This is a genomic window from Ruegeria sp. BA12, from assembly GCF_056539625.1.
In genome coordinates, this window is record NZ_JBQFVF010000011.1 from 57,509 (window position 1) to 114,034 (window position 56,526).

Consider the following 56,526-nt stretch of genomic DNA (forward strand, 5'->3'; position numbering starts at 1 on the left):
GATTTTCAGATTTCTCGGATAGCCAATCCGAGGACGAGGCTGTGTTCGCGCTCGAGTATCAGCATCGCCCCTTTCACGAGGCCTCCCGTTTTGCCGCTTCATGGGGTAGTGCCCTGACTGTGGATACCGCAGGTGATATTCATATCGGTATCGGCTTGATCGGAACCTACGGGTTTGCCGAGCGTTGGTTCGTCGAAGGCAGTGTCATGCCGGGGTATTTCTCAGAGGGCGAAGGCCGCAACGATCTTGGGGGAGAGTTCCAGATTCGCACCCTGTTGGGTCTCGGATACACCTTAGAAAGTGGTAACAAAGTGTCCTTGGCAATCACCCACAAATCCAATGCCAGCACACAGGATGACAACCCGGGTGTTAATTCGGCGCTGGTGCGATATCATTTCGCATTCTGACGGTATCCCGCGGGACCGGGATTGATTTTCGGGCAAAGTTTCTGCACATCAGGTCCAAACCTGACTGCAAGGACATCCGATGACCCGTATCGACGCCAAGTTCGCCGCCCTTAAGGCCGAAGGGAAAAAGGCTTTTGTCGCCTATATAATGGCGGGGGACCCCGACTATGAAACTTCGCTTGAGGTGGTCAAAGGCCTGCCGGGCGCTGGCGTGGATGTGATTGAGCTGGGCTTGCCGTTCACCGATCCCATGGCGGATGGCCCGACCATTCAGGCCGCAGGGCAACGGGCATTGGACAGTGGCATGACCTTGCAGCGGACACTGGATCTGGCCCGCGCCTTCCGTGAAACCGACGACACCACTCCGATTGTTCTGATGGGCTATTTCAATCCGATCTACAGCCGCGGCGTGGACACCTTTCTGGCCGATGCGCAAGCTGCCGGTATCGACGGTCTGATTGTCGTCGACCTGCCGCCGGAAGAAGATGAGGAACTGTGCCTGCCGGCCCAGGCCGCCGGTCTGAATTTTATTCGCCTGGCGACGCCGACCACCGATGACAAACGCCTGCCTCGCGTTCTGCAGAACACTTCGGGCTTTGTCTATTACGTCTCGATCACAGGCATCACCGGTGCAGCCGAAGCGCAAGCCACGAATGTCGGCCCCGAAGTGGCCCGGATCAAATCCGCGACCGACCTGCCCGTGATCGTGGGCTTTGGCATCAACACACCCGAGAAATCCAAGGCCATCGCCAGCGTTGCCGACGGCGCGGTTGTCGGCTCGGCCATTGTCAGCCAGATCGGAGCAGGAAAGCCCGTGGCCGAGGTTTTGGACTTTGTAAAAACACTATCCGACGGCGCCCATTCTGCCTGATCGACCAATCACAAGATCCAATAAACAAAACCGCAGCAAGCCTCCGGCCTGCTGCGGTTTTTTTCGCGCCTCAGCCAATTGCGCCCTTGATGTTGCGCCAGTAGAACTACCTGACCGACCAATCAAAGGCGCTGCCTCATGCCCATAATCACCACTATCGAAGATCTTCGACGTATCTATGAACGACGGGTGCCTCGGATGTTCTACGACTATGCCGAAAGCGGTAGTTGGACCGAACAAACGTTTCGCGACAACAGTTCGGATTTCTCGGATATCCGCCTGCGTCAACGGGTGGCCGTGGATATGGCGGGACGATCCACCGCTTCGCAGATGATCGGTGAAGATGTGGCGATGCCGGTCGCGCTGGCACCGGTTGGCTTAACGGGCATGCAGCACGCGGACGGCGAAATGAAGGCCGCCAAAGCCGCCGAGGAATTCGGCGTGCCTTTTACCCTGTCTACCATGTCGATTAATTCAATCGAGGATGTGGCCGAGCACACGTCAAAACCGTTCTGGTTTCAGCTCTATACGATGAAGGATCAGGACTATGTCAGCCGCCTGATCCAACGGGCCAAAGATGCGAAATGCTCGGCCCTGGTCATCACGCTGGATTTGCAGATTTTGGGCCAACGGCACAAGGATTTGAAAAACGGCCTGTCTGCACCGCCAAAACTGACCGCGAAAACGATTGCGAACCTGATGACCAAGTGGTCCTGGGGCATCGAAATGCTGGGGGCGAAACGGCGCGAGTTTGGCAATATCGTCGGCCATGTCGAGGGTATCTCGGATGCGTCGTCCCTAGGTGCGTGGACGGCTGAACAGTTCGACCCCAGCCTCGACTGGGCCAAGGTCGAAAAGCTGATGGAGCAATGGGGCGGCAAGGTCATTCTCAAAGGCATCCTCGATGCCGAAGACGCCAAGATGGCTGCAAAACTCGGGGCCGATGCCATTGTTGTCTCGAACCACGGCGGGCGGCAGTTGGACGGTGCGCTGAGTTCTATTCGCATGCTGCCGCAGATCATGGATGCCGTCGGCGGTGACATCGAGGTACATCTGGACAGCGGTATCCGCTCGGGTCAGGATGTGCTGAAGGCGTTGGCATTGGGGGCCAAGGGCACCTATGTCGGTCGCGCTTTTGTCTATGGGCTAGGCGCAATGGGTCAGAAAGGTGTCACCACTGCGCTGGACGTCATTCAGGCAGAGCTGGACACAACGATGGCGCTATGTGGCGAGCGCAATGTTGGGGATTTGGGACGTCACAATCTGCTGGTTCCCGAGGATTTCGGCGGCCGCTGGCAAAATACACCAACTGCGAGCTGACCCGCGGCTGGGCTGCGGACTTTACGGCCGCCTCCACTGTGTCATTGAGGCCAGATGAACTTGGAACCCCCTGTTCATCTGGCCCAAAATACCTCGGAGCGCGAGGCAGAGCCTCGCTAAAAATTATTCGGGTGAACCCCTTTCCAAACCCAATGAATCGAGATAAGGACGCGGCTTCACGCGGGCATACAGCCTTGGAGGATGCCCGCCCTAACATTGGAGAATTATCATGGCTGGAGAGATTCCTGATCTCGTAGCTCTGGAACGGACGGGGACAGGCAAGGGCGCCGCTCGTCAAGCACGCCGAGACGGCATGGTTCCGGGCATTGTTTTTGGTGGCGATAAAGAGCCGCTGCCAATTCAGATCCCGTTCAACGTCCTGTTCAAGCGCCTGAAAGCAGGCCGGTTCAAGTCGACCCTGTGGAACCTGAAGGTTGAAGGCCACGAAGACGTTCGTGTCATCTGCCGCGACGTTCAGCGTGACGTTGTCAAAGACCTGCCGACTCACCTGGACCTGATGCGCCTGCGTCGGACCACTAAGATCGCGCTGTTCATCCCGGTTGAGTTCATCAACGAGGAAGAGGCCCCCGGCATCAAAAAGGGTGGCGTTCTGACCGTTGTCCGTCCGGAAGTCGAATTGATGTGTACCGCAGGTGACATTCCTGAAAAGATCGTTGTCGACGTGACCGGCATGGAGATCAACGACGTTGTCACCATCTCGGCCGTGGACCTGCCCGCAGGCACTAAGCCGACCATCGACCGTGACTTCGTGATTGCGAACGTTTCGGCACCGACCGGTCTGTCGACCGACGACGATGAGGAAGAAGGCGAAGAAGTGGCCGTTGACGAAGTTGAAGTCGTCGGCCAGGAAGAAGCAGAAGAATAAGTCCGGACCCAACAATTCGGATTTGGAAACGGGGCCTTGATCGGGCCCCGTTTTCTTTTGGCGCACGTGGGCTGGAAAACCGGTGGCATTCCGTGTCATCAACCACTTGCACATGTTGCAATGCACAAGGACGAGACTATGAAATTGTTTGTCGGATTGGGGAACCCGGGATCGAAATATGCCCGCAACCGGCACAATATCGGCTTTTTGGCTGTTGACCGCATTGCCGAGGATCACGGCTTTGGGCCGTGGAAATCCAAGTTTCAGGCCGAGATCTCCGAAGGTCGGTTAGGCCGCGAAAAGGTACTGCTGATCAAACCGCAGACCTTCATGAACCGTTCTGGTCAGTCCGTGGGTGAGGCGATGCGGTTTTACAAGCTCGACTCGACCGATGTGACGATCTTTCATGATGAGCTGGACCTCGCCCCCGGCAAGGTGCGCGTCAAGGCGGGCGGCGGGCATGCCGGGCACAACGGGCTACGTTCAATCCACGAACATATCAGCCCCGCCTATGATCGAGTACGGCTGGGGATCGGGCATCCGGGCCGGAAGGAAATGGTCTCTCCTTACGTCCTGGGCGACTTTGCCAGGGCCGACGCTGACTGGCTTGACGACGTGTTGCGCGGCGTGTCGGACGGTGCACGCTATCTGGCCGACGGGGATGGCGGCAAGTTCATGAACGCCGTCGCCCTACGCACAGCCCCGCCCCGGTCGTCAAAGTCACCGGCCGAGGCGCCCAAAGCAACCGCCAAACTTGCTGCAGAACCAGAGGTCGATACGCGCTCGGCCATGCAGAAGCTACTGGACAAGTTCAAATAAGACGGGTGACCTTGCCGCAACGTCCCAATTGCACAACGGCTTTTGGCGCGTTCCAATGCAGCATGGATCGGGGAGGCGACATATGAGATCTATGTTGAAATGGGTGCTGCGCATCGTGTTGATGCTGGTGCTGGCAGCGGTCGTTGTCGGGTTCTGGAAACGCGAAGAACTGCAACGCCTTATGGCCGTGAACTCGTTATTTTCCGAGGAAAAGATCGTTCACAACTTCTCTCATATGAACGACGCTTTCCTGACGGTCGACTTGCCCCGTGGCAACGGGCCGACCTGGGAATTGCCTTACGGACCCGGCTTTGATCTGCCCGAGGATACCGATGCGTGGATCGAAGATCGCGCTGTCACCTCTCTTCTGGTGATGCAGGACGGGCAAATCCGGTTCGAAGAATACTATCTGGGCACCACGCCCGAGGATCGCCGGATTTCGTGGTCGGTGGCCAAAAGCTATCTGTCCGCACTTTTCGGCATCCTGTTGGCCGAGGGCGCAATCGACTCGCTGGACGATCCCGTGGTGAAATATGCGCCGCAGTTGGAGGGCACCGCTTATAACGGCGCGTCGATCCGCAATGTGTTGAACATGGCCAGCGGAGTTACTTTCGATGAGGATTATTTCGACCCGAATTCGGACATCAACCGAATGGGTCGTGTCATCGCCTTGGGCGGAGAGTTGGACGATTTCGCGGCCTCACTGCAGGATACGTTCGCCACGCCGGGCGAGACCTGGCAATACGTGTCGATCGACACCCATGTAATCGGGATGGTCATCCGTGGGGCCACGGGGCGCAGCGTGACGGAATTACTGGTCGAAAAGATCATACAGCCACTAGGGCTGGAACACGACGGCTATTACGTGACTGACGGTACCGGGGTTGCTTTTGTGTTAGGTGGATTGAACTTCACCACGCGCGATTTCGCACGCTTTGGTCAGATGATCCTGCAAAATGGCGTCCATGACGGCCAGCAACTGGTCCCGGCCGACTGGATCACCGAATCCGTCCTGCCCAGCGCACCCACTGCGCCCGGCAAGATCGGCTATGGTTATCAATGGTGGATTCCCCTCGGTGCGCACGAAGGCGAGTTTCTAGCCCGTGGTGTGTACGGCCAGTACATCTATTTCGACCAGCCGCGCGGCGTGCTGATCGTCACAACCGGCGCAGATCGCCAGTTCCGCGATCCCGGCATCAACGAAGCAAACATAGAAATGTTCCGCAAGATCGCCCAAAGCCTGTAAGGTGGTCCTATGCAAAAACAAGACAGTATCAATGTATTGGGCGGCGTTCTCAGCCCCTGTTCCCGTGATCCGCTGACTGGTTTCTTTCGGGACGGGGCCTGCAATACCTGCCCCGAAGATCAGGGCAGCCACACGGTTTGCGCGGTGATGACGGCCGAGTTTCTGGCCTTTTCGAAATACGTTGGAAACGACCTGAGCACCCCGCGCCCGGAGTTCAACTTTCCGGGTCTGAACCCAGGTGACAGTTGGTGCCTGTGCGCCGCGCGCTTCCTGCAGGCCCATGACGAAGGTTGCGCCCCCAAGGTGCATCTTGAAGCCACCCACCAGCGGGCGCTTGAGATCATTCCGCTACGCCTTCTGAAAGAAAACGCCGCTTCAGAGTAAGCGGACCGGCCCAGAAACCCCCGGACCGGCCCTTATTCGGGATCACTCCCGCAGTTTGACAAGGTCAGACATCAGCCCTTCAGTCCCGTTATGGACCGTCAGCCGCTCGACCTTCCCGGCGATGGTTTCCAAAGCTTCCAGCTCTTTCAACCGCAGCATCACCGGGTTTTCCGCCATCACCTTCGCGGTGTTCAGTAGGGACCGCGTGGCGTTGGTTTCTTCCCGCCGCCGGATGACGTTGGCCTCAGCCTTTTTCTCGGCGGCGACCACGGCGGTCAGGATTTCCCGCATCTCACCGGGCAGGATGACGTCTTTCAACGCGATCTCCCCCACTTCGATACCGATCCCGGCCATCTGTGTCCGCACCCGATCCGCAGCCTCGGTGTCGACGGTCACCTTCTCGGCCAGCAGCCGGTCCAGCGTCATCGCCCCCAAAGTCTTCCGGAACGCCAGTTGCAGCGCCCGGTGCAAGGCCTGATCGAAGTCCTTGACCGACCCTACCGCCGTGACCGGATCAATGACCCGGTAATCGGCGGACAGGTTGACCCGGATGGTAACCCGGTCCTTGGTCAGGATCTCTTGCCCTGTCACCTCATGGGTCCGTTGCCGCAGGTCGATCTGTTTAACCTCGACGTTTCGCCCCACTTTCCAGAAGGCATGCGCCCCAGGGTCCAGCTGATCCACCAGTACCCCGTCAACCGTCAGCAGCCCGGTATGCCCTTCGGCAACCTCGACCTGCGTCAGGTTCAGCCGCAGCCCGGCCCGAACCAACCGCTGAGCCGCCACTTTGGGAACAACCATGGTCTCGGTCAGCGCGTGATGCTCGACCTTCCACGGCCCTGCGGCCTTCCAGACCAGCGCCCGCGCTTCGGGGTTCAGCACCCGAACAGGGACCCCATCCCGCAGCAGAACCAGAATTTCGTCAGGCCCAGCCCGGAACTCGGTCAGATGCTTGGCAGCCAGCTCGGGCCGGTTCTGCATCAGTGCCCGTTCATAGGGCGACACGAAAAAGAGCTTCTCCAGATCGTGCAACTCGGTCAGCACATCCTTGCGCGGCAGCCGGTGTTTCCCGGCACCCAGGATTGCATCGAACACCCCGTTGCGCAGGACCAGCATCCGCTGGGTCTCGGTCAGGGTCAGCCGCCGATGGCCGGTCAGCCGGTCAATCAGATCTTGGAACAGTGTCATATCATTTCTCCTTTTCGTCTCGCTCTATCGTCGTCGCAAATGCGAACTCCTTTTCATGTTTTCAGTGGGTTGCACCCCGAACGGGTGACAGGTGTGAGGCCTTCGGACGAAGGCAGGAAAGATCCGAGCATCCCCCGCGCCATGACCCTGCGCGGGAAGGTCAGAGAGAGGGGCGCGGGACCGATGCGCCGCCTTGCCCAAAGGGCTAAGCGGGGCACCGATCCGGCGGCACCGTCATCTGCCCTCCGGCCCAAGACCAGAGCAGCGAAGACCCCTGCCCCGCCCGGCCAAAGCCTGACGTTGCGCGGTGTCACCCCTGCTGGGGAACACCCGGACCCTTATGATTTTGGACCGTTTTCACGGGCCGGCGTGGAAGGCCGGTGCTGACTTAACAGCTTTGTCAAATGACGGGATTCGAACCCGTTACACATCGATTTGCGGTCGATTGCTCTCACCAGAATGAGCTACATTTGGAGCTTTGGAAGGAATTGAACCTTCGCCTACAGATGGGAAACCTGCCGCTCTATCCAACTGAGCTACAAAGCGTACCAATCCCCGGTTTCGGCCCTGGCATACGGTTTCGGCAGCGCCGTCCGCACCGAGAGAGTGATCACCTCTGCCCGCTAGGGTCCGGCCCGATGTGACCGGTAACGGCGGGTTTAGGCGAAAGGTTTGGATTCGCTCAATAAATTTCTGAAGGTCAAAATCGCACCTGTGGCGGTCACGCAACAAAGTTACCCAGTTGCGCAATATTCGAAAAGCTCAGGGCTGAAATTTAAAGCGGCACACCCGTTTCAGGCGCGCCGCTCTTGTCAAAAATTTCAAATTTTACCGCTTGGTCAGTCGGCGCTGCGGCCTTCGGTATCCGACATGTCGAAGTTCAGATATTTGGCCACGGTCTGTACGTCCTTGTCGCCACGCCCGCACATATTCATGCAGATCAGGTGATCTCTGGGCAGCTCGGGCGCGATTTTCATCACATGTGCCAGCGCATGGCTGGGCTCGAGCGCCGGAATGATACCCTCGGACGCGCAGCACAGCTGGAACGCCTCCAGCGCTTCTTTGTCGGTGATAGCCACATAGTTGGCGCGGCCAATATCGTTCAGCCACGAGTGCTCGGGACCGATACCCGGATAATCCAGACCGGCCGAGATTGAATAGCCTTCCAGAATCTGTCCGTCGTCATCCTGCAGCAAGTAGGTGCGGTTGCCGTGCAAAACGCCCGGACGCCCGCCGGTCAGCGAGGCGCAGTGCTCCATCTTCTCGTTCACGCCTTTGCCGCCGGCCTCAACGCCAATGATGTTGACGTCTTTGTCGTCGAGGAACGGGTAAAACAGGCCCATTGCGTTCGATCCACCACCAATGGCGGCAATGATCGTGTCGGGCAGACGACCTTCGGCCTTCATCATCTGTTCCTTGGCTTCCTTGCCAATGATCGACTGGAAATCCCGGACCATCGCCGGGTACGGGTGCGGACCAGCGACGGTGCCTATGCAATAGAACGTGTCGCGGACATTGGTTACCCAGTCGCGCAGCGCGTCGTTCATCGCGTCTTTCAGCGTGCCACGGCCAGAGGTCACCGGGATCACCTCGGCGCCCAGCAAGCGCATGCGGAACACATTCGGAGCCTGACGCTGCACGTCATGCGCGCCCATGTAGACCACACATTTCAGACCGAATTTGGCGCAGACAGTCGCGGTGGCTACGCCGTGCTGCCCTGCACCGGTTTCCGCAATGATCCGGGTCTTGCCCATGCGTCGCGCCAGAATGATCTGGCCCAGAACGTTGTTGATCTTGTGCGCGCCGGTGTGGTTCAGCTCATCGCGTTTCAGGTAGATTTTCGCGCCGCCCAGATGCTCGGTCAGGCGTTCCGCGAAATACAGCGGTGACGGGCGGCCCACATAATTCGCCCACAGGTCGTCCATCTCAGCCCAGAAGGTGGGATCGTCCTTGGCCTTTTCATATTCCTCTTCCAGCGACAGGATCAGAGGCATCAGCGTTTCGCTGACGAACCGCCCGCCGAATATGCCGAAACGGCCCTTTTCGTCAGGTCCGGACATGAAGGAATTGAAAAGATCGTTGGCCATGGGTGTCTCCCTCGTCGTACCCGTTGTTCATAGGAGGTGACGACAGGATTTGCCATGGCAAAACGTATCATTCCGCCGCTTGAACATGCTGTGCCCAAACCTGTAACGCCTGCTGGTTGCTGGGCACGGCAATACAGGGAAAGTGATAGAACTGATTCACATCTGCCAGTCGATTGGCCGCTAGAACGACCTGGCGGTGGGGACCCGACTGAGCAAAGGTTAACATGGCTTCGAGGTCGTGCCAGACGCTTAGCGAGAAATACAGCCCCTGGTGTGGGAACACGCCAGCATGCATGCACAAGGGGTCACCGCGCGCTTGTAGCAATGCCTGACGGGCGCGCCAGAAGAACTCTGGCCCATAGTACCATCGTTTCAATGAAACTCCGCCGATCGCCGCCAGCATGATTACGTCCTCCCCTATCGGGGATACGCAGGTGTTTGCCGATCAGATCACCGGGTCGCGTCGATAAAGGCCCGGACCAATGCCGAATCCTTGACGCCGGGTGCGCCTTCGACTCCTGACGAGACATCCACCTGTCGCGCGCCGGTCATGCGGATCGCCTCGGCGACGTTCTTGGGCGTCAGCCCCCCGGCCAGCATCCACGGACGTTGCCAGTATTTGCGTCCCGCTAACAGACGCCAGTCAAACGCCAGACCATTGCCACCCGGCAGTTCCGCGTTACGTGGCGGCTTGGCGTCGATCAGCAGCTGGTCGGCAACTTCGGAATAGAGATCAATCGCAGCAAGGTCTTCTGCCTCGGCCACGCCGATAGCCTTCATCACCGGCAAACCAAATCGGTCGCGAACCTCGGCCACCCGATCCGGGCTTTCCTTGCCGTGCAGTTGCAACATGTCCAGCGGTACATTGGCGACGATCCGGTCTAATTCCTCATCCGTCGCATTCACCGTCAGGGCGACCTTGGCAACCCCGGCGGGCACCAAATGGGCCAGTTCTGCGGCGGCCGGGACCTCAAGATGGCGGGGCGATTTGGGAAAGAAGACAAACCCGATATAGCGTGCGCCAGCATCCACCGCTGCGCGCACGTGATCAGGGGCGGTCAGACCACAGATTTTGACGGAGACATCAGACATAAAAGGGCCTCAGCTGGCCTCGTCCAACAGCGCCAGAACTTCGTCCTGACCTTCGTTCTGCTTTTTCTTGAGCTTCTTAACCTCACGCTCAAGCTTGCGCACTTCGCTCTTCTTTGCAGTCGCATCACGGCGATGCTTATGCTCGCGCAGCCATTCCCACAGGAAACCGATGATCAGGCCCGCAACCACACCGCCCAGCACCACGACAAACAGCGGCAGCGACGTGCTGAGGTTAAAGCCCAAAAGCTCGGCAAAAGCTTCGGGCATCAGGGTCAGTTCAACCGTTTCGCGATTGGCCAGCGAGACGGAGATGAGAACGATCCCGAGGATCGCCAGAAAAGCATATCGAAGGTAGCGTATCATGCCCTAGGCTTTACCGTTCAATCGGTCCCTTAGCAACTTGCCAGTTTTGAAAAATGGAACACATTTTTCTTCGACCTGAACAGTTTCCCCGGTGCGCGGATTGCGGCCAACGCGCGCGTCGCGCTGTTTTACCGAAAAGGCACCAAAGCCACGTAGCTCTACGCGGTCACCGCGTGCCATGGCATCCGTCACTTCCTCGAACACGGTATTCACGATCCGCTCGACGTCGCGTTGATACAGATGCGGGTTTTCGTCGGCGATTTTCTGAATCAGTTCTGAACGGATCATAAGCGTTACCCTCCCAGGCGACCGGTTAGCCATCTCTATTTATTTGGACAGTATAGGAAAAAACCGTGATCGGGGGAACGTAAACTCTGTGTGCAAAGCCTTCATTTTCGCGCCAAGTCACGCGTTTTTTTGCTTGCGAGCGTGAAATTCACCGCAAAAGCGTGAACGACAGCCGGAATAAGCCCAAATTTTGGAACATATTGATTCGCAACAAAAACGGCCCCGCGCGGATACGCGGGGCCGTAAATTCGGCTAAGGCTGAGGCCCGGGCTTAGTCGCCCGATTTCAGCGCTGCACCCAGGATATCGCCCAGCGATGCGCCCGAGTCGGAGGAACCATACTGTTCCACGGCCTCTTTCTCTTCGGCTATCTCGCGTGCTTTGATCGACAGGCCCAGACGGCGGGTCTTGCTGTCGACGTTGGTGACGCGGACGTCGACCTTGTCACCAACCGAGAAACGCTCGGGGCGCTGTTCGGCACGGTCACGGCTCAGGTCCGAACGGCGGATGAAGGACTTCATGCCTTCGTATTCCACCTCGATGCCGCCATCTTCGATTGCGGTCACTTCGACGGTCACGATCGAGCCACGCTTCACGCCGCCCACGGCTTCGGCAAACTTGTCACCGCCCAGGGCTTTGATCGACAGCGAGATACGCTCTTTTTCCACGTCAACTTCCGAGACAACGGCTGAAACCATGTCGCCTTTGCGGTAGTTCTGGATCGCATCCTCGCCACGCTCGTCCCAGGACAGGTCCGACAGGTGAACCATGCCGTCGATGTCGCCTTCGAGGCCAATGAACAGACCGAATTCGGTGATGTTCTTGACTTCGCCTTCGACCTCGGTGCCCTCGGGGTGTGTTTCTGCAAACACTTCCCATGGGTTGCGCTGAGTCTGTTTCAGGCCCAGAGACACGCGACGCTTGGCGCCGTCGATTTCCAGAACCATGACGTCGACTTCCTGGCTGGTCGAAACGATCTTGCCGGGGTGGACGTTTTTCTTGGTCCAGGACATCTCGGACACGTGCACCAGACCTTCGACACCGGCTTCCAGCTCGACGAACGCGCCGTAGTCGGTGATGTTGGTGACGCGACCCTGATGGACCGAGCCCAGAGGATACTTGGCAGCAACCAGATCCCACGGATCTTCCTGCAGCTGTTTCATGCCCAGGCTGATGCGGTGGGTCTCTTTGTTGATCTTGATGACCTGAACCTTGATGGTTTCGCCGATCGTCAGGATCTCGGACGGGTGGTTCACACGGCGCCATGCCATGTCGGTGACGTGCAGCAGGCCGTCAACGCCGCCCAGGTCAACAAATGCACCGTATTCGGTGATGTTCTTGACGACACCCTCGACGGTCTGACCTTCGGACAGGTTGCCGATGACTTCGGCACGCTGCTCGGCACGCGATTCTTCCAGGATTGCGCGGCGCGAAACAACGATGTTGCCACGGCGGCGGTCCATTTTCAGAATCTGGAACGGCTGCTTCAGACCCATCAGCGGGCCAGCGTCGCGCACGGGGCGAACGTCAACCTGCGAGCCGGGCAGGAACGCGACTGCGCCACCCAGATCGACGGTGAAGCCACCTTTGACGCGACCAAAGATTGCACCTTCGACGCGCTGGTCGTCGGCATATGCTTTTTCCAGACGGTCCCATGCCTCTTCACGGCGGGCCATCTCGCGCGAGATGACAGCTTCGCCACGGGCGTTTTCTGCGGCGCGCAGGTAAACTTCGACCTCGTCGCCTACAGCGATTTCAGGGGCTTCGCCGGGATTTGCGAATTCTTTCAGATCAACGCGGCCTTCCATTTTGTAGCCTACGTCGATGATGGCTTGGCCGGCTTCGATCGCCAGAACCTTGCCTTTGACAACAGAACCCTCTTCGGGTGTGTCCATTTCGAAGCTTTCGTTCAGGAGGGCTTCGAATTCCTCCATGGATGCGTTAGCCATGTGGCGTTGTTTTCCTTTACATAACGTTTTTACTGGCCGAGCGGTTGTTTCCGCCGGTCTTGTTTCATGATGCCTTCAGGCGTGATCCGGGGCGCATCTGACTACACAAACACAAAGGGCCGAGGTAACCCGGCCCTGCTCAGATACGTCATCCGGACGTTGACCGCCCTTGTTCAGACGCGTGCTCTATAGCGAGTCTGCTGAAGCACTGCAAGTCAAAGCCGGAAAGCGACCCAGTTGTCGCAAGTTAAAGTCCTCCGTCGGCGAAACGATGCTAGGCTCAATCCAGCGATCAAGGAGCAGACGATTTGAATTTTCTGGTCATTATTTCCGACGAACACCGTAAGGACGCGATGGGATGCGCTGGCCACCCGATCGTCAAAACCCCCAATCTGGACGCCTTGGCGGCGCGGGGTACGATGTTCACCTCGGCTTATACACCGTCGCCAATGTGCGTTCCCACCCGCGCCGCGTTGGCTACCGGAGAGTGGGTGCATACCACTGGTCACTGGGACAGCGCGACACCCTATGCCGGGCATCCGCGCAGTTGGATGCGTCAACTGCGAGACACGGGGCGCGAGGTCGTCTCGATCGGCAAGCTGCATTTTCGCTCGGCCGAGGATGACAACGGTTTCTCGCAGGAAATACTTCCCATGCATGTCGTCGGAGGAATTGGTTGGGCCGTCGGCCTGCTGCGCGAGAACCCGCCCGCGTATGATTCAGCCGCCGAACTGGCGGGTGATGTCGGCACCGGGTCCAGCACCTATACCGACTATGATCTGGATATTACCGCCGCATCTGAGGTATGGCTGACCGATCCGAAACGTCACGATGCACCATGGGCCGCCTTTGTGTCCCTGGTCAGCCCGCATTATCCGCTGACTTGCCCCGAGGAATGGTACGACCATTATGATCCCGCGGATATGGACCTGCCGGTGGGCTATGGCCACGGCCTCCCTGATCACGCAGAGCTGCAAAACATTGCGTCGTTCTTCAACTACGATGACTATTTTGATGAACAAAAGATGCGCGAAGCCAAGGCCGCATACTACGGGCTAACATCCTTCATGGACGACTGCGTGGGGCGCATCCTGACAGCTCTGACCCAAAGTGGTCAGGCCGAAAATACGGTCATTGTCTATGTTTCAGACCATGGCGACATGATGGGCGATCAGGGGTTCTGGACCAAACAGGTGATGTATGAGGCCAGCGCCGGGGTTCCGATGATCCTCGCCGGACCCGGTATTCCCAACGGCAAGCAAGTCTCAACCTGTACAAACCTGACAGACATTGCAGCAACCGCACGGGACGTCTGCGGTGTTCCTGATGATGCAGGCAATACCGATCAACCGGGCGTTTCGCTTATCGATCTGGCCACGGCACCGGATGATCCCAACCGAACCGGGTTTAGTGAATATCATGACGGGGGGTCAAAAACCGGCAGCTTTATGGTGCGCTGGGATAAGTGGAAATACGTCTATTACGTTGGGCATGACCCCCAACTATTTGATCTTGCATCGGACCCGAATGAACAGACCAATCGCGCCACGGACAGAGTTAACGACCCCGAAGTTCAAGCGGCGTTGGTCGAAGGCGAACGCCGTCTGCGCGAAATATGTGACCCCGAAGAGGTCAACGCGCGTGCCTTTGAGGATCAGCGTAAGAAGATTGCCGAGCTGGGCGGAGAAGAAGCCTGTCGAACGGCATTCGTCTTCAACCACACTCCAACCCCGTCCGAGCAAGAAAAGCAGCGCGAAGGATCCGCGCTCTAGTTCAGAATTCCTCGCCTTCTTTTGAGAAGCTCGTATCAGCTCACGCTGAAGGTCACCGCGCCCGAACTGATGTGTGCCGCCGCAATCGCGCGCCCAGAGCGTCAAAGAACCATTCTGAGGGTAGAGAATATAACACTCCACCCTCAGCTTCACCTCAAGCGCCCTCAGTAGCGAACGCAAAGAAGGTCTAGAACAGTTGCAAATCCTTCGCGCCGCTTTGGATTTCGGCAAAGTTCGGCATGTTTTGGATCGGTACGGATGATGGCGCCGCGCCCGGCATCGCAACTGTCGGCTTCGTCGCCATTGTCTTGCCGAATGCTGGTCGCTGCAACTCCCCTCGGATATCATGCAACAGCATTTTGTGATCCGGCATTTTTGTGAGGATCTGCGCAAGATGTGCTTTCGCAGTCTTCATACCCTGGAACCAAATCTGTCGCTTCAGTGGCCGCAGACGATCACGGATGCCGGTCCCGTAACCGGTATCATAAACCTGTTTGCCCAATAGAACCGTTTGGTAAACGCGAAAGTTGAACAACGTCGCAAATTCGATGTCATGTTCCATTGGCAGACGATGCTGCCATAGCTCCAGGTTTTCGGCCAACCGATCCGGTATCTTCATCTCTGTCCGCGCATCGATCCAATACTGATCGTCAGTGCGGTTACCCAATCGATAGTGAAGACAGATGAACTCCAGAACCTCATCATAAAGCTTATTCATCTGCTGGTTATACCGCGTCCGCAAGGATGGCTCGATGTCTCGCGTGGGCAAGTGTTCCGCAAACCACCGCACCGCATGATCGACCATATGTATCGCCGTACTCTCTAGCGGTTCAATAAACCCGCCGGACAGGCCGATCGCCAAACAGTTCTTAACCCAGGCATTGCGCACACGCCCAATGCGCATGGGGATCACGCGCGGCGTCGCGCCCTTGCCGCTGTCACCCAGCCATTTGAGGTATTCATCCGCCGCCTGATCATCCGTGCGGTGCGCGGATGAGAACACATAACCCGTTCCCACACGGTTATAGAGAGGCACCCGCCAGGTCCAACCTGCGCCAAGAGCGGTCGAGCGCGTGACGCTTTCAATCTTCTTTGGGTTGGGATGCTCGATCTGCAACGCCATGGCGCGATCATTTGGCAAATAGTCCGAGTAATCCATAAACGGTTCGCCAAGCGCTTGGTTGATGATCAAGCCTCGGAATCCGGTACAGTCTATGACCATCTCGATGTCGTGGCGGCCCTGGCGTTCCAACATCAGATGGCTGACATTGCCCTGTTCATCCAGTTCGACCGATTTCACCTCATCTTGAATATGCTCCACACCGCGCTTGGTGCAGACTTTGGTGAGCATGCCGGCAAATTTCACAGCATCCAGATGATACGCATAGCCAAACCGCTGTTCGTATTCAGGCTGCCCCAACTGCCGTGCGCCTTTGCACAGACGAGCCAGATCATCATGTGGTGAGATGGACCGCGTAAAATCCCGATCCCCATTGCCAAAGCGCAAGAAATACTCGGCTGTTTCCAACCCTTCCAACAATTGGCCATGCGCAAAGGGGTTCACATAATCGATGCGATTGCCTTTGCGGTCCTTGTTCCAGTTGCAAAACTTCACACCCAGCTTGAACGACGCGTTGGTTTCGCGAAAAAAGTCCCGCTCGGAAATACCCGCCTGACGGAGCGTGACCGGCATGCGCGGCACTGTCGCCTCGCCCACACCCACTGTCGCGATATTGGGGCTCTCGATCAGGCATATGCGAGGGCGATCCTTTTCCGCTGACGTGCGTGAAAGCACCATTTCCAGTATCAGCGCGGTCATCCACCCTGCTGTGCCGCCACCGACGATGGTGATCTTGCGCAAACGATTATTCATGTTTTTTTGTCCCTGTTGGCTCAAGGGATATTATAGCTACGTGCCCATTTTTTGTGTTTTGGACTTAGATCGCAGCTTTCCCTTATGGCGTATCCAAGACTATAACAGCTTTATTGCGTCCAGCTAGGGCCTATAGCACTGGGAATTTCAGGCCTATCGTACAGGATTGAGATCTGTGGAGTGGGCAGGTATCAGCACAGGCTCGAATCCTGAACGCTCGTCAAATCTCCTCACCTTTCTTCAGAAGATCTTCGATCAATTGTCGCTGCAATTCGTTGCTGTCACCGCCACCAAATTGAATCGCCCCTCCGGTGTAGGACGTGCCGTAAGTTGCAGCGATATTCACTGTCTGCGCCAAGCCAGAGATCAGTTGGTCCTTCTTCAAAGACGAAAGCGGATGAATGAATGTTGCCCAAACGATTCCGTTGGCAATCGCATAGCGCGCATCCAAAGCGGTGTCGAAATTGGCCTGCATCATTCTGTGCAATTCCTCTTTTGACAGTTCATCAGCACTACGAACCGCCACCATCGCACGCATGCGATCAGTGCTGATATCCGTGACGACCAGAACAGGCACATCCGACAGCGTCAAAGCAAAGCCCGGCCCCTGCGGCTGTGCCTCGGGATCAAGCGCAAAGAGGATCTTGCCCAGACGTTCATAGTCCATCGGTGGCTCGGTCTCAGGCGCATCTTGGGCCGCCAGACCTCCGGCCAGAAAAATCAACACTAGGGCTAGTCGGATCATGGCATCTCTCCTGCAGGCTATTCCCTTACAATAGGTACCTGCCTGGACCCTGACCAAACAAAGCTTAGTGAAGAGTATGTCGTGCGCCGCCACAAGTTTGAACGATCTGCAAGGTTTGCCGATCTTACTGCGATAGCCCGTTCAAAACACTGCCCCTAACTTTGTTTCAGCGGTTGGCTCCCCCGCCGACCCGAACCTGAACAGGAAAGGAAAACACAATGAAATCTCTGGTTCTGACAACCCTGATCGCCACCTTGCCCCTGATCGCCGCACCGGCCTTTGCAGCGGATGAGATCAATGTCTCGAACGGCATCTCGGCCGCGGGCGCGCCCTTGGCAGCACATGGCGTCGATCTGGTGGCCCTGGTCAACGAAGGTAACCCGGTCGAAGGGTTTGCCACCCATTCCTCGACCTACGACGGGGCATCGTACTACTTCACCAGCGCCGCCAATCTCGAGGCGTTCGAGGCCAACCCCACCGCCTATCTGCCACAGCACGGCGGGTTCTGTTCCTTCGGCGTGTCTGTCGGCAAGAAATTTGATGGCGACCCGGACCAGTATCTGGTCACAGACGGCAAGCTGTATCTGTTCCTGAACGCTGAAACTCGGGCTGCGTTTCTGAAAGACGTGCCAGCCACAGCAAAAACCGCTGATGATCAGTGGGCGCAGATCAAATCCGTCGCCGTAGGCGAGCTGTAATTACCACTCCCCGCGGCGTTAGGACGTTGCGGGGCGTTTGCTTTCGACAAGAGCTACGGCCTGGGCCAAAGCAGCTTCGATACTCAGATCAGACGTATCCAACAGCACAGCATCTGCGGCAGGCTTCATCGGCGCAGCACTGCGTTCGGCATCCCGCACGTCGCGTTCGCGCACATCTGCAAGCACAAACTCTCGGGTCACATCAGCGCCCTTTGCGCGCAGTTCCAAAAAGCGGCGCTCTGCCCGCACTTCGGCACTGGCGGTAACAAACAGTTTTACTTCGGCCTCGGGGCAAATCACCGTACCGATATCGCGCCCATCCAGCACAGCCCCCCCTGCCCGACGGGCAAAGGCGCGCTGGAAATCCACCAACGCCGCGCGCACCTCGGGGATCACTGCCGCTTTCGAGGCCGCCTGCGCAATCTCGGCCGTACGCAAATCGCCTTGTTCCAGTTCTTCCGCAGTCAAAGCCTGCGCCGCCTCGATGGGGTCAGTCCCGTCCAGCGTTCGGCGCCCGACCGCGCGATACAGCAGCCCCGTATCCAGATGCGCAAAACCGAACAGCGCCGCCACCCCTTTCGAGATCGTCCCCTTGCCCGCCGCCGCAGGGCCGTCGATGGCGACGGTGAAACTCATGTGCGTTCGACCTTGGCACCCAGGGCGGCCATCAGCGGCTCGAAAATCGGGAACGAGGTCGCGATTGGCCCGCCGTCATCCACGGAAACCGGAGACTTCGCACCCATCCCCATGACCATGAACGACATGGCAATGCGGTGATCAAGATAGCTTTCGCAGGTGCCACCACCGGGGACGTTACCGATGCCCAACCCTTCGACCGACCACCATTCTTCGCCCTCGTCCACGGTCACACCATTGGCCCGCAACCCGCGCGCCATGGCGTCAATCCGGTCGCTTTCCTTGACGCGCAGCTCTTTCACGCCGCCCATCATCGTGGTGCCGTTGGCATTGGCCGCAACCACAGACAACACAGGATATTCGTCGATCATCGAGGCCGCGCGTTCGGGCGGCACATTGATCCCCTTCATATTCGGAGAGTATTTCGCGCGCAGATCAGCGACGGGTTCGCCGCCCTCTTCCCGCTCATTTTCGTACGTCAGATCCGCGCCCATTTCGCGCAATGTGGTGAACAGCCCCGCGCGGGTCGGGTTCAGGCCGATGCCCGGCACCAACACGTCAGAGCCCGGCGTGATTAGTGCCGCACATACCGGAAAGGCCGCACTGGACGGGTCGCGCGGCACAGCGATGACCTGCGGTTTCAACTCAGGGCGGCCGGTCAGCGTGATCACCCGGCCTTCATCCGTATCCTCGACGTTGATTTCGGCCCCGAAACCGGCCAGCATCCTTTCCGAGTGGTCACGGGTGGCCTCTTTCTCAATCACAACGGTCTTGCCCGGCGCGTTCAGACCGGCCAGCAGCACCGCGGACTTCACCTGCGCCGACGGCACCGGCACCTCATACCGCACCGGTACAGGCTCTGCCGCACCCACGATGGTCATCGGCAGCCGCCCGCCCGAGCGCCCAACCGATTGCGTTCCGAACAGTACCAGTGGATCGGTGACGCGGGCCATCGGTCGCTTGTTCAGGCTTGCATCACCCGTGAAGGTCGCGGAAATCGGGCAGGTCGCCATCGCGCCCATGATCAGCCGGACACCGGTACCCGAGTTGCCGCAATCAATCACCTGATCGGGCTCGGCAAATCCACCAACGCCCACGCCATGCACACTCCATTCACCGTCGCCGTGATCCGTGACCTCAGCCCCAAAGGCGCGCATGGCCTTGGCGGTGTCCAGAACATCCTCACCTTCCAGCAGGCCCGAGATTCTGGTCTCACCCACCGCCATTGCGCCCAGGATCAGCGACCGGTGCGAGATCGACTTGTCACCGGGCACTTCTGCCGTGCCGGTCAGCGGGCCGCAGGGATGCGAGGTCATCGGGATAGGCGTGCCGTGTCCGGACATGGGGGCTCCTGTTTTCGCTATCAGTTCAAGGCGGATTAGCGAATTGGAGCCGGTTGGTCCAGCGGCAATCAGTCTTTGCGCCGGAAGGTCAGGTAATGTGGCGTCCGGCCTTCACGCAAAGCCTTTTGTTCATAGCGGGTGGAAATCCAGTCATCCCACGGTTCGCGCCAATCAGCGGGGCGTTCGGCCAGCCATTCAAACCTGGCACGTGGAACCTCCTCCAACGTCTGGCGGACGTAATCGGGAATGTCGGTGGCAACGCGAAAAATCGAACCGGGCTTTAACGTGCGGGCAAGTGGCTCCAGATGTTCCTGCGTCACAAACCGCCGACGGTGATGACGCGTCTTGGGCCATGGGTCAGGATACAAAAGAAACGCCCGTGAAATGCTGGCCTCGGGCAGCACATCGAACAAATCCCGCGCATCGCCGGGATGAACGGCCAGGTTTTCGACCCCGGCCTTGCGGATCTTGCCCAGCAACATGGCGACGCCGTTGATATACGGCTCGGCCCCAATGATACCGATATCGGGGTTGCTGGCGGCCTGATGGACCAGGTGCTCACCACCGCCAAAGCCGACCTCAAGCCAGACATCTTTACCGCCGAACAGTGCCTTTAGGTCCAGCGGATGACGTTCAGGATTTGCGTCCCAGTCCACCGCACCAGGCGACAAAGCATCGAGGTCTTCGTTCAGATACGTCTTTTGACTCTGCTTCAGGGCCTTGCCCTTAAAGCGGCCATAGAAGTTTCTGCGGGGGCGTTGGGGTGTCTGGGTGCTCATGGCGGTGCCCATACTGCGCAGGCGGGGTCAAAGCAAGGGGCGGTCGCGTCAGTTCTGCCGACACGCCGCCCCAAATTGCATTTCCTACAATAGAGCGCGCCTGCAAGGGCGCACCGTTTCATTGTGGAACGGTCAGACTGCCGACTTCAGAGCGTCGGTCAGATCCGTACGCTCCCAGCTGAAACCGCCATCCGCATCAGGCTGACGACCAAAGTGGCCATAGGCCGCCGTACGCTGGTAGATCGGCTTGTTCAGTTGCAGATGCTCACGAATACCGCGCGGTGTCAGATCCATCACCTTATCAACGGCTTTCTCGATATCCGCATTCTCCACCTGACCCGTTCCATGCGTATCCGCGTAGATCGACAGCGGCTTGGACACACCAATCGCATAGCTCAGCTGAATGGTGCAGCGCTCTGCCATGCCCGCAGCAACCACGTTCTTGGCCAAATAGCGCGCAGCGTAGGCCGCCGAGCGATCCACCTTGGTCGGGTCTTTGCCCGAAAACGCGCCGCCGCCATGCGGTGCGGCACCACCATAAGTGTCCACGATGATCTTACGCCCAGTCAGACCGGCGTCGCCATCAGGACCGCCAATCACGAACTTGCCGGTGGGGTTCACGTGCCATTCGGTATCAGCGTTCAGCCAGCCGTTGGGCAGGGTTTCAGCGATATAAGGTTCGACAATGGCGCGGATGTCGTCCGAGCTCAGCGACTCATCCAGATGCTGGGTCGACAGCACGATCGAGCTGACGCCGACCGGCTTGCCATCCCGATAGATCACGGACAGCTGCGATTTTGCATCCGGGCCCAGCGCGGGCTCAGACCCGTTCTTGCGCACCTCCGCCAAGCGCCGCAGGATCGCATGGGAATACTGGATCGGCGCGGGCATCAGCGCGGGGGTCTCGGTGGTTGCATAGCCGAACATGATGCCTTGGTCACCGGCGCCCTCGTCCTTGTTGTCCGAGGCATCCACACCCTGTGCGATATGGGCGGATTGTTCATGCAGCAGGTTCGTCACCTCGACGGTTTCATGGTGAAATTTGTCCTGCTCGTAACCGATATCCTTGATACAGGCGCGCGCGATCTCGTCGATGCGGCCCATATAGTCGTGCAATTTTTCCTGATCAGACAGACCTACTTCGCCGCCAATGACGACACGGTCGGTGGTCGCAAAGGTTTCGCACGCCACGCGGGCTTCGGGTTCTTCGTTCAGAAATGCGTCAAGTACAGCGTCCGAGATTCGGTCACAAACCTTATCCGGATGCCCTTCGGATACGGATTCCGAAGTAAAAGTGTAGTTCTGTCGAGACATGAAAGTGCTCCATTAAGATTTCCCCATCACGCCAGGAAGCCGTTGTGACGAGCATGCGAGGGGATACGCCCACACAAACACAGGGTCAATCGGTAATTATGCATGCGCGCGCCGGGCGTTGCGCCAAAACAGCGCGAAGAGAGCCGCCAGTAGGACAAAGACCGGAACATCCCCATTCCTAGAATACACCGTTGAGACAAACGGAGCAGGCATTTTTGCATCGAAATATCCAGCCTGACCCAATGGAAGCGCCTGCGTGATGCGCCCCAAAGGGTCAATCATCGCCGACACGCCGGTATTGGCTGACCGCATCATCGGCAGGCCTTGCTCAATCGCGCGCATCTGAGCCTGGGCCAGATGCTGATAGGGTCCAGACCGTGTGCCGAACCACGCATCGTTGGTGATCTGCAACAGAAAATCCGCGCGCCCCGGCGCGGACAAAACATCCTGCGTGAACACTGCCTCATAACAGATCAACGGCAGCGCCTTGCCCAGCTTGCCCGCATCCATCAAAGCTGCCCCGGGCCCAGCGGTGAACCCATTGCCGTTGGTCGCCGCCATGCCATAGATACCAAATTTTGCCATCACCTCGCCGAACGGTACATATTCCCCAAACGGGGCCAGGTGGTGCTTGTCGTACAGACCCTGCTGCTGGCCCTTCTCATCCAGATAGATCATCGAGTTATAGATACGCGGTCCGTCACCACGCTGAATGCCCAAAAAAACCGGCGTGCCCTGCGCCGCATCGGCAATGGCATCCAGATAGGGCTGCGCGCTGCTCAGCCAGGCAGGTACCGAGGTTTCGGGCCAGACAATCAGATCGGGCCGAGGCTGCGCCGCAGTAAACTCTATCTGGCGTGCAAAGAACAAAGGCGCGTATTCGGGATCCCATTTTTGATGTTGCGGCGCGTTCGGTTGGATCAGGCGCACGACATGATCGGTTTCCGTAACCGCCGGACGCGCGGTGCCATAGCCCAGCGCCAAACAGGCCGCGCCTACTGTCAGTCCAAGCGGTAATGCAAATCCACCGCGTTGCGCCAGCGCCGCCCCCAAGGGCAACGTCGCCAACAGGGTCAACGCGCCCAAACCATAGGGTCCGACCAATGACAAAAGCTGGGCCACCGGAGAGCCGACCCAGACCTGCGCCAGCCCCGCCCATGGAAATCCTGTCAGCACATAGCCGCGGGCCATTTCCGCCAGCGACACGGTCACAACCAGAAAAACGGCTTGTGTGTTTGCGTCACCCGCAGGCCGCCGCGCGATCCAAAAGGCCAGCGCCCAGAACAACGCCAACCCTCCGGCCATGAAGATCAGGGCAAAGGGTGCCATCCAGGCGTGACGTTCCGCGTCCACCAAGAACGGCTCGACAATCCAGCTGAGACCATGTGCGAAATACCCGGTGGCAAAAGCCCAGCCCAGCCAAGCGGCCCTGCCCCTAGTCTCGGTTGACAGAAACAACGGCGCCAGCAGCACCAGAGCAACCAGCGTTGCCGCCCACACACCAAACGGGGCAAGGCCAAACGCCGCCAGCGCACCCAGCAGCGCCGCCAATGCACATTTCAGCCAAATGGACCAACCCTGTGCAGGGTTCATACAACGAGATCCGGCAACATGACGCGCAGACGCTTGATCCGGCGTGGATCGGCGTCGATCACCTCGAATTCAGGGCCTTCGGGATGCAAGACAACCTCACCCCGTGCGGGCACCCGGCCTGATAGCATAAAGACCAGACCGCCCAGAGTGTCGATTTCTTCCTCATCCACGTCCTCGTGACTGGTCAGCGAGCGCCCGATTTCAGCCTCGAACTCTTCCAACGGGACGCGGGCCTGAACGATGTAACAACCCGGCTTGTCCTGAACCCAAAGCTGATCTTCATCCGCGTCATGTTCATCCGCGATTTCACCCACGACCTGTTCGATCAGATCCTCAATCGTCAGCAGCCCGTCGACACCACCATATTCGTCGATCACCAACGCCATATGTCGACGTTCCGTCTGCATCTTGGTCAGCAGAACCCCAATCGGCATCGAAGGCGGAACGAACAGCAACGTCCGCAGCATCTTGACCAGATCGAATTCACTGGACCCACCGTTGAATCCGTGGGTTAGGGCAAAGTCCTTTAGGTGGACGAACCCCAAAGGCGTGTCCAGCGTGCCCTCATACACCGGAATCCGCGACAGACCGCTTTCGCGGAACACCTTCGCCAGCTCATCCTTGGTAATCGTTGAAGGAACCGAGATGATCTCGGCCGTTGGGATGGCCACGTCCTCAACCCGCATCCGCCGCAGGTTGATCATGCCGCGCGGCTGTGCCTTGTCGACCTCGTGACCGTTGGTCACCTGGCTTTCCTCATCCTCGCCCTGCGGCGAAAACGCATCCACTATTCGAGAAAAGAAACCGGCTTTCTCTTTACTATCTTCACCGCTGTTCCTGGTTTGCGCGCCCTGCGCCGCCATAGAACTGCCGTCTGTCTCGCCCATAATCCTATTCCAAATAATCGGCCTTGATGGCCCGTCTACATATTATATGGGTCATCGATACCCATTTTGCCAAGTATAGCGACCTCAACCGTTTCCATCAAAGTGGCGTCGGTGTCACGAATGTGATCGTAGCCCAGCAGATGCAAAGTCCCGTGAATGATCAGGTGCATGACGTGATCATTCATTGATTTCCCTGCCTCATCCGCCTCGCGCGCGCAGGTGTCGTAGGCAATCGCAATGTCCCCCAACGGGATTTCACCGGTGAAGTCCGGCTCAGGCGGCGTCGGGCTCTGCCCCGGTTCCTCGGCTGCCAAATCCTCGGCGGGCCAGCTGAGCACATTGGTCGGTGTGGGCTTTTCCCGAAACTCCGCATTCAGTTCGGCGATGCGCGCATCATCACAGGCCAAAAGGCTGACTTCACACAGGTCAGAGTCCAAACCGCAATAGTCCAACACCGCCTGAATGGCACGCGTGGCCAAGGGTTCCAGCCCCTGCCAACGTGCGTCTTCAATTGTCAGTTCAAGGTTCATGTCACCACGTCCAAAGCCTTCGGCTGCGGACGATTACCCCGTCTCACGGCCCGAGTCGGCCTCATACGCTTCGATAATGGCGGCGACAAGCGGGTGGCGGACCACATCTTTCGAGGTGAAGTAGTTAAAGCTGATATTCGGGATCGTTTTCAGCAAACGTTCCGCATCTTTCAGCCCCGACTGAACCCCGCGCGGCAGGTCGACTTGCGAGCGGTCACCTGTGATCACCATGCGGCTGCCCTCACCCAGACGGGTCAGAAACATTTTCATCTGCATGGTCGTGGCGTTTTGCGCCTCATCCAGCACTACAAATGCATTGGCCAGGGTTCGCCCGCGCATAAAGGCCAGAGGAGCAATTTCGATTCGTTTTTCCTCGATCAGCTTGGCCAGTTGTTTGCCGGGCAAAAAGTCATTCAGCGCGTCATACAACGGCTGCATGTACGGATCGACCTTGTCCTTCATGTCACCGGGCAGATAACCCAGCTTTTCACCGGCCTCGACCGCGGGGCGGCTGAGGATAATCCGATCCACATGTCCACCGATAAACATCGACACGCCAGCGGCAACAGCCAGGTAGGTCTTACCCGTGCCTGCGGGACCGATCCCAAACGCAAGTTCATTTTGGAACAGCGACTGAACATAGGCCTTTTGCGCGTCTGTGCGCGGCTCGACCAGCTTTTTGCGGGTCTTGATCTCAACCGTGCCGCCCTTGAACATCTCAAGCTGATCACCGTCGCGGCTGCCGGTTTCCTGTTCCGATCCGCCCATCCGCAATTCGCGATCCACATCGGCGGCCTCGACGTCGCGCCCACCTTCCAGACGGGTGTAAAGGGCCTGCAGCACCTCTATCGCCTGCTTCTGAGCGTCTTCGTCACCCATGACAACCAACTGATTGCCACGGCGCACGATCTGGACAGACAGCTTCGTTTCGATTTCGGTCAGGTTGCGGTCATACTCGCCGCACAAATCAATCAACAACCGATTGTCAGGGAATTCAACAAACGCCTCACTTTGGGGCATGTCATCTTGCGGTGGGGTAAGGGCACCGATGGCCAATCCGTTCTCCTGTCTTGGCGTTTATACCCTGAGCGTAGACAACATTTCTCGGTGGGCGCAAGCCACAGTTTCAATTTTTCCCAAACAGATGGTAAAACCGCCGAAATCAGACGCAGCCGAGCACCACCCCAATCGCGGACAGCTTCAGAAGGTGTAATTCAATCCAAAACGCAAACCACGGTAGCGAGGGGTGGATTTTGTTGAGAACCCGTTGTCGAATTCAACCTCGCGCGAGTCGAATTGCACGTATTCAAATTCACCCGTGATCGACCAGTTGTCGTTCAGACTGTGTTCTGCACCGATACTGGCTGAAAACCCATTGCGAGAGTCACTGTCTTCAAAGGATTGAACCGTGCCGCCCGTGGACAGGCTGCTTGACGTTGTGATGTCACCCTGCACGTACCCGACCGAGACAAAATACAGAACGGTGCCGCTCTTGTTGGTCAAACCGTTGCGAAAACGCAGGGAAATAATGTCCGAAACCTCAGATCCGCCAGTAACAGCTACAGTGCCAATATCCATCGACACCTCATCGTCGATCTTTCCGAAGTCATAGCCGAGTTCGAACCCATAAACATAATCCCGGCCGCCGATTGCCGGTAGAACACCACGCCAACCGCCACGGATACCACCATAGCCGCCACTCAGGTCCAGCTCTCCGATTTCGAAAAGATCCGTCTGGGTGCGCAGTCCGAATCGGTCCGTGCCACCCGATGCATAGGCCCCGCTCAGGCCCAGATAGAACGCGCTAACGTCGCTGCCCAAACGCTTGGGACTGACAACCGGGGGATCCGTCACCCCCTGTTCAAGGTTACCCGCCACCGTTGCGCTGGAAAAAAGTGAAAGCACCAGCACCGCCGGAAAAACAAACCGGCCGTTTGGCCCAAAGAAACGTGTTAGGAATTTCACTCGTACCCTCCATCGTCCTGGCCCGAAAACAGGGTCAGCACCGACCTGAATTTTAGGAAACAGAAACCCTTTTCCCCAAATACGTCCGGCTTTTGTCCGAACATAGTTACCGGCGATAAATCAAGGGTTAATTTTTGGAACAATTACCCACTATGGCTTTCAAACAGCACTTTGGGGGGGCATCAGATCAGCGCACCGGCCAGCGAATTTGCCCCTGAGGCGGTGATTTCAACAACACGCAATTCTCCGACCGCGACATCGGCGTCAGACACGTGAACCGAATGTAAATACTCGGATTTCCCGACCATCTGGCCTGGCAGCCGTCCAGATTTTTCAAACAGAACCTTGACCTTGCGCCCTACCATTGCGTCCTGAATTTCCCGCTGATGCCGCGTGATCAGGGCCTGCAGGCGCTGAAGACGGTCATCCGCCGCATCAGGATCAACCTGAGGCCGCTCGGCTGCAGGCGTTCCCGGACGTGTCGAGTATTTGAAGGAATAGGCATAGCCGTATTTGACCTCTTCCACCAAATCCATGGTGGCCTGGAAATCCTCTTCGGTCTCTTCAGGGAAGCCAACGATAAAGTCCCCAGACATCACGATATCGGGCCGCGCAGCGCGGATACGTTCGATCAGGCGCAGATAGCTTTCGGCGGTGTGGCTGCGGTTCATGCGTTTGAGGATTCGGTCCGAGCCTGACTGCACCGGTAGATGCAGATACGGCATCAGCTTCTCGCAGGTTCCGTGCGCCTCGATCAGGTCGTTGGCCATGTCATTGGGGTGCGAGGTGGTAAAGCGGATGCGCTCCAACCCATCAACCTTGTTCAACTCCCAAATCAGCCCGGCCAGTGTCATGTCTCCGTTTGCACCAGCCCCGTGATAGGCGTTGACGTTCTGACCCAACAGAGTGATCTCACGCACGCCGCGTTCAACCAGGTCTTGCGCCTCGCGGATAATACGATCTGCGGGTCGGCTGACTTCGGCACCGCGGGTATATGGCACCACGCAGAAGGCACAGAACTTGTCACAGCCTTCCTGCACGGTCAGAAACGCCGTCGGGCCACGCTTGGCCTTGGGACGGTTTTTGAGCTTTTCGAACTTGTCCTCTTCGGGGAAATCCGTGTCCAGCGCCTTGGCACCGGTGCGCGTCTTCGCCTCCATCTCGGGCAGGCGGTGATAGCTTTGCGGCCCCACAACCAGATCGACCAGAGGCTGACGGCGCATAATCTCATCGCCCTCGGCCTGTGCCACACACCCCGCCACACCGATCTTGAGGTCAGGCTTTTCCGCTTTTAGGCCCTTAAACCTGCCAAGTTCGGAATAGACCTTTTCGGCGGCCTTTTCCCTGATATGGCAGGTGTTCAGCAAGATCATGTCGGCATCATCGGGGCTTTGCGTTTCCACATAGCCCTGCCCACCCAGCGTCTCGGACATGCGTTCGCTGTCGTAGACGTTCATCTGGCAACCGTAGGTTTTGATATACAGCTTTTTGGGTTCCGACATGGGTATGGCCTTTGCGCTGACGGGATCGGCGTCATCTATACCCTACGAACGCCGCTTGCAATGCCGGGGCGGATACCCGATTTTGACAGCAGATTCCAGCAAAGTGGAACCGGACAGGCAATGCAATACGACTCTCTCGACGATTTCCTCACCTCAGGCAAATCCGCCCTGGCCAAGGGCCCTGTCGCGCTGATCTTTGTTGAAGACAATGTCGAGGTCGACAGCACGCTCCGGCACCATCTGCATCTGGGCTTTAAGTCCGTGATTGCCTTCATGCCGCAGGATTTCGCACTGGGTTCTGAATTGTCTGACCGCATCCACAGGGTCACCCAGACCTGCGTACCCAGCACAGTTGCATTCGACACAATCAACAGGATCATTCAGGCCGCGCCGGGTATCTGGATGTATTATTGCTATAACGCCGAGTACCTGTTCTTTCCGTTTTGCGAGACCCGCACGGTGGGCGAATTGCTGGCCTTCCACGCCGAGGAACGCCGCGACGCGATGCTCAGCCATGTCGTCGACCTTTATGCTGATGACCTGAACACGTTTCCAAACGGCGTCGCCCCGGATCACGCCATGCTGGACAGCACAGGGTATTACGCCCACACCCGCCATGACGCCGAAGGCCACCCGATCGAGAGGCAGCTCGACATGTCCGGCGGCCTGCGCTGGCGGTTCGAAGATCACATCCCCTATGAGCGCCGCCGCATCGACCGGATTGCTCTGTTCAAATCGCGCAAGGGGCTGGAATTGCGGCCCGACCACACCTTTAACGAGCCGGAATACAACACCTATTCCTGCCCTTGGCATCACAATATGACGGCAGCCGTGTGTTCGTTCCGCGCCGCCAAAGCGTTGAAGACCAACGCCGGGTCCACCTTCGACATTCCAAGTTTCTGTTGGCACAACTCGGTGCCATTTCAGTGGAAATCCGGCCAATTGCTCGAACTCGGACTGATCGAATCGGGCCAGTGGTTTTGAGCTCGCTCTAGCGTCGTAGCAGCACCGGGAACCAGTCCTCGCGCAGGCGTTGACCGGGCGTCATGTCATGGCCAGGGTACGGCGGTGAAGTCCGGCCTGGACGCTCCACATACCGTGCATCATCCCCGACCAAACGCAGCGAAAACGCCCGACGGCGGCTGTCTGATTGGTTACCGCGCGCGCCGTGCAGCGTGCGATAATTGAACGCCACTGCATCACCCGGCTCCATTTCGAATTCCACAACCTTCATGCCCTCGGCATCCGGGTCCGGAACGGGAATGTACTGGCCTTCGTCGGGGAAGAACCCTTCTTCCGATACCCAGCGGGTCGGCAACACCTCTTTCTCCCAACGGTGTGACCCCGCCACGCAGCGCAGCGTCGCTTTTTTAACCGGGTCGAGCGGCGACCAGAAGCTGATGGTCTGCTGCCCCTCGACAAAGTAATATGGACCATCCTGATGCCACGGTGTCGCCATTGAGGTACCGGGCTCTTTGACCAGAACGTGATCGTGAAACATCTGCACGGTTTGGGACTGCATCAGATCCGCTGCAACCTCGGCCACCGGAGAGTTTTCGATTACATCCCGGAACTGATCAATCCGCGACCAGTTGCAGTAATCGTCAAAGAACAGACCGGTCTCGCCCTGTTTCTTGTTTTCTGACGCGTACGGGCCGGGTTCTGCCATATTCGCGGCAACGCCTTCGCGCAGCGCTTCGACATGACCGGTATAAAGCCCCTTGATCAGGACCACGCCGTCCTGCTGGAAAGTGTCGATCATCTCTTGCGTGACCAGAGGGTGCGTCATGTCAGTCTCCGTGCCGTAGGGTTGTGTGATCTGCACATGACAAAGTTCTCTGTTCAAGTAATATCTTTCAAAGGTAGACTTAACTTCATGTTATATATTTCCCTGCGCCAATATGAATATGTCTGCGCCATCGGGCGGCATGGCAGCCTGTCCGCCGCCGCACTGCACCTGAATGTCTCGCAACCTGCGCTGTCCAACGCATTGACGCGGGTCGAGGAACAGCTGGGTTATCCCCTGTTCGCCCGCAGGCGCGGAGCAGCCATGGCGCTGACACCACAGGGCCGCAGTTTCATTGATGAGGCCGAGGCGCTGCTGGCCAGTGCCGCCCGGTTGGAAAATGCCACTGATAGAGACGTGGGTAAGACCCGGTTGCGGCTGGGGTGTTTTGTTGATCTGGCGCCCTTCCTGCTTTCACGCGCCTTGCGCCAGTTGCGTGTGCAGATGCCGGACGTTGCAATCACCTACAGGGTAGACAGTTTCGAAGGGCTGATCTCGGGCCTGATTGACGGGCGGATTGACCTTGCCCTGACCTATGGGCTCAGCATGGATGCAGGTTTTACCCAGCAGACGCTGTTCACAAGCATGCCGCATGCTCTGCTGGCGCCGGATCATCCCTTGGCCGCACACAGCGACGTTTCCCTTCAGGACCTGGCGGCCTACCATCTGATCCTGTCAGAGGAAGGGTTGTCGGCACAGCATGTATTGGGGCTGTTTCGCCAGATCGGGGAAAACCCAACGGTCGCACATCGCGCGGCCTCGTTGGAAATTCAGCGCAGCCTTGCGGCACATGGCGAAGGGGTTGCGATCAGCTATGCCAATCCCCCCGCCCATACCAGTTATGATGGGATGCCCTTGCTAAGCCTGCCCGTTTCGGACCCATTTACGGCAGAACCCGTGGTGCTGGCACGACATGGCACTGGCCCCTCGGACACGCAGATTGCGACCGCCGAGCAGGCCCTATCTGATCTAAACCCGTAAGATTACTTTTTGCGCAGACGGATCACGACATCGACCGATGCGATTTCAACCCCTTCGGGTGCTTCGGGCAAGCGCTGAATCACCAATTGATCCGAGGGCGCATCGCTTAGGCGACTCTCATCCTCCCAGAAAAAGTGGGGGTGATCATGGGTGTTGGTATCGAAATAGCTTTTTGACCCGTCCACCGTGATTTCCTGCAGCACCCCGGCGTCGCAAAACGCGCGCAGGGTGTTGTACACGGTCGCCAGTGAAACAGCATCGCCGTTTTTCTTGGCCGCATCAAACAGGCTTTCGGCTGTGACATGACGATGTTTACCGTCGCCCACCAGCAATTCGGCCAAGGCAACGCGCTGACGCGTCGGGCGTAATCCTGCGTCAACCAACCAGGAAGTCGCTATGTTTTGGCTCTGAGGTGTCATGAATCCGATACCTGTTCTTTTCTGAACTATATATAAGTGTTCCGGCCAGGCAATTTCAAATGAAATTCATTCGCAAAGAATGCCCTGAACACAACATGATGTGGGCGACCGCTCTTGCAGGACCTTGCATACGGGTGCTAGGTGAGGCCAGATTAGATAAACGGACCCCTGGCAGGAGAGGCGGCAGAATGGCCCAATTCCCGAGCAGCTTTGACAAAGACGATCTGCTGAAATGCGCCCGTGGCGAGTTATTCGGCCCCGGTAACGCGCAGCTACCTGCTCCGCCGATGCTGATGATGGACCGCATCACCGACATTTCGGAAGATGGCGGTGCGCACGGAAAAGGCCATGTGCTGGCCGAATTCGATATTACCCCGGACCTGTGGTTCTTTGACTGCCACTTCCCCGGAAACCCAATCATGCCCGGATGTCTTGGGCTGGACGGTCTGTGGCAGCTTACCGGCTTCAACCTTGGCTGGCGTGGCTGGCAGGGGCGCGGCATGGCCGTGGGCGTGGGCGAGGTCAAACTGACCGGCATGGTGCGCCCGGACCGGAAAATGCTGACCTACAAGATTGATTTCAAGAAAGCGATCCAGACTCGCCGTCTGACGATGGGCGTGGCAGATGGTATCGTCGAAGCGGACGGCGAAATGATTTACGACGTCAAAGATATGAAAGTCGTTCTGTCCGAAGCCTAAGCCGGACTGGCTTGAAATAAGGAGCACGCACATGCGTCGAGTAGTTGTCACCGGTCTGGGGGTTGTCTCTTCCATCGGGAACAATGCCGAAGAGGTTCTGGCCTCACTCAAGGCCGGTAAATCCGGCATCGTGGCCAATGAGCAGATGGTCGAACATGGCTTTCGCAGCCAAATCGCCGGATCGCTGGATATTGATGTATCCGAGCATGTAGACAAGCGCACCCTGCGCTTCATGGGGCCAGGCGCGGCCTATGCCCATATTGCCATGACCCAGGCAATTGCAGATTCAGGCCTGACCGAGGATCAGGTTCAAAACCCACGCACCGGGCTTGTCGCCGGATCGGGCGGCCCGTCGACCAGCGCCATGCTGACCGCGCATCAGACGGTGCTGAAAACCGGCGCAACCAAGCGCATCGGCCCTTTTGCGGTTCCGAAATGCATGTGCTCGACGATTTCCGCGAACTTGGCAACCGCGTTTAAGATCAAGGGCATCAACTATTCGATCACCTCGGCCTGTTCGACCTCGCTGCATTGCATCGGCAACGCGGCCGAACAGATCATGCTGGGCAAACAGGACGTTATGTTCGCCGGCGGCGGTGAAGAACTAGACTGGACCCTATCCTGCCTGTTCGACGCGATGGGCGCGATGTCCTCGAAATACAACGACTCGCCCGACAAAGCCTCGCGCGCGTTCGACCAGAATCGCGACGGGTTCGTGATTTCGGGCGGCGGCGGCATCGTCGTGCTTGAGGATCTGGAGCACGCGCTGGCCCGCGGTGCCAAGATTTATGCCGAAGTGACCGGCTATGCCGCGACCTCGGACGGCCACGACATGGTAGCCCCGTCTGGTGAGGGCGGCGAGCGCGCGATGCGTCTAGCCCTGTCGACACTGCCCGAAGGCCGCAAGGTCGGCTACATCAACGCCCACGGCACCTCGACCCCGGTCGGCGACGTGGGTGAGGTTGAGGCCGTGCGCCGTATCTTTGGCGAAGGCAACGTGCCCCCGATTTCATCGACCAAGTCGATGACGGGCCACGCACAGGGTGCTGCAGGCGCGCTTGAGGCGGTGTTCTGCCTGCTGATGCTGCACCATGATTTCATTACTCCGTCGATCAACGTCGACACACTTGCCGAAGGCATCCTGCCCGGTGAAATTGCAACTCAAGTAGTTGAAAACGCAGGCTTGGACAGCGTGATGACCAACAGCTTCGGCTTTGGTGGCACCAACGGGTCCATGGTTCTGTCAAAGTATAACGGGTGAATACGATGTCGGATACTCTCAAGGGCAAACGCGGCCTGATCATGGGCGTGGCAAATGACCGCTCGATTGCATGGGGCATTGCCAAGGCCATGCACGAAGCCGGCGCAGAACTGGCGTTCACCTATCAGGGCGAAGCGTTCGGTAAGCGGCTGGAGCCATTGGCGCAAAGCCTGGGCAGCGATTTCATGGTGGATGCGGATGTCACCGACGACGAATCTTTGGACCGTGCTTTCGATGAGCTGGGCGCGCGCTGGCCTAGCATCGACTTCGTAGTTCACGCGATCGCCTATTCGGATAAATCCGAACTGACCGGCCGGTTTCTGAACACCACGCGGGCGAATTTCAAACACTCCATGGATGTGTCTGCCTATTCGTTTATCGAGGTTGCGCGCCGCGCTTACCCGTTGATGAAGGACAATGGCGGTTCACTGCTGACGCTGACCTATCAGGGTTCGAACCGGGTCGTGCCGAACTACAACGTCATGGGCGTGGCCAAGGCAGCACTGGAATCGGCGACCCGCTATCTGGCCAATGATCTGGGCCCCGAAGGCATCCGAGTGAACGCCATCTCACCCGGCCCAATGAAAACGCTGGCAGGTGCGGCCATCGGCGGCGCGCGCAAGACCTACAAGTTCTGCGATCAGAACGCACCGATGCGCGCGAACGCAACGCTCGAAGCCGTCGGTGGCACTGCAGTTTACCTGACTTCGGACGCGGGGTCTTGCACCTCGGGCGAGATCATTCGGGTGGACGGTGGCTTCCACGTTCTGGGCATGCCACAACCCGATCACATGTGACCTGATCTTTCCCTGTCCGCGCCAAGATTTAACCATCTTTTCCGGGCAGTGATAGCGGCATGAGCAAAGCAGAACAAATCATCGCCACCACCACACGGGCATCCCGGCGCAAATCGGGTTTTCTGGGGCAACGCGGCCGGATCGCATTGCTGGCCCTGACCACGCTGCTGATGCTGTTTGTGTTCTTCACACAGGCAGAAGTCCGCAGCACTCTCACATCCTGGACCAGCCTGATTTCAGGCTGATCCAACACGCTGGCCCACAGTTGTCAGTTGATTGAAACAACCTCGATATCAAAAATCAGATCCTGACCGGCCAACGGGTGATTGGCGTCCAGCGTGACGGTTGCGTCATCCACCTCCACCACCGTCACAGGCAGCGCTTGCCCATCCGGTGTCTGCATCTGTAGCTGAGTGCCGGGCTCAAGCGGGATGTCATCTGGTATCCCTTCGCGGGGGATCTGCTGCCGCATCGCCGGATTGATCGGGCCATAGGCATCCACGCAGGCAATCTCGACTCGTTTTTTTTCGCCCGCTGTCAGACCGGGCATGGCCGTATCCAGACCGGGAATGATTTGACCGGACCCAACCACAAATTCCAGCGGGTCGCGCCCTTCGGAACTGTCGAACACGTTTCCGTCCAGCAAAGTACCCTTGTAATGGATGCGAACCGTGTCGCCTTGTTTGATCTCGGTCATAGGTGGCCTCCGGCCGTTAAGAAATTGAGCGGCCAACCCTAGGGGGTAACGCGCTATTGTAAACCCTCCCCCCTTTTGTGCCTGCACCACTTGTGCCAACCTGCGCTGAACTGACGGAGGGGAATTGATGCCGATCACCACTTGCGTATTCGATGCCTACGGCACGCTGTTCGACGTTGCCGCCGCCGCGCGGCAAGCCGCATCCGAGCCCGGGTTCGAGAAGCTGCAACAGAAATGGCCCGAATTGGCAAATCATTGGCGCCTGAAACAGTTGCAATACACTTGGCTGCGCGCGATCACCGATGCCCATGCCGATTTCTGGGATGTCACGCAGGACGGTCTGGACTGGGCGTTGGACGCCACCGGGCTTGAGGGCGATCCCACCCTGCGCCAACGTCTGCTGGACCTGTATTGGGAATTGCAGGCCTATCCGGAAGTGCCTCAGATGCTGACCGCCCTGAAAGAAGGCGGATTGAACACCGCGATTCTGTCCAACGGGTCGCCGCCCATGCTGGATGGTGCGGTGCAATCGGCAGGAATCGGCGGCGTGCTGGACGACGTGCTGTCAGTCGAAAGTGTTGGCGTCTTCAAACCTCATTCCAGTGTTTACGATCTGGTGCAGCAGCGTTTCGACTGTGCCCGTGACGAGGTACTTTTTGTCAGCTCGAACGGGTGGGACGCCGCCGGGGCCAGCGGGTACGGGTTCGTAACCGCCTGGGTTAATCGTGCAGACGAGCCAATGGACCGCTTGCCATGGACGCCCGCACATGTTCTGTCCGACCTGACAACGATCCCTCAACTGGCCGGAGTTTAATGGCTTTTTTTACCACGTCTGATGACAGGCGTCTTTTCTTTGAAGACATCGGGACCGGTACTCCGGTGCTGTGCCTTGCTGGGCTGACCCGCAACAGCCAGGATTTCGCGTTCCTGGCGCCACATATCACCGATGTGCGGATGATCACGATGGATTACCGGGGGCGCGGGCAATCGGATCATGACCCGGACTACATGAACTATAACATCGTTCGCGAATCCCTTGATGTGATCGAGTTGCTAGATCATCTGGGATTGGACCGTGTGGTTGTCTTAGGCACTTCGCGCGGTGGGTTGATTGCCATGGCGCTGGCCGTCAGTCATCCCGAACGGCTGTCCGGGGTGATTCTGAATGATGTCGGCCCTGTGATCGACCCTGTAGGTATTGCCAAGATCATGGATTATGTGGGCAAACAGCCGGCCTCGAATACATATGACGAGGCCGCTACAGCCTTGCAGCAGGTGATGGGGCAGCAATTTCCAGGTGTTTCACTGGATCGGTGGCGGCAGCAGGCGGAGTTTCAGTTCGAACAGACTGATGAGGGTCTGACCCTGCTCTATGACCCGGCTTTGCGGACGGCGCTTTTGGAACAGGCGGCAGCGGGCGCTACCCCGGATTTGTGGATGTATTTCGAAGCCCTGCACGACATTCCGACTGGAGTCATTCGGGGCGCAAATTCGGATGTTCTCGGCAAGGATACGCTGGTCGAGATGCACAAACGTCACCCCGATCTTATCTCGGCAGAAATACCGGATCGCGGCCATGTGCCGTTTCTGGACGAACCGCAGTCTTTAGCCCTTATGCGCAAAGTATTGGATACCGTATGAGCACTTTGGAGATGATCGAAGCCGCCGCCGATCGGCTGCGGGGTCACGTTCGGGAAACACCGCTGCTCACCTCGCCGTTTCTGGATGACCTGGCCGGTCGTCGGGTGTTGATAAAGCCCGAATGCCTGCAACATACGGGCAGCTTCAAGTTCCGTGGCGCGTGGTCAGCGATCTCGGCGCTGAATGCACAGGACCGACAGCGCGGCGTGATCGCCTATTCCTCGGGCAATCACGCGCAGGGCGTGGCTTTGGCGGCAGCACGGCACGGCATTTCGTCAGTGATCATCATGCCCTCGGACGCGCCCCAGTTGAAGATCGACAACACCCGCGCACTGGGGGGCGAGGTTGTCCTGTATGATCGCGCAAACGAAAGCCGCGAAGAGATTGGCGAATCCCTGGCCACCGAACGCGGCCTGACCCTGATCCGCCCTTATGATGAACCGCAGGTAATCGCCGGTCAGGGCACCACCGGGCTGGAGCTTGTTCGGCAGGCCGCCGAAATGGGCGTTAAGCAAGGCGATGTTTTGGTCTGCTGCGGTGGCGGCGGGCTGACTTCAGGGATCGCGCTGGCGCTCGAAGGTCATGCACCCGGTTTGCGCGCCCGCCCCTGTGAGCCCGAAGGGTTCGACGACGTCAAACGCTCATTGGCCAGCGGTCAAATTCAGGCCAATGCTGAAACTGCGGGCAATATCTGTGACGCGATCCTGACGCCGCAGCCCGGGCAGATTACCTTTCCGATTCTCAGCCGCTTGTGCGGTCCGGGCCTATCGGTCACTGAAGAGGAAGCCATGCGTGCGATGGCTCTGGCCTTTCTGCGTTTGAAAATCGTGCTAGAACCGGGCGGCGCGGTATCGTTGGCTTCTGCCCTTTTCCGCAAGGAAAAAATCGAAGGCGACGCGATAATCGTCGTGGCCTCGGGGGGCAATGTGGACCCGGAAGTCTTTGGAAAAGCGCTGGAATTCCTGACCTGACATTGATCAATGTTTGGGTCAACCTGATTCCTTAAAGTATGACGACAGGGGATTGTGTCATGCAGATCGCAGATATTGGAGAAGTGCAGCTGCACTATCGCGTCGATGGTGATCCAAACGGCGCACCCATTGTTTTTGCCAACTCGCTAGGAACCGACCTGCGCCTTTGGGACGCGATGCTGCCGCATCTGCCTGCCGGTTTACGGATCATTCGCTATGACAAGCGCGGGCATGGCCTGTCGTCACAACCGCCTGCCCCGTATTCCATGGGAGCGCTGGTGCGCGATGCCGAGGCATTGCTGGATCTGTTGGACGTTCGCGATTGCGTCTTTGTCGGCCTGTCCATCGGCGGTTTGATCGCGCAGGGGTTGGCGGTAAAGCGTATGGATCAAATCCGCGCGCTGGTCCTGTCGAACACTGCCGCCAAAATCGGCATCCCTTCAATCTGGCAGGACCGTATGGATGCGGTGCGCCAAGGCGGTATCGAAGCGCTGGCCGATGCGACGATGGAACGGTGGTTTTCCAAAAGTTTCCGCTCAGAGCCGGAACACTTGCTGTGGCGCAACATGATGGTGCGACAGCCCGTTGACGGTTATCTGGGTTGCTGCGCGGCGATTTCGGGCACGGATTTCTACACCCCCACCAGCGGTTTGCGCCTGCCGACGCTGGGCATTGCCGGCAGCGAGGACGGCTCGACCCCTCCGGATCTGGTGCGCGAAACCATTGAACTTATCCCTGGCTCGAAATTCGAATTGATGCGCCGGGCCGGTCACCTGCCCTGTGTTGAACAACCGGCGGAATACGCCGCCCTGCTGCGTAATTTTCTGACCGATATTGGACATATTTGAAGGAGCACTGTTTTGGCAGATTTTCTGTTGATCCATGGATCGTGTCATGGCGCATGGTGCTGGCGTGATGTCATTCCCGCCCTGACGGCACTGGGTCACACGGCGCGCGCAATTGACCTGCCCAGCCACGGCTCGGACCCGACACCGATTGCCGATGTCACGCTGGACAGTTGCCGAGATGCAGTTCTTTCGGCTTCGACTCCAAAAACGATCCTCGTTGGCCATTCCTGGGGCGGCTATCCCATCAGCGCCGCCGCCGAGGCGGCCCCGAACGCAATGCGGGCCCTGATCTATCTGTGCGCATATGTTCCGCAAGACGGCCTTTCGATGATTGAGATGCGCAAAAGGGCCCCGCGCCAACTGGTCGTTGATGCCGTCGAAAAATCCACCGATTGCCTGTCCTACACGTTCAGACCAGACATGGTGCAAGATTTGTTTTATCACGATTGCGCACCTGAAACCGTACCCTATGCCCTTGCGCGCATGTGCCCTCAGCCCATCGCACCGCAGGAAACCCCGCTGTCCGTTGCAGATAATTTCGCGCGCGTCCCCAAGGCTTACATCACCGCGACGGACGACCATACGATCCCAAGGGAATACGAAGAACAGATGAGCCACGTCGCGCCCGAAGATTTGCGGACAACAATCAACAGCTCGCATTCTCCGTTCTTCTCTCATCCCCGCCTTCTGTCCGAAATTCTGGACGATCTGGAACAAAAATTACCGGCGGCATGACCTGACGTTACAGGTGCTTCACAGGTGAACGAAGCGTGATAGGGTCCGGGCGAATCTCGCGAGCGGTTTCTATGCGTCTACCTTTTCTCTTCGTACTCGGCACGGTGATGATCGACGCCATGGGCATCGGTCTGGTGTTGCCCATCATGCCAGAGCTGATCATCGAGGTTCAGGGCGGCACTTTGGCCGACGCAGCGATCTGGGGCGGTGTGCTCAGCACCGCCTTTGCCGCGATGCAATTTGTATTTGGGCCAATTCTGGGCAACCTATCCGACGCCTATGGCCGGCGCACTGTGCTGTTGGTGTCCTTGTTCGTCATGTCGCTGGACTATGTGGTGATGGCGATTGCCGGCAGCATCTGGTTGCTGTTGGTCGGGCGCATCGTGGGTGGCATCACCGCGGCCACCCATGCCACGGCGGCGGCGTTCATGGCGGATGTCTCGAAACCGCACGAAAAGGCGGCGAATTTTGGCCTGCTGGGTGCCGCCTTCGGGGTGGGGTTTGTGCTGGGCCCAGTTATCGGTGGGTTGCTGAGCGAATACGGAACCCGCGCGCCTTTTTGGGCGGCAGCCGCCTTGTCCGCGTTGACTTTTCTGGCGGGCCTTCTGGTCATGCCGGAAACGGTGACCGACAAAACCCGCCGGGCCTTCAGCCTGCGCCGCGCCAATCCGGTCAATTCTTTGCGTGCCATCGCATCCTTACCCGGCATCCGCCCGATGCTGTGGGTCTATTTCCTCTATTCGGTGTCCATCTACGTTTACCCCGCAATCTGGGCCTATTTCACAACCGAGCGCTTTGGCTGGTCACCTCAAATGATCGGTCTGTCACTGGGCGTGTACGGGATCGGCATGGCCGCTGTACAAGGTGGCCTGATCCGCCCCGCGACCCGGTACCTGGGTGAGAGGGTAACGATCATCTACGGTATGGCTTTCGAAGTGGTCAGCTTTCTACTGTTGGCCTTCTTGACCAACGGCTTCATCGCTCTGATGCTGATCCCGATTACCGCAGTCGGTGCGGTGGTGACACCTGCCCTGCAGGCCCTGACATCCCGCGCAACCCCGGATTCGCAACAAGGTGAGTTGCAGGGTGTGCTGACCTCGCTGCACGCACTGTCGATGGTGATTTCGCCACTGGTGATGACCAGCGTGTTCGCTCATTTTGCAAAACCTGACGCGGCGATCTACCTGCCCGGCGCGCCATTCCTGCTGGCCCTGGTTCTGATGATCGTCGGATTTGCCTTATTTTTGCGATCACGCCCTGTCGTTGCGTAACAACGACGCCTGGATGACGGTTTCCGTCTTGCGACATGCAGTTTCCCGCGCCACCGTGATCAAAAGGGAGTGAGGGACCACATGCAAACCATCAAAGCTGCCGTCTGCCGGGCGTTCAACGAACCTCTGGTCATCGAAGACGTCTTGCTGGCACCGCCGGGCGCAGGCGAGGTCGAAGTGACGTTGGATGCCGTGGCGATCTGCCATTCCGATATCACCTTTGCTAGCGGGGCATGGGGTGGGCATTTGCCTGCCGTCTATGGCCACGAAGCCGCCGGAGTGATCACCGCGATTGGCGACGAGGCCGGGGGTTTCAAGGTTGGCGACCCGGTCGTTGTCACGCTGATCCGCGCCTGCGGGTCCTGCCCGTCTTGCGCAGGCGGCCAGCCAACCATCTGCGAAACGCCTTACGACACCGTCAAAGGACCATTGCAGACAGTGGACGGTGGTCCCTTGGATCAGGCGATGGCTTGCGGTGCCTTTGCCGAGAAGGTCGTCGTCAGCCATCGGCAAATCGTGAAACTTCCTGCTGAGATGCCGAAAGACGTGGCCAGCCTCCTGTCCTGCGGCGTGATCACCGGGGTTGGTGCGGCGGTGAATGCCGCGAAGCTACGCCCTGGTCAGGACGTGGTGGTCATCGGCGCGGGTGGTGTCGGGTTAAACGCCATTCAGGGGGCCCGTATCGCTGGGGCCCGTCGGATTGTGGCCGTCGACATGACCGAGGAAAAGCTGGACATTGCCATGGAATTTGGCGCGACCCATGGGGTCTTGGCAAGTCAGGATCAACCATGGAAAGCCGCCTTCAAAGCTTTGGGTGGGCGCGGCGCGGATGCGGTTCTGATCACCGTCGGTGCAATTCCGGCCTATGATCAGGCCCCGCGTTATTTGGGTCGGGGCGGCCGGGCGATCATGATCGGCATGCCGCATTCGGGCGATATGTCCAGCTATGAACCAGTGGTTCTGGCCGCGCTGGGTCAGGGCATGGTGGGTTCGAAAATGGGCGACGTGGTCATTCAGCGCGATATCCCGTGGATGATCGACCTGTATGAACAGGGGAGGCTGAAACTGGACGAGCTGATCTCGGGCCGGTGGTCCCTGGATCAGATCAACGAGGCAATCGAAGACACCAAAACCGGATCCGCCAAGCGCAACGTGATCCTGTTCGACAGGGGCTGACGCCATCCAAGGGGAGGACACCGGATGAAACTGCAGGACCTCGACATCATCGTTACCGCCCCACCTGCGCCGGGCTGGGGTGGACGATACTGGATTTTAGTCAAAGTGACGACAGATACCGGGATCACCGGCTGGGGGGAATGTTATGCTTCATCCGTCGGTCCCGACGCGATGCAGCACGTGATCCGGGACGTGTTCGAACGGCATATGCTGGGCGAAAATCCCGAAAACATCGAGTTGATGTTCCGCCGTGCTTATTCCAGCGGCTTTACTCAGCGTCCCGATCTGACTGTTATGGGCGCGTTTTCGGGGCTTGAGATTGCCTGTTGGGACATTCTGGGCAAGGATCGTAACCGCCCGGTCTATGCCTTACTGGGTGGGGTGATGAACCAGCGCATCCGGGCCTACACCTACCTTTATCCCCTGCCTCAACATGATCTGTCCGACTTCTGGACTTCACCCGATCAGGCCGGTGAATGCGCGGCCGAGATGGTGCGGCGTGGCTTTACCGCTGTGAAATTCGACCCGGCAGGCCCTTACACGATCCGCGGCGGGCATATGCCTGCGATGTCCGATATCTCAATGTCGGTCGCGTTCTGCAAAGCGATCCGCGAGGCCGTGGGGGACAGGGCCGACCTGCTGTTCGGCACCCATGGCCAGTTCAATACCGCAGGCGCGATCCGGTTGGGTCAGGCGCTGGAACCCTACTCTCCGCTGTGGTTCGAAGAACCCACCCCCCCCGACATGATCGAGGATATGGCCCGCGTCGCCCGCAACGTCCGCATCCCTGTCGCGACCGGAGAACGTATGACCACCAAGGCCGAATTCGGCGCGGTACTGCGTGCCGGGGCTGCCGAAATCCTGCAACCCGCCCTTGGCCGCGCTGGTGGCATATGGGAGATGAAGAAGGTCGCCGCCATGGCTGAGGTGTTCAATGCCCAAATGGCACCGCATCTATATGCCGGACCAATCGAGTGGGCCGCAAATATCCATCTGGCCGCGTCGATCCCAAATCTGTTGCTGCTGGAGACCATCGAAACGCCTTTCCACGATCAGCTGATCAAAGGCACTTTGCGTGTCGATGATGGTTTCGTGACCGCCCCAACCACACCCGGCCTTGGGATCGAGGTGGACGAGGACCTGGCCCGTGCGCATCCCTACACCGGCGACGGGCTACATTTGCAAATGCAGGAAGAACCTTGCGACTATGTCAACGGCAACGCCTTTCAAGGGGGTGCGCCAGCGACCGAGGGGTGACAACCAAACCGGTTTCAGGGCATATTGGTCCAACTCTATTGCGAACAAACAGGCTGCGTGTGACCCCCAAAGCCCAAGACACCGAAGGCGCACATTCTGAAAACCCCGCGGACATGAAAGAAAGCGCCGCGCGGGCTGCGGCGTTTCTGAAAACACTGGCCCATGAAGGTCGGCTCATGATCCTGTGCCATCTGGGCGACGGCGAAAAATCAGTGGGTGAGTTAGAGGACCTGCTGCAAATCCGGCAGGCCGCCGTCAGCCAGATGCTGGCCCGGTTGCGGCAGGAACGGCTGGTGTCCACGCGAAGAGACGGCAAGACCATCTATTACTCGCTGCAGGACGGCAACACCGCGCAGGTCATCGGGCTGCTTTACGAATTGTTCTGTAAGCCCAAGATCTAGTTCGAAACGTACCCAGCGATCACCTGCATCAGCTTGAATGCGGTAGCGGCATCGTTTTCGACCACCGCCAGGAATTCCTCTTCCCCGATCCGCAAGCAGGACAGTTCCGTCTCGGCAATCATGCTCAGGGCGCGGGGCTCCTTGCGGATCAGCCCCAGTTCCCCCACCAGTGCCCCCGGCCCCACTTTTGTGATCAGTTGATCCGGGCCTTCAATCTGCGGCAGGTACAGCCCGGCCTCGCCTTCAAGCACCACATAGGCCCCATCTGTGGGTTGGTCATCTTTCAGAAACACAACCTCGCCCGGCTTGGCATCGAACCAGCGCGCACCAAAGGCCAGCAGGCGCAACTGCCTGCGGTCAAGACCGGAAAACAGCGGCGTCTGTTCCAGTGCGCGCAGCTTGCGCGCCAGATCGGCTGAGGCGGCGCTATCCTCTTCCACGGCATCATACCCTCCGTCCGAGACCACACGACCTTGCCGGATTTCGACAAACATGTCGAATACATCCGGATTTTCGAACTGGTCGTTCAGATAGATGACTGTCGTGTCGGGCAGCAACTGACGCAGGTTTTTGTAAACAGCAACTTGTGTCGCCATGTCATAGCTGGCGAGCGCGTTTTCCAGGATCAGGATGTCCGGCTTTTTGATCGTCGCGCGGGTAAAGGCCAGTGGTTCGGCAAAAACGGCAGGCAAGTTCTGACCACCGATTGCGACCGGGACGTCATAAATCAGTTCGACCACCAGCGGGCGCGCGCCATTGTCGTCCAGCACATCGACAATCAGCTTACGCGCCTCGTCCGAACGACCGCCCCCGATCTGACTGACTTTGCCGAACAGGGCGTTTTCCATAACGGTCAGACCCGGCGCAAATGCCGTTTTGTCCAGCGAGACGAAAACGTCATGCAACCGCCCCAGCAATTTCTCGGAATGGCTGTGACGTAGTTCGAGGATTCGGTTCTTTAACTCATCGGTAAAGGCAGGCCCAATCTGTTCCGCCGAAATCACGAATGGCACCGCCAGCAGATTGGCCAGTTGTTCGTCATCCAGACCGGATACGCCCTCATTCCTGGTCCGCTCGACCAGTTCCAGCGCGGCCTCATAGGTTTGCGCCTCAAGTCCCAGCTTGCGGAACAGCGGGTGGTCGGTGCCGTCCAGACCAAAGATCTGACGCAGCATCTCGATCACATCGCGGGTCAGACCAACCAGTGTTTCGTCCAACCCCAACTCGCGCAGTTGTCCCAAAAAGACCGTTTGACGCGCCAGCAATTCCTGCGTGACCGGCACACGCGGCGTGGCAAACAGCAGGTTTTCCACCACCGGCAAGGCCGGGTTGTAAGTGTCGCGATCAAACACCAAAGCTTGTTGCTCCAGCCCAGCCTTTTGCACTGCCTGTTGGACCAAGGGGCGCAGCTCGACCAGTTTGCTGGCCAATTCCGGGTGTTCAATCGGATCAAACACTTGCTCTGATCCACGCTGGAACAAAGCCGCCCCCGACCCCATGCCATCGATCAGGTGCAACCACCAATCGCGCAGCGCGTCGGGGCTGTCCAACCCGGCCTGAGACGGGTCAAGCCACTCGGCATCATACGGATCGGCGCTGTTGCCTGCCCGCTGTGTCTCAGCAAAATCAGGGTCGTCGGACTGCGTTGTCAGCGGCCTCTGGCGCATCGGCATCATCACATTGTCGCCCAACGTCCCCTGAAACATGACCGGGCGTGACGAGGCGTAGCCGATGCGCGCGGCCACCACACTCTGGTGCAGGTTCGACAGGTTTTCGCCACCAATCTCGACCCGACCCGCGCTGGGCAGGATTTCCCTCGTCAGCAACTCAGCAACGGCGCGCCGGTCCTCTTCGCTGGGGGCCGCAATCCCAACAGTTTGTCCGCCCTTAAAGGTAAGGTTCAGATCATCCAAAACCTGATTGCCATCCATATCCCGAACCGAGACCCGATCCAGCGCGATATCCCCATTCAGATGGGGTCGCGTTTCGGGTTCACCTTCGAACAGCTTTTCATCGGGCATTCCCGGCGGGGCAAAACGTTCGACTACCACGTCCCATCGCAGCGACATGTCTTGCGTCTGGTTGTAGTAGGTCAGCAGCTCTTTCCACGGCGAACTCAGGTCCTTGTACGCCGCCAACGCCGCCACCAGCGCCCCCAGCGAGACTGACCCCTGCAATACCAGAAGGCCGCCAATCAAATAGAACATGAACGGCGTCAGCTGCGAGATGAAGTTGTTGATGAACTTCATAAAGAACTTTTTCTGGTAGATCTCGAACCGAATGCCGAATAGCCGTCCCAACTGTTCCGAGATCATCGCCCGGCGATAACGCCAGCCGCCATTGGCCCGCAGGGTCGAGGCCCCGGCGGCATTCTCGCCAATTTGCGCGGCCAATACGCGGACTTCTTGTATGCGTTTCTTGTTCAGTAAGTTGATCTGACGCTGCAGCTTGGGAATCAGCCACGCCTGCAGCGGTATCAAGGCCACAGCGGCCAGCCCGAACCAGACGCTTTGCAGGAACAGGAACGACAGGATCGTGATCATCTGTCCCGCCTGCAGAACCGGCTGGCTGATCGCATCGCCCATAAGCCCACCCATAGGCTCGCTTTCGGCGGTGATCATCGACACCATTTCGCCCTGGCTGACCCGCTCGAAATACGGTTGGGGGAAACGCAGGGCGCGGTTGATCAGCTGATAGCGGAACCGGCGCAGCATCCGTTCACTCAGCACGCCCTTCATGGTGTTGATGCGCATCTTCATCAGGCCATGCGCCAGCACCGCCAGTAAGAACGCGCCGCACAGAATAATCAGGAATGTGGTTTGCGGTACTTGATACCCCAGAACATCCACAATCGGGCTGGCTGCACCAATGGCATCGTTGATAATGCGCTTGGGCAGTTCCAGTGTCAGATACAGCAGCGGGAACAGCGTTGACGTCACGGCCAGCAGGATCAGCTGATCGCGTTTTGAGTACTTCCAAATAAACCGGAAAATCGAACGTTCTATGGATCCTGCCCCTGTTTTGAATCACCGATCCGATCTTGAAGAAATTGCGGCGCATCCAACACGCTGAATTTACAGCATTCGTGACCACTGACGCAAATAGTTTCCAGTTTGCACATTAATTCGCCATGTGTGATCTAGTTTATTTGCGCCGCACCAGTTTAGCCCCTAGAGTTCGCTTTAGGACGATATCGGGAGAAACAATTTGACCGCCAGCTTGGGCGCAGTGTTGTTGATGCTCTGCTTGTTGCAGATCAAACATATGTTCGCGGATTTCTACCTTCAGACACCCAAAATGCTATCGGGTCGTGGTGAGTATTTTCACTGGGGTCGCGCGCAACATGCCGGCGTACATGTTATCGGATCCGTTATTGTCTTTGTGCTGTTCGGTGCGCCTTGGGCTTTTATTCTTATAATTGCCGCCCTGGAATGGTTCGTACATTTCAACATCGATTTTGCCAAAGCCAGTTATTCTGACAAGAAAAAACTGATGCCAACACAGGCTGCTTTCTGGCGCGCTGCGGGTCTGGACCAGTTGATGCACAACCTGACCTATATCGCGATGGTCTGGGCCTGGGCGAAATTCGCCACCTGATCTGTTGGCCGTTTCAGTCGAAATCTATCAGGGCTGACGCGCGATAGGCTGCCAGCCATTGCTGATCCAACGCATCAAGCTTGCTAGTGTCGAACCTGTCCGCAACTTCCCAATACCGCCCCGAGGGCACGTGATACCCCAGCTCATTTTCCGACTGGACAATGGTCTGCATCGCGTCGGTTTCGGGTAAGTCGTCTCTTACAAGATCACCGATCCCGACGGACGGAAACAGCAGGCGGCTCTCCCCTTTTGACAGCCTGACGACCTGGCATCCCTGATCTGCACCAAACAGCGCCAGGCGCGCCGATTTAGCCTCGAGCGACCGCAAAGTGATATCCGTACGCAAAGGATCAGCCTGACCGGTTCCGTAGAAATGCGTCTTCCCGGTATCCGGGTAGATCATGTCACAGCCGAAAAAGGCCAGCACCGCAGGCCTTAGCGCCGCCAAGGCCCAATAGCCCGCGGTAAACGCCATCGTTCCGCCAGCGTAGACAAACCCACCAAACCCATTTTGCGCCGGTACATAGTCCTGCGCCGTGATGATCCGCTGATGCGGGGCAAGTCCAGTTGGATGGTTTGTTATCGGGAAATCTTCGGGGTGGATCAGAATGTCCCAATCTGGCCGGATGCGCCAGGCGTTATTGATCGCGACAATATGGGTAAAGGGATCGCGCGCCCAGCCTTGCGCGGCCAAGGCGCCGGGCGCGCTGCCCAGTATCAGAACTCGGTTCGATGGTTCAGTCATCCAGGACCCCACAAACGGTTCCTGGAAAGACTAGAGCTGTTTTGCACGCAGGCTAGCCCAGAACCGAAAAACTGCTTTCTTCGTTGATCGGACGTTTACGCGAGTAGAACCCAACATCGATCATCCGCTTGATATAGGGCAGCTCGAACTGCAATGGCTGCGCATCGTGATCCGCCCCACCCTCGCAATAGTTGATCAGGGCCGTCATCATCTTTCCTGCGATCGGCGCGTTCTTGTACTGGTTTCCACTGGTGCCGCAGGCCATGTAGAACCCCGGCAGGCTGGATTTGTCATAGATCGGAATCCAATCGGTCGACGCATCATACAGATCAACCACCCCACGGGTTTTGGACGGGATGCCAAGGCTGGGCACCCGCTGGGCATAGCGCATCGCCTGCGTTGTCCACTGGTCGGTGAAGTCGTGGTTGTAGTGTACGTCATCCTCGCACCACTGATGCGGATCGCATTCGGGATCTTCTGAACCCACGAGGATATGATTGCCATGTTCAGGGCGGCAGTAACACGCGATATCGCTGTCCGACACGATAGTACCGTCATTTTCGAAATCGAATCCCTCGGGCGCGGGGACGTGAACCACTTCCTGTCGCAGAGGGCGGGTTTCGATGGTCATGTCATCCAATACGCCAGCCATCTTGTTGATAATCGCTGATCCTGGTCCAGCGACGTTTACCACGACCTTGGCGTGGATTTCCTCGCCCGAGGCCAGTTTGACCCCGGCCACGCGACCACCTTCCGTCAGAATTTCGACCACCTCGGCCCCGGTGCGCACTTCTGACCCATGCTGTTTGGCGGCATCCATCAGGTTCTGCGCCGACAAGGCCGGGTCGGTAACGTATCCGGCCTGCGGCCAGAACACGCCGCCCTGCATCTTGCGCCCGTTCGGCTGGCCAAATTCCGGGTCCTCCATGCGTTTGGGCGGGGTGAAGCTGTCCAATGAATAAACCGGCAGACGCTCCGTGATTTTTTCAGGCGACCAATCTTCGAACGGGCAATCCAGATCCGCACTGTTTTTCATGTGCTTTTCCAGCATCCCGTTGGCTTCGGTCTTCATCACCAGACATCCGGTTTCACGAAACTGCGCCAGATTGGCATCTGCTGGCAGGCCCAGATATTCGGCCCAGTCGCGCCAATAGTGATAGCCTTCCCACGCAAAGGCCGTGCCATCAAAGGTCGAATAATGCATCCGGATGATCGCGCAGGACCCGGCGGTCGAGCCGTGACCGACCTGAGCATTGCGGTCCAACGACAGAGTTTTCCACCCGGCCTTGGCCATCTCGAACGCGATGGCCGCGCCGATGACACCCGTGCCAATGATAATTGCGTCTGGTTGACTCATTCTGTTGCTCCCTCCCAATAGCGCTTTGAATAGGCACTGAATTCTTCGACTTCTTCGGGCCTGGGTTCGACTCCGGTGAAGACGTAAAGGTAATGCGACACCAGCGACAGCCGCGTTTCCATCGGCTCATTCAACTGCGCCAGATCGTACCCGATTTGCATGTAGTACAACACGCGCGCGCGGGTTTCGGCCTCGATCTCGGGATACCCATACCGCGCGAACATGGCGTGCAACGCCTCAAGCCGCCGCGCGTCCGATTGATCCAGGGCTCGTCGCACCTTGCCTGACTTGCGTGCCCAGTCGCGCACGGCGAAATCCAGCGCCGTATCGAAGAGGTCCGTGTTCACCACGCAGCGATGCACATTGCAAACCGCAGCGGTGATGGTATCGGCAGGTTCTTCGGCCTGCGCAACCAGCGCCGCCGTATTGGTTGCCTGCCAGCGAGCCAGCAGCGCGTCCAGCAATTCCTGCCGGGACTTGAAATACCAATAGAAAGATGATCGCGACACGGCCATCCGCTCGGCCAGGTTCAGAACCTTGATCTGGTCCACCCCGTCCGAGATCAGCACGTCCATCGCCACGTTCAGCCAGTCGTCGCGCGTGACCTTGATGTTGCCGACCAGCGGTTCGGCCTTGGGATCGTCCCTATGCAGGATCGGTTTTGTGTTCATTCAACTCTCCGGTGGTGCGCCGCCTTCAGCCGTACGGCGTGCGATGAAGTCCTGCAAGTCACCCAACCTGTCGCTGTCCCCGGCAGGGGCTTTGAAATCGTTCAGGATGGTCTTCCAAACGTCCGTTGCACGGTGATTGGCGTCGATTGATCCGCGCTCGGTCCAGGTGCCAAAATTGGCATAGTCATGCACATGGGGCTCGTAGAATTCGGTATTGTAGCGCTCCATCGTCTGGCTGGAGGCAAAGAAATGCCCGCTGGGTTCAACCTCTCGCAGGGCGGTGTCATAACCGATCTCGGCCGTGCCCGCTTGTGCGCCAGCACACAGCTCGGCCACCATATTCAGCACTTCGGCGTCACAGATCATCTTTTCGAACGAGACCGTCAATCCACCCTCCAGCCACCCGGCCGAATGGATAATCACCGTGGCCCCGGCCATCAGACACCCCCAAAGGCCAAACTGATTTTCATTCGCGGCCTGAACGTCGTTTACATTCGACGCCGACCCGGCGGCGGACCGCCACGGAAGGCCCAGATGCCGCGCCAACTGCCCCGCCGCCAGAGACGCCTGGAAATGCGAAGGCGTCCCAAACGCTGGAGCCCCCGATTTCATGTCCACGTTGCTGGTGAAGGTCCCATAACACACCGGCGCGCCGGGATTGGTTAGCTGGGTCAGGGTAACCGCTGCCAAAGCCTCGGCATGAGACAGCGTAATCGCCCCGGCCACAGTAATGGGTGCCATCGCCCCCATTAGCGTGAACGGCGTGACAATCGACATCTGACCGTGGCGGGCAAAGTCGATTAGACCTTGCGCCATAGGGATATCCAACGTCCGCGGACTGTTGGTATTGATGATCGTATAGCTGTGCGGGGTGGCGCGGAATTCATCGTCCGGCAGGCCACGCGCAGTGGTCAGCATCTCAAAACAATCCATCACCTGCGGCGTTCCGCGAGAGTAGAAGAACGGGAACTTGTCAGTCAGCTCCATCTGCGCCTGCGTGGTGAAATAGTGACGCAGGTGGGTCGGCACGTCCTGTGGTTCGACCTGCGGCGAAATCATCTGGAACACATCAAAGTGGTGCGTAAGTTTCAAAAAATCCAGATAGTCCTGCCCCGTCGCAGGGCGGCGCCCCCGTTCCAGATCAGTGGCATTCGGAGCCCCTGCCCCTGGTTGAAACACAAGACTGCCCAGTTCCAGCGTGAAATCACGACGGCGCGCGCCAGCACGGCAATTGATAGACTTGGGGGCTGACGCTATGGCGGCCTCAACGATCTCTCGACCGATGAAGACCATTTCACTGTCTTCTTCCACCCGCGCGCCTGCTTTGTCGAAAATTTGGCGCGCCTCAGGCAGCAGAACCTTGATCCCCAGCTCCTGAAGCGTCCGCAGAGCCGTTTCGTGCATATCGACGATCTGTTCCGCCGGGAATACTTCCATCAATGGAAACGGATTACGCAGCTGGCGGTAATTCACATCGCGACTTGGGGCAGGCGCGGCGTCTGCACCGCGTCCACGACGCCGCCTGCCGCGCTCGGATGTTTGCGAGATCACCATCAGCCCCTCATCGCCTTACCGTTCGGATCGTATGGGGACGGCGCGATCACACGCGCGGGACGTTCAACGCCAACCACATGCACAGACAACTCGGTGCCCGGGGCAGCCTTGTCGCGGTTGACCAAAGCCATTGCCAGCGACTTGCCGGTATAGTGCCCATAGCCGCCCGAAGTTACGAAACCCACTCGGTCTTCGCCCGACCAGATCGGCTCGTACCCGCTGGCGTCAGCGTCCAGCGCGTCTATTTCCAGCGTTACTTGCACTTGCGCCGGGCCGTTTCTGTCACGCTCGGCCAATGCGGCGTCTTTGCCGACGAAATCCTTATCCCAGTCAATCCAGCGATCCATTCCTGTCATCCCCGGCGTGTAGGCCTGGGTGAACTCCGCCGACCAGATACCAAAGCTTTTTTCCAGCCGCGTCGACAGCATCGCGTTGAAGCCGCATTCGCGAATACCTTCATCCTCCCCGGCCTCAAGCAGCATCCGGCGCAGCGCAATATGATCGCCATAACGGCAGTTGATCTCATAGCCTTTTTCGCCTGTCACCGACATACGCGCGACGCGGGCGCGAACAAGGCCGATATCGAATTCATCGCAGCCCATGAACCCAAGACCCGAGATATCCTGTTCCGCCAGTTTCTCGACCACTGCCTGCGATTTCGGCCCTACCACAGCGAAACCGCAATACTCTTCGCCCAGATCACGGATATTGACGCCGTCGATCATGTGATCGTCGAACCAGCGCATATGCCAGGCGCGCAGATAATAGCTGCCCATGATCCACCAGGTGTCGTCGCCCCAGTTAAGAACGGTCAGATCCCCTTCGAGCCGCCCGTCCTCGCCCAGCATCGGGGCCAATTTGGCACGGCCCGGCGCGGGGAGTTTCGATGCCATGACCTTATCGAGCCAAACCTCAGCATTGGGGCCGCTGACCTCAAACCGCGAAAAGCCCGAGATATCCAACAGGCCGACGCCTTCGCGGATCACCTTGCATTCCTCGGCCACGATGTCGTGAGCGTTTGATCGTTTGAGCGTCGGTGTTTCCTCAAACCCTTTCGGCGCGAAATACAGCGGCACTTCCAGATCCCAGCTAACACCCCATTTGCAGCCGGCCTCTGTCATTGCGTCATGGGCGGGCGCCATCTTCAGCGGACGGCCCGCGGGCAGTTGCTCATTCGGGTAGGTCATTACGAAACGGCGGGAATAGAACTGCCCGGTGGTTTCGCGGATATAGCGTTTGTTCTGCGCGAAATCACCATACCGCGCCACGTCCATCGGCCATGCATCCGCCTCAGGCTCGCCATGGATCATCCACTCGGCCAATGTTTTGCCAACGCCGCCGCCCTGCAAGAACCCGGCCATCACCGCGCAGGCCGACCAATAACCGCGCTTGCCCGGAACGGGTCCGACCAGCGGGTTACCATCTGGCGAGAAAGTAAACGCCCCGTTTACCCACGTCTTGATCCCCACGTTCTGAATCGACGGGTATCGCTCAAAGCCCAGCGTCAGTTCGTTTTCAATCCGATCCAGCTGTTCTTGGAACAGCTCTTCGCCGTAATTCCACGGTGCGCCGTCCATGGCCCAGTGTTCGTGATCAATCTCGTAGATACCAACAAGGACGCCCTTCTGGTCCTGCCGCATATAGGTGAACCCTTCGAGGTCGACGGTCATCGGCATCTCGAAATCCGCCTGCGCCACTTCAGGCACCGTGTCGGTAATCAGATAGTGGTGTTTAAGCGGCGAGACCGGCAGTTCGATGCCAGCCATGCGGCCCACCTGTTTGGCCCAAAGCCCAGCCGCATTGACCACATGTTCGCAAGTGATCGTGCCTTTGTCGGTCACCACCTGCCAACCATCCGTGGTTTGGATCAGCTCCTCAACCTTGGTTTCTTCGTAATACTCGGCACCACGTTTTCTGGCCGCCGTTGCATAAGCCTGCACCGTGCCGGTCGTGTCGATATAGCCCTCGCGGTCCGCCCACATAGCACCCAGCACGCCGTCGGTGGACATGATCGGGCAACGGCGCTGCGCCTCTTCCGGAGACAGCAACTTGCAATCCTCAATGCCGATAGACTGAAAAATACGGTAGTTCGCCTGCAACCACTCCCACCGTTCGGGCGTTCCAGCCAACGTCAGGCCACCGGTCATGTGCATACCGATATTCTGACCCGATTCCTTTTCAATCTCACTAAGCAGATCGATGGTATACGCCTGCAGCGAGGCCATATTTGGGTCAGCGTTCAACGCATGAACCCCTCCGGCAGCGTGCCAGGAAGATCCCGATGCCAACCGCCGCCGTTCCAGCATCACCACATCCGACCAGCCGAACTTGGCCAGGTGATACAGAACCGAGGCGCCCACAACGCCGCCCCCGATAACCACAACACGGTACTGAGATTTCATCCTGCCCTCCCAACATGGCTTGGGCAGAACGCTAGACCCACTGTTCACTTCTGTCTAGACATTTCTGTACAGTTCTACCCGCACCAGATTGTTCGACGAATTTCTCTGGTTTAAAGCTGCGCGCTGGGCCGTGTGCTGACCTTTTCGAACCAAGTCAGCGTTGCCGAATTTTCCTGCGGTATTCGCGTCTTGATCACTCGGGCAAAGTCAACAAAGACAAATGTTGAGATGTCAGCCAGCGTAAACTCAGACCCGGCGATATAGGGACTTTCCGCCAATCGCCTTTCCAACAGATCGAAAAAATATCCAACCCGCGCGGCACCTCGTTGCGCCAGTTTAGGAATTTGAGCGTGATTCACCGGACCAGGAATCGCCCTGTCGGCAAAGGCGGGATGCGTGTTGCGCAAAGTTTCGGCAATGGGCGCGCCGCCTTGCTGTTCAACGATACTGTTCCACATCAAAACCAGCCCTTTTTCATCCGGGGTGCGCCCCATCAAAGGCGGCTCGGGAAATCGGGCCTCGAGATAGGCCGCGATGCCAAGGTTCTCGGTCAGTGCCGTGCCCTCATCCGTGATCAGCACAGGAAGGGTCGCGTTCGGGTTGATCGCTTTGAACGCATCGCTCAGCTGTTCGCCTTTGCCGATCGAGACCTCGCGGGTTTCGACCTCCAGCCCTTTTTCTGCGATGAACATTCGAGCCCGGCGTGGGTTCGGGGCGGTCTTGCAATCGTAGAACAGCATGGGATGCTCCTGTGTCTCAGCGGCGATAGACGAAGCACCGGCCCTGAACCGCACCGGGCGGCAAAGGCAATTCAGTCAGTTCGTCGAAATACATCCGATCACTGGAGACCATCAAACCACCTTCTGCGAGCAGAGGTTGGATCAACGGTGAAACAAATCTTGCAAAGGCGTCGTTCTTTTCTCGGTTATGCCCGCCAAGGTCCGCGTGGATCAGGCTTGCAGTGGCACCGAAACGCGTCAGCGCGGCGGGCAGCGTTTCGCGCACATCGCCCAGAATCACCCGATCCTCGGGGGGCGTTGAATCTGGGTGGGACGCCACCGCGCGTTCAAACACGTACACGGGGCGGTCTTTCACATATTGCGCCATGTGATGATAGGTCCGCCCATTGCCCAAACCCAATTCAAAGACCGGCCCCGCCATGCCACGCGATTCGGCAATGGCAAAATCCAGACAGGCGCGTTGCGACACCATGCGGTCAATGAACAGATCGAGTCGGCTTTGATCGTCGGGCACGGGGAAATCTCTCCTTGATATCAGTCGATTTGCCAGATGGGGTCGACATGGCCCGTGATCGCAAATCCTCAAGACTTTGTGTAGACAAATTGGTGTCAGTTTCACGTTTCCGCAACATTTCACCCCAAGAACGGGTTTGACTACCCCGCCCCAACCGCGCGAGACTGCGTCAAAAAACACGGGGAGTTGATCAAGCCGATGCCGACCTACGGCCCAACGGGTGGAATACCCGCATGACAGCTTTGTTGTCTGTCCGCGATTTGAGCATCGGTTTTGGTGCGGGCAACCCCGTTGTCAAAGGCGTCAATTTTGACGTCGAGGCGGGGCAGACACTTGCGCTGGTCGGCGAATCCGGTTCTGGCAAGACTATCTCGTGCAGGGCGGCGTTGCGGATTTTGCCACGCACCGCGCAAATTCGCAGCGGGACAATCATTCTGAATGATTCCAAAGGCACAGAGGATCTGACCAAGATTAGCGAAAAGCAGATGCGCGGCATTCGCGGCAACCGCGTTTCGATGATCTTTCAAGAACCGATGCGATCCCTGTCGCCGCTGCACAAGATCGGCAATCAGGTCAGCGAGGTTCTCTGGCTGCACCGTGGCGCCTCCGAGGCGCAGGCCCGCAAAGAAGTTTTGACTCAGTTCGAGCGCGTTGGCTTTCCCGATCCCCAACGTGCATATGATTCTTACCCGTTTGAATTGTCGGGTGGCATGCGCCAACGCGCCATGATTGCGATGGCGATGGTGTCCAAGCCGGAATTGTTGATCGCGGACGAGCCGACAACCGCGCTTGACGTGACGACACAGGCGCAGGTTCTGGGCCTGATCAAGGAATTGCAACGCGAAACCGGCATGGCACTGATCCTTGTCACCCATGATCTGGGCGTGGTCGCCAATATGGCAGAACAGGTCGTCGTCATGCACAAGGGCCGTGTGATGGAATCCGGGGCCGCCGCCCCGATCCTGACCTCACCCGCGCATCCTTACACGCAGCAATTGTTCAACGCCGCACCCGAGATACCGGACGAAGACTCAGTTGGGATACCGATGCCCGACGAGGATCTGATCCTACAGATCAAGAACGTCTCAAAAACTTACACCTTGCGATCCAGCAAGGGTTGGAAGGGTGAACAACTGATCCATGCCTGCCGTGGCGTTGACATGAAGCTCGCACGCGGCAAGACGCTGGCCGTGGTCGGCGAAAGCGGCTCGGGCAAGACCACGGCTGCGCGTATCGCGTTGGGCGCCGAACTTCCAGATCCCGGCGGCGAGGTTCTGTTCCGCACCTCGCCAACCGAAGACCCTATTACCGTCCACCACATGACCCGCGCCCAGCGCACTGCGTTTCAGCGAAAGGCGCAAATGGTGTTTCAAGACCCCTACAGCTCGCTCAGCCCGCGCATGCGCATTCAGGATGCGATGACCGAGCCGTTGGAGATTCACAAGATCGGCACCGCATCTGAACAGCGTGA

56 protein-coding genes, 1 tRNA gene and 1 riboswitch (2 of these 58 only partly in view) are annotated in these 56,526 nt (G+C 58.2%); of the genes, 26 read left to right on the forward strand and 31 right to left on the reverse strand.

Translation table 11 applies throughout. The annotated features are described in order from the left end of the window. From ACR0B0_RS17885 to ACR0B0_RS17915, 7 genes are all read left to right on the forward strand, one after another. On the forward strand, positions 1–407 hold the 3' portion of the coding sequence (locus ACR0B0_RS17885) for an acyloxyacyl hydrolase (protein ID WP_226688947.1). The gene continues 79 nt to the left of window position 1, outside the view; 407 of the gene's 486 nt are visible here — the last part of the coding sequence; its start codon lies off the left edge, out of view; its stop codon occupies positions 405–407. A gap of 79 nt (positions 408–486) precedes the next feature. Beyond that, entirely contained in the window at positions 487–1,278 is a 792-nt protein-coding gene (gene trpA / locus ACR0B0_RS17890) for a tryptophan synthase subunit alpha (protein WP_170362434.1), read from the forward strand. A gap of 138 nt (positions 1,279–1,416) precedes the next feature. Next, positions 1,417–2,598, forward strand: a complete 1,182-nt coding sequence (locus ACR0B0_RS17895; protein WP_480648962.1) for an alpha-hydroxy acid oxidase — start codon at positions 1,417–1,419, stop codon at positions 2,596–2,598. 229 nt (positions 2,599–2,827) lie between these two features. Further along, positions 2,828–3,484, forward strand: coding sequence for a 50S ribosomal protein L25/general stress protein Ctc (locus ACR0B0_RS17900; protein ID WP_170378990.1), 657 nt, complete (start codon positions 2,828–2,830; stop codon positions 3,482–3,484). A gap of 138 nt (positions 3,485–3,622) precedes the next feature. Beyond that, entirely contained in the window at positions 3,623–4,303 is a 681-nt protein-coding gene (pth, locus tag ACR0B0_RS17905; protein ID WP_480648964.1) for an aminoacyl-tRNA hydrolase, read from the forward strand. An 82-nt stretch (positions 4,304–4,385) separates the two neighbouring features. Then, a complete protein-coding gene (locus ACR0B0_RS17910; RefSeq protein WP_170378986.1) occupies positions 4,386–5,549 on the forward strand; it encodes a serine hydrolase domain-containing protein in 1,164 nt (387 codons plus the stop codon). A 9-nt stretch (positions 5,550–5,558) separates the two neighbouring features. Continuing rightward, positions 5,559–5,933: a DUF2237 family protein gene (locus tag ACR0B0_RS17915; protein WP_170351755.1), complete on the forward strand. Its 375-nt coding sequence runs from the start codon at positions 5,559–5,561 to the stop codon at positions 5,931–5,933. A gap of 42 nt (positions 5,934–5,975) precedes the next feature. Here ACR0B0_RS17915 and ACR0B0_RS17920 read toward each other — a convergent pair whose 3' ends face one another. From ACR0B0_RS17920 to rpsA, 8 genes are all read right to left on the reverse strand, one after another. Next, positions 5,976–7,121, reverse strand: a complete 1,146-nt coding sequence (locus ACR0B0_RS17920) for a slipin family protein (protein ID WP_170378983.1) — start codon at positions 7,119–7,121, stop codon at positions 5,976–5,978. A gap of 473 nt (positions 7,122–7,594) precedes the next feature. Further along, positions 7,595–7,667, reverse strand: a tRNA-Gly gene (locus tag ACR0B0_RS17925). Positions 7,668–7,960: 293 nt separating this feature from the next. Then, a complete protein-coding gene (gene trpB / locus ACR0B0_RS17930) occupies positions 7,961–9,208 on the reverse strand; it encodes a tryptophan synthase subunit beta (RefSeq protein WP_480648967.1) in 1,248 nt (415 codons plus the stop codon). A 67-nt stretch (positions 9,209–9,275) separates the two neighbouring features. Next, positions 9,276–9,611: a hypothetical protein gene (locus ACR0B0_RS17935; RefSeq protein ID WP_170351758.1), complete on the reverse strand. Its 336-nt coding sequence runs from the start codon at positions 9,609–9,611 to the stop codon at positions 9,276–9,278. A 47-nt stretch (positions 9,612–9,658) separates the two neighbouring features. Beyond that, positions 9,659–10,300, reverse strand: coding sequence for a phosphoribosylanthranilate isomerase (locus tag ACR0B0_RS17940; protein ID WP_170351759.1), 642 nt, complete (start codon positions 10,298–10,300; stop codon positions 9,659–9,661). Between the two features lie 9 nt (positions 10,301–10,309). Further along, positions 10,310–10,663 (reverse strand): lipopolysaccharide assembly protein LapA domain-containing protein, encoded by a 354-nt coding sequence (locus tag ACR0B0_RS17945; protein WP_170351760.1) that lies wholly within the window; start codon positions 10,661–10,663, stop codon positions 10,310–10,312. A gap of 3 nt (positions 10,664–10,666) precedes the next feature. After that, on the reverse strand, positions 10,667–10,951 hold the full coding sequence (gene ihfB, locus ACR0B0_RS17950) for an integration host factor subunit beta (protein ID WP_037310872.1): 285 nt from the start codon (positions 10,949–10,951) through the stop codon (positions 10,667–10,669). Positions 10,952–11,222: 271 nt separating this feature from the next. Then, positions 11,223–12,899: a 30S ribosomal protein S1 gene (gene rpsA / locus ACR0B0_RS17955; RefSeq protein WP_010438032.1), complete on the reverse strand. Its 1,677-nt coding sequence runs from the start codon at positions 12,897–12,899 to the stop codon at positions 11,223–11,225. 308 nt (positions 12,900–13,207) lie between these two features. Between rpsA and ACR0B0_RS17960 the strand changes: the two genes are divergently transcribed. Then, positions 13,208–14,671, forward strand: a complete 1,464-nt coding sequence (locus tag ACR0B0_RS17960; RefSeq protein WP_480648969.1) for a sulfatase family protein — start codon at positions 13,208–13,210, stop codon at positions 14,669–14,671. Between the two features lie 187 nt (positions 14,672–14,858). Here ACR0B0_RS17960 and ACR0B0_RS17965 read toward each other — a convergent pair whose 3' ends face one another. Further along, positions 14,859–16,544 (reverse strand): tryptophan halogenase family protein, encoded by a 1,686-nt coding sequence (locus ACR0B0_RS17965; protein WP_480648971.1) that lies wholly within the window; start codon positions 16,542–16,544, stop codon positions 14,859–14,861. Between the two features lie 220 nt (positions 16,545–16,764). Beyond that, positions 16,765–17,289, reverse strand: coding sequence for a hypothetical protein (locus ACR0B0_RS17970; RefSeq protein ID WP_170378974.1), 525 nt, complete (start codon positions 17,287–17,289; stop codon positions 16,765–16,767). Positions 17,290–17,507: 218 nt separating this feature from the next. On the opposite strand from ACR0B0_RS17970, the gene ACR0B0_RS17975 reads away from it, so the two are divergent. Next, positions 17,508–17,987, forward strand: coding sequence for a YHS domain-containing (seleno)protein (locus tag ACR0B0_RS17975; protein ID WP_170351763.1), 480 nt, complete (start codon positions 17,508–17,510; stop codon positions 17,985–17,987). An 18-nt stretch (positions 17,988–18,005) separates the two neighbouring features. On the opposite strand, the gene ACR0B0_RS17980 is transcribed toward ACR0B0_RS17975, so the two are convergent. From ACR0B0_RS17980 to miaB, 10 genes are all read right to left on the reverse strand, one after another. After that, a complete protein-coding gene (locus ACR0B0_RS17980; RefSeq protein WP_226688943.1) occupies positions 18,006–18,623 on the reverse strand; it encodes a (d)CMP kinase in 618 nt (205 codons plus the stop codon). After that, on the reverse strand, positions 18,620–19,966 hold the full coding sequence (gene aroA, locus ACR0B0_RS17985; RefSeq protein WP_480648973.1) for a 3-phosphoshikimate 1-carboxyvinyltransferase: 1,347 nt from the start codon (positions 19,964–19,966) through the stop codon (positions 18,620–18,622). The genes ACR0B0_RS17980 and aroA overlap by 4 nt, the downstream gene beginning before the upstream one ends. Before the next feature lie 68 nt (positions 19,967–20,034). Next, a complete protein-coding gene (gene trmB, locus ACR0B0_RS17990) occupies positions 20,035–20,745 on the reverse strand; it encodes a tRNA (guanine(46)-N(7))-methyltransferase TrmB (protein ID WP_480648975.1) in 711 nt (236 codons plus the stop codon). Between the two features lie 132 nt (positions 20,746–20,877). Then, complete coding sequence (gene metK / locus ACR0B0_RS17995) at positions 20,878–22,059, reverse strand: methionine adenosyltransferase (protein WP_170351767.1); 1,182 nt, start codon at positions 22,057–22,059, stop codon at positions 20,878–20,880. Between the two features lie 5 nt (positions 22,060–22,064). Continuing rightward, positions 22,065–22,113: riboswitch (SAM-SAH riboswitch) on the reverse strand. Positions 22,114–22,155: 42 nt separating this feature from the next. After that, positions 22,156–23,652 carry an apolipoprotein N-acyltransferase gene (gene lnt, locus ACR0B0_RS18000; protein ID WP_170351768.1) on the reverse strand — a complete coding sequence of 499 codons (1,497 nt, stop codon included), beginning with the start codon at positions 23,650–23,652 and terminating at the stop codon, positions 22,156–22,158. Continuing rightward, positions 23,649–24,539, reverse strand: coding sequence for a hemolysin family protein (locus ACR0B0_RS18005; protein ID WP_480648977.1), 891 nt, complete (start codon positions 24,537–24,539; stop codon positions 23,649–23,651). The genes lnt and ACR0B0_RS18005 overlap by 4 nt, the downstream gene beginning before the upstream one ends. 35 nt (positions 24,540–24,574) lie before the next feature. After that, a complete protein-coding gene (gene ybeY, locus ACR0B0_RS18010; RefSeq protein WP_170351770.1) occupies positions 24,575–25,069 on the reverse strand; it encodes an rRNA maturation RNase YbeY in 495 nt (164 codons plus the stop codon). Between the two features lie 33 nt (positions 25,070–25,102). Next, a complete protein-coding gene (locus ACR0B0_RS18015) occupies positions 25,103–26,125 on the reverse strand; it encodes a PhoH family protein (protein ID WP_170351771.1) in 1,023 nt (340 codons plus the stop codon). 144 nt (positions 26,126–26,269) lie between these two features. After that, positions 26,270–27,034, reverse strand: coding sequence for an outer membrane protein (locus tag ACR0B0_RS18020; RefSeq protein WP_170351772.1), 765 nt, complete (start codon positions 27,032–27,034; stop codon positions 26,270–26,272). A 182-nt stretch (positions 27,035–27,216) separates the two neighbouring features. Then, positions 27,217–28,536: a tRNA (N6-isopentenyl adenosine(37)-C2)-methylthiotransferase MiaB gene (miaB, locus tag ACR0B0_RS18025; protein WP_480648979.1), complete on the reverse strand. Its 1,320-nt coding sequence runs from the start codon at positions 28,534–28,536 to the stop codon at positions 27,217–27,219. A 120-nt stretch (positions 28,537–28,656) separates the two neighbouring features. Here miaB and ACR0B0_RS18030 point away from each other — a divergent pair, with 120 nt between their 5' ends. Then, complete coding sequence (locus ACR0B0_RS18030) at positions 28,657–29,520, forward strand: hypothetical protein (RefSeq protein WP_480648981.1); 864 nt, start codon at positions 28,657–28,659, stop codon at positions 29,518–29,520. Positions 29,521–29,527: 7 nt separating this feature from the next. On the opposite strand, the gene ACR0B0_RS18035 is transcribed toward ACR0B0_RS18030, so the two are convergent. Further along, positions 29,528–30,325 (reverse strand): phytanoyl-CoA dioxygenase family protein, encoded by a 798-nt coding sequence (locus ACR0B0_RS18035; RefSeq protein WP_170378955.1) that lies wholly within the window; start codon positions 30,323–30,325, stop codon positions 29,528–29,530. An 87-nt stretch (positions 30,326–30,412) separates the two neighbouring features. On the opposite strand from ACR0B0_RS18035, the gene ACR0B0_RS18040 reads away from it, so the two are divergent. Further along, positions 30,413–31,303: a LysR family transcriptional regulator gene (locus ACR0B0_RS18040; protein ID WP_480648984.1), complete on the forward strand. Its 891-nt coding sequence runs from the start codon at positions 30,413–30,415 to the stop codon at positions 31,301–31,303. A 2-nt stretch (positions 31,304–31,305) separates the two neighbouring features. Here the strand turns inward: ACR0B0_RS18040 and irrA are convergent, their stop codons facing one another. Further along, entirely contained in the window at positions 31,306–31,722 is a 417-nt protein-coding gene (gene irrA, locus ACR0B0_RS18045) for an iron response transcriptional regulator IrrA (RefSeq protein ID WP_170351777.1), read from the reverse strand. Positions 31,723–31,910: 188 nt separating this feature from the next. On the opposite strand from irrA, the gene fabA reads away from it, so the two are divergent. The 4 genes from fabA to ACR0B0_RS18065 are packed head-to-tail and all read left to right on the forward strand — an operon-like array spanning position 31,911 to position 34,723. Next, positions 31,911–32,420: a bifunctional 3-hydroxydecanoyl-ACP dehydratase/trans-2-decenoyl-ACP isomerase gene (gene fabA, locus ACR0B0_RS18050; protein WP_058283235.1), complete on the forward strand. Its 510-nt coding sequence runs from the start codon at positions 31,911–31,913 to the stop codon at positions 32,418–32,420. A gap of 31 nt (positions 32,421–32,451) precedes the next feature. Beyond that, positions 32,452–33,681, forward strand: a complete 1,230-nt coding sequence (gene fabB / locus ACR0B0_RS18055) for a beta-ketoacyl-ACP synthase I (protein ID WP_170351778.1) — start codon at positions 32,452–32,454, stop codon at positions 33,679–33,681. A gap of 5 nt (positions 33,682–33,686) precedes the next feature. Next, a complete protein-coding gene (locus tag ACR0B0_RS18060) occupies positions 33,687–34,478 on the forward strand; it encodes an enoyl-ACP reductase FabI (protein ID WP_170378949.1) in 792 nt (263 codons plus the stop codon). A 59-nt stretch (positions 34,479–34,537) separates the two neighbouring features. Then, on the forward strand, positions 34,538–34,723 hold the full coding sequence (locus ACR0B0_RS18065) for a hypothetical protein (protein ID WP_480648986.1): 186 nt from the start codon (positions 34,538–34,540) through the stop codon (positions 34,721–34,723). Between the two features lie 23 nt (positions 34,724–34,746). Here the strand turns inward: ACR0B0_RS18065 and ACR0B0_RS18070 are convergent, their stop codons facing one another. Continuing rightward, positions 34,747–35,175, reverse strand: a complete 429-nt coding sequence (locus ACR0B0_RS18070; protein WP_170351781.1) for an FKBP-type peptidyl-prolyl cis-trans isomerase — start codon at positions 35,173–35,175, stop codon at positions 34,747–34,749. Positions 35,176–35,302: 127 nt separating this feature from the next. Between ACR0B0_RS18070 and ACR0B0_RS18075 the strand changes: the two genes are divergently transcribed. The 9 genes from ACR0B0_RS18075 to ACR0B0_RS18115 all read left to right on the forward strand — a co-directional run bounded on the left by ACR0B0_RS18075 (position 35,303) and on the right by ACR0B0_RS18115 (position 43,475). Then, positions 35,303–35,989: a haloacid dehalogenase type II gene (locus ACR0B0_RS18075; protein WP_170399112.1), complete on the forward strand. Its 687-nt coding sequence runs from the start codon at positions 35,303–35,305 to the stop codon at positions 35,987–35,989. Then, positions 35,989–36,816, forward strand: coding sequence for an alpha/beta fold hydrolase (locus tag ACR0B0_RS18080; RefSeq protein WP_480648988.1), 828 nt, complete (start codon positions 35,989–35,991; stop codon positions 36,814–36,816). The genes ACR0B0_RS18075 and ACR0B0_RS18080 overlap by 1 nt, the downstream gene beginning before the upstream one ends. Next, positions 36,813–37,787, forward strand: coding sequence for a threonine ammonia-lyase (locus tag ACR0B0_RS18085; RefSeq protein ID WP_480648990.1), 975 nt, complete (start codon positions 36,813–36,815; stop codon positions 37,785–37,787). The genes ACR0B0_RS18080 and ACR0B0_RS18085 overlap by 4 nt, the downstream gene beginning before the upstream one ends. A 59-nt stretch (positions 37,788–37,846) precedes the next feature. Then, entirely contained in the window at positions 37,847–38,635 is a 789-nt protein-coding gene (pcaD, locus tag ACR0B0_RS18090; protein WP_480648992.1) for a 3-oxoadipate enol-lactonase, read from the forward strand. A 12-nt stretch (positions 38,636–38,647) separates the two neighbouring features. Continuing rightward, a complete protein-coding gene (locus ACR0B0_RS18095) occupies positions 38,648–39,370 on the forward strand; it encodes an alpha/beta fold hydrolase (RefSeq protein WP_170351786.1) in 723 nt (240 codons plus the stop codon). Between the two features lie 71 nt (positions 39,371–39,441). Next, positions 39,442–40,641 (forward strand): TCR/Tet family MFS transporter, encoded by a 1,200-nt coding sequence (locus ACR0B0_RS18100; protein WP_480648994.1) that lies wholly within the window; start codon positions 39,442–39,444, stop codon positions 40,639–40,641. A gap of 81 nt (positions 40,642–40,722) precedes the next feature. Continuing rightward, the gene (locus tag ACR0B0_RS18105) at positions 40,723–41,817 is read left to right on the forward strand and encodes a Zn-dependent alcohol dehydrogenase (RefSeq protein ID WP_480648996.1); all 1,095 of its coding nucleotides are present in this window, start codon (positions 40,723–40,725) and stop codon (positions 41,815–41,817) included. Between the two features lie 24 nt (positions 41,818–41,841). Then, on the forward strand, positions 41,842–43,074 hold the full coding sequence (locus ACR0B0_RS18110; protein WP_480648998.1) for a mandelate racemase/muconate lactonizing enzyme family protein: 1,233 nt from the start codon (positions 41,842–41,844) through the stop codon (positions 43,072–43,074). 113 nt (positions 43,075–43,187) lie between these two features. Then, positions 43,188–43,475, forward strand: coding sequence for an ArsR/SmtB family transcription factor (locus tag ACR0B0_RS18115; protein ID WP_170351829.1), 288 nt, complete (start codon positions 43,188–43,190; stop codon positions 43,473–43,475). Here the strand turns inward: ACR0B0_RS18115 and ACR0B0_RS18120 are convergent. After that, positions 43,472–46,468 (reverse strand): ABC transporter transmembrane domain-containing protein, encoded by a 2,997-nt coding sequence (locus ACR0B0_RS18120; RefSeq protein ID WP_480649032.1) that lies wholly within the window; start codon positions 46,466–46,468, stop codon positions 43,472–43,474. The genes ACR0B0_RS18115 and ACR0B0_RS18120 overlap by 4 nt on opposite strands. A 244-nt stretch (positions 46,469–46,712) precedes the next feature. On the opposite strand from ACR0B0_RS18120, the gene ACR0B0_RS18125 reads away from it, so the two are divergent. Beyond that, a complete protein-coding gene (locus ACR0B0_RS18125; RefSeq protein WP_425081593.1) occupies positions 46,713–47,072 on the forward strand; it encodes a DUF3307 domain-containing protein in 360 nt (119 codons plus the stop codon). 13 nt (positions 47,073–47,085) lie between these two features. Here ACR0B0_RS18125 and ACR0B0_RS18130 read toward each other — a convergent pair whose 3' ends face one another. From ACR0B0_RS18130 to ACR0B0_RS18160, 7 genes are all read right to left on the reverse strand, one after another. Continuing rightward, a complete protein-coding gene (locus ACR0B0_RS18130) occupies positions 47,086–47,817 on the reverse strand; it encodes a hypothetical protein (RefSeq protein WP_480649000.1) in 732 nt (243 codons plus the stop codon). 52 nt (positions 47,818–47,869) lie between these two features. Next, positions 47,870–49,174 carry an NAD(P)/FAD-dependent oxidoreductase gene (locus ACR0B0_RS18135; protein ID WP_170351792.1) on the reverse strand — a complete coding sequence of 435 codons (1,305 nt, stop codon included), beginning with the start codon at positions 49,172–49,174 and terminating at the stop codon, positions 47,870–47,872. Then, positions 49,171–49,845, reverse strand: a complete 675-nt coding sequence (locus ACR0B0_RS18140) for a TetR/AcrR family transcriptional regulator (protein ID WP_170351793.1) — start codon at positions 49,843–49,845, stop codon at positions 49,171–49,173. Before ACR0B0_RS18140 ends, ACR0B0_RS18135 begins: the two co-directional genes overlap by 4 nt. Continuing rightward, on the reverse strand, positions 49,846–51,399 hold the full coding sequence (locus ACR0B0_RS18145; RefSeq protein ID WP_170351794.1) for a trimethylamine methyltransferase family protein: 1,554 nt from the start codon (positions 51,397–51,399) through the stop codon (positions 49,846–49,848). Continuing rightward, complete coding sequence (locus ACR0B0_RS18150; RefSeq protein WP_480649002.1) at positions 51,399–53,801, reverse strand: GcvT family protein; 2,403 nt, start codon at positions 53,799–53,801, stop codon at positions 51,399–51,401. The genes ACR0B0_RS18145 and ACR0B0_RS18150 overlap by 1 nt, the downstream gene beginning before the upstream one ends. A gap of 110 nt (positions 53,802–53,911) precedes the next feature. Next, positions 53,912–54,541: a glutathione S-transferase family protein gene (locus ACR0B0_RS18155; protein WP_170351796.1), complete on the reverse strand. Its 630-nt coding sequence runs from the start codon at positions 54,539–54,541 to the stop codon at positions 53,912–53,914. A gap of 16 nt (positions 54,542–54,557) precedes the next feature. Further along, a complete protein-coding gene (locus ACR0B0_RS18160) occupies positions 54,558–55,013 on the reverse strand; it encodes a class I SAM-dependent methyltransferase (protein ID WP_254428615.1) in 456 nt (151 codons plus the stop codon). A 275-nt stretch (positions 55,014–55,288) separates the two neighbouring features. Between ACR0B0_RS18160 and ACR0B0_RS18165 the strand changes: the two genes are divergently transcribed. Next, positions 55,289–56,526, forward strand: partial view of an ABC transporter ATP-binding protein gene (locus tag ACR0B0_RS18165; RefSeq protein WP_170351798.1) — the 5' portion only. It continues 535 nt past the right edge of the window; only the first 1,238 of its 1,773 coding nucleotides appear in the window; the start codon lies at positions 55,289–55,291; the stop codon falls past the right edge of the window.

What these genes read in the sequence shown, in the direction of transcription:
- trpA (WP_170362434.1), top strand. Translation starts at nt 487, where the DNA reads ATGACCCGTATCGACGCCAAGTTCGCCGCCCTTAAGGCCGAAGGGAAA.
- ACR0B0_RS17895 (WP_480648962.1), top strand. Translation starts at nt 1,417, where the DNA reads ATGCCCATAATCACCACTATCGAAGATCTTCGACGTATCTATGAACGA.
- ACR0B0_RS17900 (WP_170378990.1), top strand. Translation starts at nt 2,828, where the DNA reads ATGGCTGGAGAGATTCCTGATCTCGTAGCTCTGGAACGGACGGGGACA.
- pth (WP_480648964.1), top strand. Translation starts at nt 3,623, where the DNA reads ATGAAATTGTTTGTCGGATTGGGGAACCCGGGATCGAAATATGCCCGC.
- ACR0B0_RS17910 (WP_170378986.1), top strand. Translation starts at nt 4,386, where the DNA reads ATGAGATCTATGTTGAAATGGGTGCTGCGCATCGTGTTGATGCTGGTG.
- ACR0B0_RS17915 (WP_170351755.1), top strand. Translation starts at nt 5,559, where the DNA reads ATGCAAAAACAAGACAGTATCAATGTATTGGGCGGCGTTCTCAGCCCC.
- ACR0B0_RS17920 (WP_170378983.1), bottom strand. Translation starts at nt 7,121, where the DNA reads ATGACACTGTTCCAAGATCTGATTGACCGGCTGACCGGCCATCGGCGG.
- trpB (WP_480648967.1), bottom strand. Translation starts at nt 9,208, where the DNA reads ATGGCCAACGATCTTTTCAATTCCTTCATGTCCGGACCTGACGAAAAG.
- ACR0B0_RS17935 (WP_170351758.1), bottom strand. Translation starts at nt 9,611, where the DNA reads ATGCTGGCGGCGATCGGCGGAGTTTCATTGAAACGATGGTACTATGGG.
- ACR0B0_RS17940 (WP_170351759.1), bottom strand. Translation starts at nt 10,300, where the DNA reads ATGTCTGATGTCTCCGTCAAAATCTGTGGTCTGACCGCCCCTGATCAC.
- ACR0B0_RS17945 (WP_170351760.1), bottom strand. Translation starts at nt 10,663, where the DNA reads ATGATACGCTACCTTCGATATGCTTTTCTGGCGATCCTCGGGATCGTT.
- ihfB (WP_037310872.1), bottom strand. Translation starts at nt 10,951, where the DNA reads ATGATCCGTTCAGAACTGATTCAGAAAATCGCCGACGAAAACCCGCAT.
- rpsA (WP_010438032.1), bottom strand. Translation starts at nt 12,899, where the DNA reads ATGGCTAACGCATCCATGGAGGAATTCGAAGCCCTCCTGAACGAAAGC.
- ACR0B0_RS17965 (WP_480648971.1), bottom strand. Translation starts at nt 16,544, where the DNA reads ATGAATAATCGTTTGCGCAAGATCACCATCGTCGGTGGCGGCACAGCA.
- ACR0B0_RS17970 (WP_170378974.1), bottom strand. Translation starts at nt 17,289, where the DNA reads ATGATCCGACTAGCCCTAGTGTTGATTTTTCTGGCCGGAGGTCTGGCG.
- ACR0B0_RS17975 (WP_170351763.1), top strand. Translation starts at nt 17,508, where the DNA reads ATGAAATCTCTGGTTCTGACAACCCTGATCGCCACCTTGCCCCTGATC.
- ACR0B0_RS17980 (WP_226688943.1), bottom strand. Translation starts at nt 18,623, where the DNA reads ATGAGTTTCACCGTCGCCATCGACGGCCCTGCGGCGGCGGGCAAGGGG.
- aroA (WP_480648973.1), bottom strand. Translation starts at nt 19,966, where the DNA reads ATGTCCGGACACGGCACGCCTATCCCGATGACCTCGCATCCCTGCGGC.
- trmB (WP_480648975.1), bottom strand. Translation starts at nt 20,745, where the DNA reads ATGAGCACCCAGACACCCCAACGCCCCCGCAGAAACTTCTATGGCCGC.
- metK (WP_170351767.1), bottom strand. Translation starts at nt 22,059, where the DNA reads ATGTCTCGACAGAACTACACTTTTACTTCGGAATCCGTATCCGAAGGG.
- lnt (WP_170351768.1), bottom strand. Translation starts at nt 23,652, where the DNA reads ATGAACCCTGCACAGGGTTGGTCCATTTGGCTGAAATGTGCATTGGCG.
- ACR0B0_RS18005 (WP_480648977.1), bottom strand. Translation starts at nt 24,539, where the DNA reads ATGGGCGAGACAGACGGCAGTTCTATGGCGGCGCAGGGCGCGCAAACC.
- ybeY (WP_170351770.1), bottom strand. Translation starts at nt 25,069, where the DNA reads ATGAACCTTGAACTGACAATTGAAGACGCACGTTGGCAGGGGCTGGAA.
- miaB (WP_480648979.1), bottom strand. Translation starts at nt 28,536, where the DNA reads ATGTCGGAACCCAAAAAGCTGTATATCAAAACCTACGGTTGCCAGATG.
- ACR0B0_RS18030 (WP_480648981.1), top strand. Translation starts at nt 28,657, where the DNA reads ATGCAATACGACTCTCTCGACGATTTCCTCACCTCAGGCAAATCCGCC.
- ACR0B0_RS18035 (WP_170378955.1), bottom strand. Translation starts at nt 30,325, where the DNA reads ATGACGCACCCTCTGGTCACGCAAGAGATGATCGACACTTTCCAGCAG.
- ACR0B0_RS18040 (WP_480648984.1), top strand. Translation starts at nt 30,413, where the DNA reads ATGTTATATATTTCCCTGCGCCAATATGAATATGTCTGCGCCATCGGG.
- irrA (WP_170351777.1), bottom strand. Translation starts at nt 31,722, where the DNA reads ATGACACCTCAGAGCCAAAACATAGCGACTTCCTGGTTGGTTGACGCA.
- fabA (WP_058283235.1), top strand. Translation starts at nt 31,911, where the DNA reads ATGGCCCAATTCCCGAGCAGCTTTGACAAAGACGATCTGCTGAAATGC.
- fabB (WP_170351778.1), top strand. Translation starts at nt 32,452, where the DNA reads ATGCGTCGAGTAGTTGTCACCGGTCTGGGGGTTGTCTCTTCCATCGGG.
- ACR0B0_RS18060 (WP_170378949.1), top strand. Translation starts at nt 33,687, where the DNA reads ATGTCGGATACTCTCAAGGGCAAACGCGGCCTGATCATGGGCGTGGCA.
- ACR0B0_RS18065 (WP_480648986.1), top strand. Translation starts at nt 34,538, where the DNA reads ATGAGCAAAGCAGAACAAATCATCGCCACCACCACACGGGCATCCCGG.
- ACR0B0_RS18070 (WP_170351781.1), bottom strand. Translation starts at nt 35,175, where the DNA reads ATGACCGAGATCAAACAAGGCGACACGGTTCGCATCCATTACAAGGGT.
- ACR0B0_RS18075 (WP_170399112.1), top strand. Translation starts at nt 35,303, where the DNA reads ATGCCGATCACCACTTGCGTATTCGATGCCTACGGCACGCTGTTCGAC.
- ACR0B0_RS18080 (WP_480648988.1), top strand. Translation starts at nt 35,989, where the DNA reads ATGGCTTTTTTTACCACGTCTGATGACAGGCGTCTTTTCTTTGAAGAC.
- ACR0B0_RS18085 (WP_480648990.1), top strand. Translation starts at nt 36,813, where the DNA reads ATGAGCACTTTGGAGATGATCGAAGCCGCCGCCGATCGGCTGCGGGGT.
- pcaD (WP_480648992.1), top strand. Translation starts at nt 37,847, where the DNA reads ATGCAGATCGCAGATATTGGAGAAGTGCAGCTGCACTATCGCGTCGAT.
- ACR0B0_RS18100 (WP_480648994.1), top strand. Translation starts at nt 39,442, where the DNA reads ATGCGTCTACCTTTTCTCTTCGTACTCGGCACGGTGATGATCGACGCC.
- ACR0B0_RS18105 (WP_480648996.1), top strand. Translation starts at nt 40,723, where the DNA reads ATGCAAACCATCAAAGCTGCCGTCTGCCGGGCGTTCAACGAACCTCTG.
- ACR0B0_RS18110 (WP_480648998.1), top strand. Translation starts at nt 41,842, where the DNA reads ATGAAACTGCAGGACCTCGACATCATCGTTACCGCCCCACCTGCGCCG.
- ACR0B0_RS18115 (WP_170351829.1), top strand. Translation starts at nt 43,188, where the DNA reads ATGAAAGAAAGCGCCGCGCGGGCTGCGGCGTTTCTGAAAACACTGGCC.
- ACR0B0_RS18125 (WP_425081593.1), top strand. Translation starts at nt 46,713, where the DNA reads ATGCTCTGCTTGTTGCAGATCAAACATATGTTCGCGGATTTCTACCTT.
- ACR0B0_RS18130 (WP_480649000.1), bottom strand. Translation starts at nt 47,817, where the DNA reads ATGACTGAACCATCGAACCGAGTTCTGATACTGGGCAGCGCGCCCGGC.
- ACR0B0_RS18135 (WP_170351792.1), bottom strand. Translation starts at nt 49,174, where the DNA reads ATGAGTCAACCAGACGCAATTATCATTGGCACGGGTGTCATCGGCGCG.
- ACR0B0_RS18140 (WP_170351793.1), bottom strand. Translation starts at nt 49,845, where the DNA reads ATGAACACAAAACCGATCCTGCATAGGGACGATCCCAAGGCCGAACCG.
- ACR0B0_RS18145 (WP_170351794.1), bottom strand. Translation starts at nt 51,399, where the DNA reads ATGGTGATCTCGCAAACATCCGAGCGCGGCAGGCGGCGTCGTGGACGC.
- ACR0B0_RS18150 (WP_480649002.1), bottom strand. Translation starts at nt 53,801, where the DNA reads ATGAAATCTCAGTACCGTGTTGTGGTTATCGGGGGCGGCGTTGTGGGC.
- ACR0B0_RS18155 (WP_170351796.1), bottom strand. Translation starts at nt 54,541, where the DNA reads ATGCTGTTCTACGATTGCAAGACCGCCCCGAACCCACGCCGGGCTCGA.
- ACR0B0_RS18160 (WP_254428615.1), bottom strand. Translation starts at nt 55,013, where the DNA reads ATGGTGTCGCAACGCGCCTGTCTGGATTTTGCCATTGCCGAATCGCGT.